At 67.6% G+C, this 55,851-nt stretch carries 54 protein-coding genes (1 of these 54 only partly in view); 15 read left to right on the forward strand and 39 right to left on the reverse strand.

The annotated features are described in order from the left end of the window. Positions 1-68 precede the first annotated feature (68 nt). The 14 genes from Q1X76_RS03790 to Q1X76_RS03860 form a co-directional block, all read right to left on the reverse strand. Positions 69-491 carry a hypothetical protein gene (locus tag Q1X76_RS03790; protein ID WP_300718197.1) on the reverse strand — a complete coding sequence of 141 codons (423 nt, stop codon included), beginning with the start codon at positions 489-491 and terminating at the stop codon, positions 69-71. A 514-nt stretch (positions 492-1,005) separates the two neighbouring features. Further along, on the reverse strand, positions 1,006-1,992 hold the full coding sequence (locus Q1X76_RS03795) for a major capsid protein (protein ID WP_300718198.1): 987 nt from the start codon (positions 1,990-1,992) through the stop codon (positions 1,006-1,008). Positions 1,993-2,400: 408 nt separating this feature from the next. Next, entirely contained in the window at positions 2,401-2,925 is a 525-nt protein-coding gene (locus Q1X76_RS03800) for a hypothetical protein (RefSeq protein ID WP_300718199.1), read from the reverse strand. Then, positions 2,912-3,238, reverse strand: coding sequence for a hypothetical protein (locus Q1X76_RS03805; RefSeq protein WP_300718200.1), 327 nt, complete (start codon positions 3,236-3,238; stop codon positions 2,912-2,914). The genes Q1X76_RS03800 and Q1X76_RS03805 overlap by 14 nt, the downstream gene beginning before the upstream one ends. Continuing rightward, on the reverse strand, positions 3,235-3,654 hold the full coding sequence (locus Q1X76_RS03810) for a portal protein (protein WP_300718201.1): 420 nt from the start codon (positions 3,652-3,654) through the stop codon (positions 3,235-3,237). Before Q1X76_RS03810 ends, Q1X76_RS03805 begins: the two co-directional genes overlap by 4 nt. Before the next feature lie 419 nt (positions 3,655-4,073). Beyond that, positions 4,074-4,283 (reverse strand): hypothetical protein, encoded by a 210-nt coding sequence (locus tag Q1X76_RS03820; RefSeq protein ID WP_300718202.1) that lies wholly within the window; start codon positions 4,281-4,283, stop codon positions 4,074-4,076. A 20-nt stretch (positions 4,284-4,303) separates the two neighbouring features. Then, positions 4,304-4,927 (reverse strand): hypothetical protein, encoded by a 624-nt coding sequence (locus Q1X76_RS03825; protein WP_300718203.1) that lies wholly within the window; start codon positions 4,925-4,927, stop codon positions 4,304-4,306. Positions 4,928-5,250: 323 nt separating this feature from the next. Continuing rightward, positions 5,251-6,591, reverse strand: a complete 1,341-nt coding sequence (locus tag Q1X76_RS03830) for a terminase family protein (protein WP_300718204.1) — start codon at positions 6,589-6,591, stop codon at positions 5,251-5,253. Positions 6,592-6,596: 5 nt separating this feature from the next. Then, positions 6,597-6,869, reverse strand: a complete 273-nt coding sequence (locus Q1X76_RS03835; RefSeq protein ID WP_300718205.1) for a hypothetical protein — start codon at positions 6,867-6,869, stop codon at positions 6,597-6,599. Then, the gene (locus Q1X76_RS03840) at positions 6,869-7,291 is read right to left on the reverse strand and encodes a hypothetical protein (RefSeq protein ID WP_300718206.1); all 423 of its coding nucleotides are present in this window, start codon (positions 7,289-7,291) and stop codon (positions 6,869-6,871) included. The genes Q1X76_RS03835 and Q1X76_RS03840 overlap by 1 nt, the downstream gene beginning before the upstream one ends. Before the next feature lie 15 nt (positions 7,292-7,306). Beyond that, complete coding sequence (locus Q1X76_RS03845; protein ID WP_300718207.1) at positions 7,307-7,618, reverse strand: 3TM-type holin; 312 nt, start codon at positions 7,616-7,618, stop codon at positions 7,307-7,309. Then, positions 7,618-8,304, reverse strand: a complete 687-nt coding sequence (locus Q1X76_RS03850; RefSeq protein WP_300718208.1) for a glycosyl hydrolase 108 family protein — start codon at positions 8,302-8,304, stop codon at positions 7,618-7,620. Before Q1X76_RS03850 ends, Q1X76_RS03845 begins: the two co-directional genes overlap by 1 nt. Positions 8,305-8,823: 519 nt before the next feature. Continuing rightward, positions 8,824-9,330: a Mor transcription activator family protein gene (locus Q1X76_RS03855; protein WP_300718209.1), complete on the reverse strand. Its 507-nt coding sequence runs from the start codon at positions 9,328-9,330 to the stop codon at positions 8,824-8,826. Further along, complete coding sequence (locus Q1X76_RS03860) at positions 9,317-9,631, reverse strand: hypothetical protein (protein ID WP_300718210.1); 315 nt, start codon at positions 9,629-9,631, stop codon at positions 9,317-9,319. Before Q1X76_RS03860 ends, Q1X76_RS03855 begins: the two co-directional genes overlap by 14 nt. Positions 9,632-9,901: 270 nt before the next feature. Here Q1X76_RS03860 and Q1X76_RS03865 point away from each other — a divergent pair, with 270 nt between their 5' ends. The 10 genes from Q1X76_RS03865 to Q1X76_RS03910 all read left to right on the forward strand — a co-directional run bounded on the left by Q1X76_RS03865 (position 9,902) and on the right by Q1X76_RS03910 (position 23,905). After that, entirely contained in the window at positions 9,902-10,582 is a 681-nt protein-coding gene (locus tag Q1X76_RS03865) for a helix-turn-helix transcriptional regulator (protein WP_300718211.1), read from the forward strand. A gap of 313 nt (positions 10,583-10,895) precedes the next feature. Continuing rightward, entirely contained in the window at positions 10,896-11,285 is a 390-nt protein-coding gene (locus Q1X76_RS03870) for a NirD/YgiW/YdeI family stress tolerance protein (RefSeq protein ID WP_300718212.1), read from the forward strand. A gap of 35 nt (positions 11,286-11,320) precedes the next feature. Further along, positions 11,321-11,683 (forward strand): NirD/YgiW/YdeI family stress tolerance protein, encoded by a 363-nt coding sequence (locus Q1X76_RS03875; RefSeq protein WP_300718213.1) that lies wholly within the window; start codon positions 11,321-11,323, stop codon positions 11,681-11,683. A gap of 106 nt (positions 11,684-11,789) precedes the next feature. After that, the gene (locus Q1X76_RS03880) at positions 11,790-12,494 is read left to right on the forward strand and encodes a response regulator transcription factor (protein ID WP_300718214.1); all 705 of its coding nucleotides are present in this window, start codon (positions 11,790-11,792) and stop codon (positions 12,492-12,494) included. Further along, positions 12,491-13,798 carry a HAMP domain-containing sensor histidine kinase gene (locus Q1X76_RS03885; RefSeq protein WP_300718215.1) on the forward strand — a complete coding sequence of 436 codons (1,308 nt, stop codon included), beginning with the start codon at positions 12,491-12,493 and terminating at the stop codon, positions 13,796-13,798. The genes Q1X76_RS03880 and Q1X76_RS03885 overlap by 4 nt, the downstream gene beginning before the upstream one ends. Beyond that, positions 13,795-14,970 carry an MdtA/MuxA family multidrug efflux RND transporter periplasmic adaptor subunit gene (locus Q1X76_RS03890; protein WP_300718216.1) on the forward strand — a complete coding sequence of 392 codons (1,176 nt, stop codon included), beginning with the start codon at positions 13,795-13,797 and terminating at the stop codon, positions 14,968-14,970. The genes Q1X76_RS03885 and Q1X76_RS03890 overlap by 4 nt, the downstream gene beginning before the upstream one ends. Before the next feature lie 120 nt (positions 14,971-15,090). Continuing rightward, the gene (locus tag Q1X76_RS03895) at positions 15,091-18,186 is read left to right on the forward strand and encodes a multidrug efflux RND transporter permease subunit (protein ID WP_300718217.1); all 3,096 of its coding nucleotides are present in this window, start codon (positions 15,091-15,093) and stop codon (positions 18,184-18,186) included. Beyond that, positions 18,173-21,463, forward strand: coding sequence for an efflux RND transporter permease subunit (locus Q1X76_RS03900; RefSeq protein WP_300718218.1), 3,291 nt, complete (start codon positions 18,173-18,175; stop codon positions 21,461-21,463). The genes Q1X76_RS03895 and Q1X76_RS03900 overlap by 14 nt, the downstream gene beginning before the upstream one ends. Positions 21,464-21,872: 409 nt before the next feature. After that, positions 21,873-23,003 (forward strand): aminotransferase class I/II-fold pyridoxal phosphate-dependent enzyme, encoded by a 1,131-nt coding sequence (locus tag Q1X76_RS03905; RefSeq protein WP_300718219.1) that lies wholly within the window; start codon positions 21,873-21,875, stop codon positions 23,001-23,003. Between the two features lie 371 nt (positions 23,004-23,374). After that, entirely contained in the window at positions 23,375-23,905 is a 531-nt protein-coding gene (locus Q1X76_RS03910; RefSeq protein WP_300718220.1) for a hypothetical protein, read from the forward strand. Between the two features lie 291 nt (positions 23,906-24,196). Here the strand turns inward: Q1X76_RS03910 and Q1X76_RS03915 are convergent, their stop codons facing one another. The 5 genes from Q1X76_RS03915 to Q1X76_RS03935 all read right to left on the reverse strand — a co-directional run bounded on the left by Q1X76_RS03915 (position 24,197) and on the right by Q1X76_RS03935 (position 28,811). Then, positions 24,197-25,306, reverse strand: coding sequence for a Fic family protein (locus Q1X76_RS03915; protein WP_300718221.1), 1,110 nt, complete (start codon positions 25,304-25,306; stop codon positions 24,197-24,199). Between the two features lie 428 nt (positions 25,307-25,734). Further along, on the reverse strand, positions 25,735-26,031 hold the full coding sequence (locus Q1X76_RS03920) for an HMA2 domain-containing protein (RefSeq protein ID WP_300718222.1): 297 nt from the start codon (positions 26,029-26,031) through the stop codon (positions 25,735-25,737). Then, entirely contained in the window at positions 26,031-28,202 is a 2,172-nt protein-coding gene (locus Q1X76_RS03925) for a heavy metal translocating P-type ATPase (RefSeq protein WP_300718223.1), read from the reverse strand. Before Q1X76_RS03925 ends, Q1X76_RS03920 begins: the two co-directional genes overlap by 1 nt. A gap of 14 nt (positions 28,203-28,216) precedes the next feature. Then, positions 28,217-28,471: a DUF6110 family protein gene (locus Q1X76_RS03930; protein WP_300718224.1), complete on the reverse strand. Its 255-nt coding sequence runs from the start codon at positions 28,469-28,471 to the stop codon at positions 28,217-28,219. A 100-nt stretch (positions 28,472-28,571) separates the two neighbouring features. Continuing rightward, positions 28,572-28,811 carry a FeoA family protein gene (locus Q1X76_RS03935; protein ID WP_300718225.1) on the reverse strand — a complete coding sequence of 80 codons (240 nt, stop codon included), beginning with the start codon at positions 28,809-28,811 and terminating at the stop codon, positions 28,572-28,574. Between the two features lie 256 nt (positions 28,812-29,067). On the opposite strand from Q1X76_RS03935, the gene Q1X76_RS03940 reads away from it, so the two are divergent. Together Q1X76_RS03940 and Q1X76_RS03945 are read left to right on the forward strand one after the other, a co-directional pair. Continuing rightward, positions 29,068-29,289 carry a hypothetical protein gene (locus tag Q1X76_RS03940; protein ID WP_300718226.1) on the forward strand — a complete coding sequence of 74 codons (222 nt, stop codon included), beginning with the start codon at positions 29,068-29,070 and terminating at the stop codon, positions 29,287-29,289. A 9-nt stretch (positions 29,290-29,298) separates the two neighbouring features. Then, positions 29,299-29,586, forward strand: a complete 288-nt coding sequence (locus tag Q1X76_RS03945; protein ID WP_300718227.1) for a hypothetical protein — start codon at positions 29,299-29,301, stop codon at positions 29,584-29,586. A 322-nt stretch (positions 29,587-29,908) separates the two neighbouring features. Here Q1X76_RS03945 and acs read toward each other — a convergent pair whose 3' ends face one another. From acs to Q1X76_RS03965, 4 genes are all read right to left on the reverse strand, one after another. Next, positions 29,909-31,951, reverse strand: coding sequence for an acetate--CoA ligase (gene acs / locus Q1X76_RS03950; RefSeq protein ID WP_300718228.1), 2,043 nt, complete (start codon positions 31,949-31,951; stop codon positions 29,909-29,911). Between the two features lie 866 nt (positions 31,952-32,817). Next, positions 32,818-33,450, reverse strand: a complete 633-nt coding sequence (locus Q1X76_RS03955; protein ID WP_300718229.1) for a Maf family nucleotide pyrophosphatase — start codon at positions 33,448-33,450, stop codon at positions 32,818-32,820. After that, positions 33,447-34,031 (reverse strand): phosphodiesterase, encoded by a 585-nt coding sequence (yfcE, locus tag Q1X76_RS03960; RefSeq protein WP_300718230.1) that lies wholly within the window; start codon positions 34,029-34,031, stop codon positions 33,447-33,449. Before yfcE ends, Q1X76_RS03955 begins: the two co-directional genes overlap by 4 nt. Before the next feature lie 3 nt (positions 34,032-34,034). Beyond that, entirely contained in the window at positions 34,035-34,238 is a 204-nt protein-coding gene (locus Q1X76_RS03965) for a Trm112 family protein (RefSeq protein WP_300718231.1), read from the reverse strand. A 218-nt stretch (positions 34,239-34,456) separates the two neighbouring features. On the opposite strand from Q1X76_RS03965, the gene Q1X76_RS03970 reads away from it, so the two are divergent. Further along, positions 34,457-35,317, forward strand: coding sequence for a PHP domain-containing protein (locus Q1X76_RS03970; protein WP_300718232.1), 861 nt, complete (start codon positions 34,457-34,459; stop codon positions 35,315-35,317). Positions 35,318-35,543: 226 nt separating this feature from the next. Here the strand turns inward: Q1X76_RS03970 and secA are convergent, their stop codons facing one another. Together secA and Q1X76_RS03980 are read right to left on the reverse strand one after the other, a co-directional pair. After that, on the reverse strand, positions 35,544-38,138 hold the full coding sequence (secA, locus tag Q1X76_RS03975; RefSeq protein ID WP_300718233.1) for a preprotein translocase subunit SecA: 2,595 nt from the start codon (positions 38,136-38,138) through the stop codon (positions 35,544-35,546). A 693-nt stretch (positions 38,139-38,831) separates the two neighbouring features. Next, positions 38,832-39,200 carry a molybdenum cofactor biosynthesis protein MoaE gene (locus Q1X76_RS03980; protein WP_300718234.1) on the reverse strand — a complete coding sequence of 123 codons (369 nt, stop codon included), beginning with the start codon at positions 39,198-39,200 and terminating at the stop codon, positions 38,832-38,834. A gap of 251 nt (positions 39,201-39,451) precedes the next feature. On the opposite strand from Q1X76_RS03980, the gene Q1X76_RS03985 reads away from it, so the two are divergent. Then, entirely contained in the window at positions 39,452-39,796 is a 345-nt protein-coding gene (locus Q1X76_RS03985) for a DVU0772 family protein (protein WP_300718235.1), read from the forward strand. A gap of 600 nt (positions 39,797-40,396) precedes the next feature. Here the strand turns inward: Q1X76_RS03985 and ybgF are convergent. The 14 genes from ybgF to Q1X76_RS04055 all read right to left on the reverse strand — a co-directional run bounded on the left by ybgF (position 40,397) and on the right by Q1X76_RS04055 (position 55,344). After that, positions 40,397-41,371, reverse strand: coding sequence for a tol-pal system protein YbgF (ybgF, locus tag Q1X76_RS03990; RefSeq protein ID WP_300718236.1), 975 nt, complete (start codon positions 41,369-41,371; stop codon positions 40,397-40,399). Positions 41,372-41,390: 19 nt separating this feature from the next. Further along, positions 41,391-41,591, reverse strand: a complete 201-nt coding sequence (locus tag Q1X76_RS03995) for a PLDc N-terminal domain-containing protein (protein ID WP_300718237.1) — start codon at positions 41,589-41,591, stop codon at positions 41,391-41,393. Next, entirely contained in the window at positions 41,588-42,088 is a 501-nt protein-coding gene (lspA, locus tag Q1X76_RS04000; RefSeq protein ID WP_300718238.1) for a signal peptidase II, read from the reverse strand. The genes Q1X76_RS03995 and lspA overlap by 4 nt, the downstream gene beginning before the upstream one ends. Beyond that, positions 42,081-44,906 carry an isoleucine--tRNA ligase gene (gene ileS / locus Q1X76_RS04005; protein ID WP_300718239.1) on the reverse strand — a complete coding sequence of 942 codons (2,826 nt, stop codon included), beginning with the start codon at positions 44,904-44,906 and terminating at the stop codon, positions 42,081-42,083. The genes lspA and ileS overlap by 8 nt, the downstream gene beginning before the upstream one ends. A 999-nt stretch (positions 44,907-45,905) precedes the next feature. After that, positions 45,906-46,157 carry a HypC/HybG/HupF family hydrogenase formation chaperone gene (locus tag Q1X76_RS04010; protein ID WP_300718240.1) on the reverse strand — a complete coding sequence of 84 codons (252 nt, stop codon included), beginning with the start codon at positions 46,155-46,157 and terminating at the stop codon, positions 45,906-45,908. A gap of 15 nt (positions 46,158-46,172) precedes the next feature. Next, the gene (hysD, locus tag Q1X76_RS04015; RefSeq protein ID WP_300718241.1) at positions 46,173-46,670 is read right to left on the reverse strand and encodes a NiFeSe hydrogenase maturation protease; all 498 of its coding nucleotides are present in this window, start codon (positions 46,668-46,670) and stop codon (positions 46,173-46,175) included. A gap of 591 nt (positions 46,671-47,261) precedes the next feature. Then, the gene (locus Q1X76_RS04020) at positions 47,262-47,417 is read right to left on the reverse strand and encodes a hypothetical protein (RefSeq protein ID WP_300718242.1); all 156 of its coding nucleotides are present in this window, start codon (positions 47,415-47,417) and stop codon (positions 47,262-47,264) included. 15 nt (positions 47,418-47,432) lie between these two features. Beyond that, positions 47,433-48,647, reverse strand: a complete 1,215-nt coding sequence (gene hmcC / locus Q1X76_RS04025) for a sulfate respiration complex protein HmcC (RefSeq protein ID WP_300718243.1) — start codon at positions 48,645-48,647, stop codon at positions 47,433-47,435. Next, positions 48,648-49,769, reverse strand: coding sequence for a sulfate respiration complex iron-sulfur protein HmcB (hmcB, locus tag Q1X76_RS04030; RefSeq protein ID WP_300718244.1), 1,122 nt, complete (start codon positions 49,767-49,769; stop codon positions 48,648-48,650). It lies immediately after the preceding gene. Positions 49,770-49,784: 15 nt separating this feature from the next. Further along, complete coding sequence (locus Q1X76_RS04035) at positions 49,785-50,771, reverse strand: cytochrome c3 family protein (RefSeq protein WP_300718245.1); 987 nt, start codon at positions 50,769-50,771, stop codon at positions 49,785-49,787. A 762-nt stretch (positions 50,772-51,533) separates the two neighbouring features. Beyond that, complete coding sequence (gene miaA, locus Q1X76_RS04040; RefSeq protein WP_300718246.1) at positions 51,534-52,448, reverse strand: tRNA (adenosine(37)-N6)-dimethylallyltransferase MiaA; 915 nt, start codon at positions 52,446-52,448, stop codon at positions 51,534-51,536. Between the two features lies 1 nt (position 52,449). Beyond that, positions 52,450-53,004, reverse strand: a complete 555-nt coding sequence (gene coaD, locus Q1X76_RS04045) for a pantetheine-phosphate adenylyltransferase (protein ID WP_300718247.1) — start codon at positions 53,002-53,004, stop codon at positions 52,450-52,452. After that, positions 52,989-53,540 (reverse strand): 16S rRNA (guanine(966)-N(2))-methyltransferase RsmD, encoded by a 552-nt coding sequence (rsmD, locus tag Q1X76_RS04050; RefSeq protein ID WP_300718248.1) that lies wholly within the window; start codon positions 53,538-53,540, stop codon positions 52,989-52,991. Before rsmD ends, coaD begins: the two co-directional genes overlap by 16 nt. Positions 53,541-53,733: 193 nt before the next feature. Further along, complete coding sequence (locus Q1X76_RS04055) at positions 53,734-55,344, reverse strand: MBL fold metallo-hydrolase (RefSeq protein WP_300718249.1); 1,611 nt, start codon at positions 55,342-55,344, stop codon at positions 53,734-53,736. A 166-nt stretch (positions 55,345-55,510) separates the two neighbouring features. Between Q1X76_RS04055 and Q1X76_RS04060 the strand changes: the two genes are divergently transcribed. Beyond that, positions 55,511-55,851: part of a TIGR00730 family Rossman fold protein coding region (locus Q1X76_RS04060; RefSeq protein WP_300718250.1), annotated on the forward strand (this coding region is incomplete at its 3' end). Its footprint extends 244 nt past the window's final position; the window shows 341 of its 585 annotated nt.

Consider the following 55,851-nt stretch of genomic DNA (forward strand, 5'->3'; position numbering starts at 1 on the left):
CAGGCGGCACCGGAGCAAAGCAAAAGGGGCCCTTCCCCCCTCAAAACAAAAGGTCATGGGTCCCGGGTCTAGCGCACGCGCAACCCCTTTTCGTAAGGGAAGTCCTCCTCGCGCAGCAGGGCCGCGAAGATGTGCCCGTCATGGCTGCCGTCCCCGGCCGGGGACAGCTTGAGGCGCAACCAGTTCTTGCGCACGGCCTGGGGCAGGAAACGCCAGCCCAGGCGCGCGCCTTCGGCCAGCTCGGCTCCCGGGACGCTGATGGCGGCCCCGGGCACGTCCTGCCACTGGCCGTCGGCGCTGTCGGCCTGTTGCAGGGTCAGGGACAGCGAAGTGGTCTTTTCTGCCTCAAAGCCCCTGGTCACGGAGATGCGCAGGGGCATGGCCTCCATGCGGCCGGGCAGGCGCAGGGCGGTCAGGGGCACGGCCTTGCCGGTGCTTTCCGCGTTCAGGGGGCCTTCGAAAAGGATGCAGTGACTGTCGATGATGGCCATGATGGCTCCTTGTCGTGTTGGGGAAGTCCTGCGGCCGCGGACGGACGTCGGCCCGCAGGGGCCGTGCCTGCCGGCCGCAGGTCTTCCGGGCGTGGGTGGCGGAGCTGGAGGGATGGCCTCCAGTACCGGAGCAGGCGTACCGGGGCAGGGGGCTGGGGAGGTCAGGGGGAGGGAAAGCCATTTCGCGCGGGCAGAGGGCTTTCGTACGGGCCATGATGGCACGCACGGTGGTAGCCGGTCCTCCCCGCGGGCAGCGACCGGATGGCGGCCGCAAGGCCGTGCCCGTTGCGACGGAGGAAGCTACGGGCATCGACAGCAGAGCGCGACCGGATGGCGGCCGCAAGGCCGTGCCCGTTGCGACGGAGGAAGCTACGGGCATCGACAGCAGAGCGCGACCGGATGGCGGCCCGCCGGGGCCGTGCTGTCAGGCCGTCAGGCTTCGCGGGCATCTGCACAGTCAGGGCTGTTTTTTCCGGCAGGCAGGCCGTTGTCCCTCCCCTCGGGCGTCCACGGCCTAGACGGCGGCCTCATCCGAGGCGATGGCGTCGCACTGGCGCACGGGGCGGCCGTGCAGCACGGGCACGGCCTGGGCATCGAAGAACTCGCCGTAGCGCAGCTGCACCTGGCCGGCGTCGGAGTTCTGGAGCTCCAGGGCCGTGAGCACGTCGGCATTGGCGTACCAGACGGCTTTCTGGCGCAGATGCTGGGGCATGCGGTTCTTGGCTTCGATGGTCAGTTTCTGCAGGTCGATGAAACCTTCCTCGCCCTTGCGTTTGCCCAGGGCGGCCACAGGCACGTTGGCGATGCGCACCACGCCGCGCCAGTCGCGTACGGCCAGGCCGCAGCGCCAGTTGTATTTGTCGCCGGTGACCTGGTATTTGCGGCCGTTCTCGTCCTGGGCCATGTAGGTCTTGAGGTCCTCGTGGGACAGGCCGCCGCGGCTGCCCTTGGGATAGATGCCATGCACGGACTGCGCCCCCCAGGAGACCAGCCAGAGCGAGGTGCAGCCGCCGTCGCGGCCCCCGGCGTCCAAGACGTTCTCGGCGTCGCGGGCGGGGTAGCGCATGGCCAGGCCGTTGAATTCGTCCGGGTTCAGGTTGCTGTCGCCGTAGAAGAGGGTGCGGGCCACCTTCTGGCGCATGGCTTCGGCAAAGGCGATGCCCTCGCTCATGCGGAAGGAGCGGTCGCGGTCGCCGTACAGGCGGATCTCCTCCACATCCAGTTCCATGATGGCCTCAAGGATGCCGCAGCCCTCCTTGACCTGGCCCCACTGGGACTTGGCCGGCGGCGTGCCCTGATAGAGACGGCGCCAGTACACGGCGGGCAGGCCGGTGCGGATGCGCGTCAGATGGCCGTCGGACTGGTTGGCCTCCATCCAGGGCACGTCATCCATGATGTCGTTGGTCTTGTTCATCAGTTCGATGATCTGCCCGGCCTTGTCGCCGCGGTAGAACTGTTCCATTTCGGCCAGGGTGGCCACGAATCCGAGAGTGGCGGACATGGGGACTCCTTGCAAAAAGGTGGGGGGTGATGACAGGAGCGCGGGACGGCGGACGGCCGCGCGGGACATGCGGCGCTGCGGGGCAGGTCGGGCGTGCTGTCCCGCAGCGTCGGAGGGGCGGCAACAGGACGGCAGCCGGATGCCAGCCGGACGACGCCGGGACCGCCGCCGTTCTCGCGGAGGGGAGACCGGACGGGGAACGGGGCTGCGCGGCCGGGGATGATCCGTCCGGGGCGGCTGCGCAGGACGGCTTCGACCGGCCGTCATGCCCAGATGCCGTCCCTTGGTGCAGGCAGCGGAGCGCTGCCGCACGGAGAGGGCCGGCCGTGATCTTCCCGCCGGGTCATCCCGTACGCCGTGCCCGCGCCCGTTCCGGGGGCGGCCTGCCGGGGAAGGGTGGGGCAGAGCCTAGGGCCGCTGCGAGCTCCAGCCCGCGTACATGCGTTCTTCCAGGGGCGGCAGGCTGCCGCCGCCCTCGCTGCCGGGCAGGCTGTCTTCCAGCAGGCTGTCGGCCAGGCGGTTGAAGAAGCGCAGCACGGCCGGGTGGTTGCCGTAGCCGCTTTCTTCCAGCAGGCGGCCGATGCTCTTGTCCGTGTCGAAGCGGTCCAGGGCCAGCTGGGCCCGGGCCACGCTGGCGGCCAGATGTTCGCCGCCCAGTTCCGGGTCGCCGGCTGCCTCCTGCCGCCACTGTTCCACCTGCTGCTGCCAGCGGGCGCGGCGCTGGGCGTCGGTCCGGCGCAGATGGGCTTCCAGACGGGCCGCCTCGTCGTCGGGCGTGGCCTGCGATCCATCTCCGGGCGCGGGGCTTTCCTGCGGCGCGCCGTCCGCCGGGGGCCCGGCGGGCCCGCCGCTCTCCGCCAGCAGGCCGTAAAGGCCGCTTTCGGGCCGGGGCGCCATGCCGCCTTCATCCAGGAGCTGTTCAGTTTCGGGCATCGTCATCCTCCTTTCGGGTCAAAAACAGTCGCGGCAGGTGGGAGGGATCGGCCTCCTGCAGCAGACGCAGCACGGCCACGCCCACATGGCGGCGGCCTTCCTCCCAGTAGATCCTTCCGGCGTCGGCCGCTGGGCCGGGGCTGGCCGCGCTGAAACAGAGCCCGGCCTGCAAGAGCCAGCGCAGCAGGTCGCGCCCGTGGGCCGAGGCCATGAGCCCGTCCACGGCCCGGCACAGCCCGGCCCGCCAGCGCTCCCGAGCCGGGGCGGCAGGGGCCTGTCCTGCGTATTGGAACACATCGTCGTCATGGATCACGGTCGTCCTCCTTCCGGCGTCGTGCCGGGATCAGGCGCCGCCCCGGGCGGGACGGCCCTGCTGGCCAGATCGGCCAGTACCTGGAGCACGGAGCTCTTTTCCCCTTCCACGGTCAGGCTGCTGTCCGCCAGGGTGCGGCCCAGGTCGGCCGCCTTTTGCAGCAGTTCCAGCTGCTGTTCCGTCTGCCGCGCCTCGTTGCGTCCGGCACGCAGGCGGGCCCGTTCCTCGCGCGGGCGGGTCAGGCTCACGGGCAGGCCGAGGCTGTCGGCGTAATTGTCCAGCAGATTGTCCACATCCACGCTGTCCAGGGCCTCGGGCCAGGCCGAGGCCGCCTTGAGGGTCAGGGCCAGATACTGGTCCGTGGCGCTGATGCCCACCAGCTTCTGGGCCTGGGCCAGCAGGGAGACGAATTCCACCTTGAGGCGGCGCCCGCTCAGTTCCGGCGGCCAGGGTGCGCATGGCCAGGATGCCCGTGGCGTCCACCAGCGAGCGGTTGAGCAGGGGGCGGTCGTCCAGGCTGTCGTCGGCACGGAAGCGGGTGGGCAGGAAATGCCCTGCCAGGCTTTCCCAGGCCGCGTCCCAGGGCGAACGGCGTTCCAGCAGGGCCCGGTAACGGCGGGCCAGGGCCGGGACCTGCCGGGCCAGAGGGCTTGCGTCCGGGTCTCCGGGCCCCCTGCCCGGAGCGCCGTCTTCCCGCCTGCCCCGCAGCAGACGGGGGGCGGGATGCCCGCCCGCCGTTGCGTCCCCTGCCGCCGGCAGTGGAGAGGGGCGCCGGCTGTCCGGCAGGGGCCGGGAGCCGCGACACGAGGCCGGATGGGGGCTGATGCCGGACATCCTACTGCCCCAGCAGGGTCTTGCCGCGGACCTCCTGCGGGGCCAGCGGCGTGGTGTGGATGGATGCCCGGATGCCGGCGGCCCTGGCGGCCTTGTCCTTCTGGTCCTGGCGGGCGGCCGTGGCGGCCTCGCTGACGGGCTTGGGCGTGGCGGCCTTGGGCGCGGGCTGCACCTCCGGCACGCTGGGGCTGGATGATCCTCCGAATCCCATGATTTCCTCCTTGAGAACGGTTACATGAAGCGCTGCGCCGCCGGACGGGACTGCGCGGCGGGCCGGTCGCGTTGCCGGGCCAGGGCCAGGGAGCGCGGCGTACAGACCACCTGCACGCCGTCCACGAAGGCGGCGCGCCGCGCCAGCCAGCAGGCTCCGGGCAGGCGGCCCGTGACGGAAAAGCCGCAGGCTTCGGCCAGCCGCCAGGCATGGCGGTTGCTGACCGGGCACAGGCCCCAGAGCGCGCTGGTCTCCGTCTGCCGGAAGACCAGCCCGAAGGCGGCGCGGGCCAGGGGCACGGCCAGAGGAAAGGCCGGGCGGAAGACCGTGAAGTCGAATTCGCGCACCCGGCCCCGCCAGGGACTGAACAGGCCGCAGGCCAGGACCGCGCCGTCAGGGGCCGTGGCCTGCAGCAGCAGGCTGCCCGGGGCGCTGACCAGACGCAGCCAGTCCTCCTCCCGGGGCTCGGCCCAGGCGTACATGGCGCAGCCGGCGAGGCCTTCCCGCCGCATGCGCCCGAAAAGGGCCGCGCGGCGCGCGTCGTCTTCCACGGCCTCCAGACGGAAGGGCATCGCCGCGGCGGGCTCGTCCGGGCCGGTATGGCATGGGCTGATGCGGCAAGAGTCGGTAGGGCAAGGGGCCATGATGTCTTCCTCCTGTGTCGTTCGCGGATATCCGGCGGGCGGCCGCTGCCGTGGCTCCCGGCGTGGCCTCCGTACCGCCGGGAAGGCCGTGCGGGGCGTGGCGGACATGTTGCCCGGCGTCCTGCCGTGCGGGGCGGGCATCACGGCCGGACCCGCGGCTCGGTCCCGGTATCCGGGGCTGTCCGGCGGCCACGGGGCGGGGCGCGTGTCGTTGGCGGCGCTCGCGCCCCGTTCGCCCGGGTGGGCCGGGACGGGGACGGGATGGCCGGCATGATCCTGGTCCGGCCAGAGACGGTCACGGCCCGGGCACGGATGATCCCGGATCAGCGGCCCAGGCCCAGCACGTCGTAGCTGATGCGGGCCCTTGCGGGCGGCAGGGGCCCTTGCAGGGGGCGGAAGCCCGTGACCGCGTAGCGCAGGGCGTCGGCGGCATGGCTGGAAGCGTCGTGCAGCGGGCCCGGGGAGAACTGTTCCTGCCGGGGCCGCCATTGCCGCCGGTAGGCGCGCAGGGCCGCCAGCCCGGCGGCGCAGTGGCGGCTGTCGAACCAGAGCCGGGGCAGGGCCCGGCGCACGGCGTCGATGCCGTCGGCCAGAGGCAGGGATGGCGCGATGTCGAAGCGGATGCCCAGACGCGCGGCGCATTCCAGACGGCTCTGGCCCGTGCCCAGCTCGCGCACGCGGATGTCGTGCGGGGCCAGGTGGCGGCCGTAGCAGAAGCCCCGGCCCGCCGGGCCGTCGCCGTTGCCGGCGCCTTCCGGCCGGGCCTTGGCCGCCAGCACCGCCGCGTAATGGGCCAGGCCTTCGCCGCTGGCCTCGTAATAGTCCAGCATGCGCCAGGCCCCGGAAGGCTCCACCTGGAAGAACCAGACGGCCGTGGCATCGTCCATGCCCAGGTCCCAGGCCGTATGCACGGGCAGGTCCGGGCTCACGGGCAGGGGGCGGATGCGGCCCGCCAGATCGGCGGCGTCCAGCAGGGCGGCGTAATAGGCCCCGCGCACGGCGGCGGCGAAGGAGCATTCGAATTCCTGCCGGTATTCGGCTTCGCTCATGCTGCGCCGGGCGGCCTCCAGCTCCTCCTGCGGCAGATAGCCTGTTTGCGAGGCCGGGAAGCGAAAGCGGGTCCAGCCTCCGGCCGCGCCTTCGCTGCCTGCCTGCTGCCAGACATCATGGAGCAGGTTGTCGCAGCCCTTGGGCGTGCCGCAGAACAGGGCGCGCCCCTGCCTGTCGGCCAGGGCGGGCCGCAGGATCTGGCTCCAGACCTCGCGGGGCATGTCGGCGGGCTCGTCCAGCACCAGATCGTCCAGATACAGGCCGCGCAGGGCCTGGGCGTTGTCCGTGCCGTACAGGCGGATGCGCGCGCCGTTGGGCAGGTCGCAGCGCAGCTCGCCCTCGTGGAAGCGCGTGCCCGGGATCACGCCCGCGAAATGGCGCAGATAGTCCCAGGCCACGGCCTTGGCCTGGCCCAGATAGGGCGCGGCATAGGCGGCGCGCCAGTCCGGCCGCGAGCTGCGCAGGGCCGCGCGCAGCAGGTCGTTGACGGCGGCCACGGTCTTGCCGAAGCGGCGGTGGCAGAGCAGGACGCAGAAGCGGCCGCGCTGCTGGTGGAAGCGCCATTGCAGCGGGCGCGGCGCATAGGGGATGACGCAGGGCGTGGACGTTTCCATAGGGCTCAGGGGTTCGGGGTCTCGGGAGGGCCGCCCTCCGGGCCCTGTCCGGCCCAGATGACGACCAGGGGCGCTGGGGCGCGCGCCGCATCCACCTGCGCTGCGCCGTCCTGCTCCAGCGTGCGGGCAAGGGCGTGCAGTTCCTTGATCTCCTTGACGATATCGATGCTTTTTTCCGCGATGTCGGCCGTCTCCAGACGGGCGGTCAGGCGTTGCAGGCGTTGGTGCAGGGCTTTTTCCAGTGCCTTTTCCCGGCAGGGGGCGCGGCGTGCCGGCATCACTGCACCTCACGCGCGGAGGGGCAGCGGAGCAGGGCGGGCAGGGCGGCCCCGGGCAGGCGCTGCCAGCGGTCCTCCTGCCGCTCCAGATGCCGCTCCAGACGTTCCAGCAGGCGTTCCAGACAGCCGAAGCGTTCTTCCTGGGCCTGCAGCTGGCTGTGCAGCTGTGCTGTCGCTTCCCGCAGGGCGCGCACTTCCGCCGCCAGCGGGGCGAACTGTTCCCGCTCCCGCTCCAGGGACTGTTCCAGCAGGTCCAGACGGCGCAGCCACAGGGCCTCGCGCTGCTGGTCGCGCCGGCGACAGCGCAGATGCTCGGCATGGGGAACGAAGCTGCGGCGCAGGCTCCACAAAGCCCAGAGCAGCAGGCCATGGAGCAGGGCCAGCAGCAGGGGCAGGGCCGCGTTGAACAGATGGCTGGTCATGGCGATCTCCGTCGTTCAGAAGGGCAGGCCCAGCATGCCGGTGAGCAGGCCCAGGATCTGGTCCAGGGCCGGAGGCGGCAGCCGGTCCGTCAGCCCGGGCGCCAGCAGGGGCACGAGCAGCAGGCGCACGGGCACTTCCCAGCAGAAGAGCAGGGCCAGCACCCAGCCCAGGAAGGGACGCCAGAGGCGCAGACGGCTGGCCGGGGCCTGTTCCACCTCGCGCTCATTGAGGCGGATCTGGGCGGCCAGCAGTTCCCGGCGCTCGCGACGGCCGCCCGCAAGGCCGCCCAGCAGCCGGGTCCCCAGACGGCGCAGCAGGTCCCACATCACTGCGCCTCCCGTTCCAGATCGGCCAGATGCTGGCCCAGGGCCTTCACCCGGTTGCGCCAGCCCTGCAGGAAGACCTTCATGGCCGGGCGGCCGGCGGCCAGACGCCGGTAAAAGGCATCGCGCAGGCGCAGGCTGCTGCGGGCCGCGTACCACTCCAGATGCACGTCGGCCAGGGCCCGGGCCAGTTCGCGGGTCTCCGGTCCCATGATGCCGTCCTCGACGATGGGGGAATACTGGTCCAGCTGGCTCTCGCCCGTGGCGTTCAGGGCCTCCTGCAGCTGCTTCACGGCCCGGCCGGGGCCCATGTTGACCGCGCCGTCATACAGGGTCACGGCCAGCGGCAGGGGCAGGCGCCCGCAGCCCAGGGCGTCCCAGAAATGCCTGCGGAACAGGCGGGCCGCCTGCTCTCTGGTACAGGCGCGGATATCGTCGGCGTCGATGTCGCCGTCATTGTCCAGGTCCAGGCTGAAGTAATCACAGTCCGGGCCGGTGCGGCGGGGACAGGTATCGCACTGGCGGGCGTCGCGCAGGCATCGGGCCCGGGCCTGCCGGGCCAGGTCCGTGACCCAGCGCAGGGAGATGCCGTGATTGGTGATGCCGCCGGGATCGGCCTCGTGGTCTGAAAGGCCGCCTTCCCAGCGGGCCGTGAAAGCATGGGCCAGAGAAAAAGCCTGATCGTTCATGCGCCCTCCTGCGTCATGTTGCGGTGATGGCGGGGCAGTGCCGCGCCCGTGGGTCCACCATGCCGCAAAAGGCCGCCGGCGTAAGTTTGAAGGATTTCAGCAGGAGAAGGATGCGCGGCCGAAAAGGGGCGCGGCCTGCCGCACGATGCGGCGCGGGGGAGCGCGGGCAGGAGGCGGGGACGAGGCCGCGCGTCTCGCCCCCGCAGTGCCGGGAACGGGCGTGTGGGGAAGCGGCCGTGACGCGGGGCGGAAGACCCCGGAGGAGAGGGAACGGACGGGGCCGGCAGGTGTTTTTCGCTGCGGCCATCTGGAGGAACAGGGGGACACGCGGCAGGCGCGGGCAGGCCGGGAAAGAGGGAGGCGACCTGCCCGGCCTGCGGTGAAGGCGTCCTGCCGCTTGGCGGGCCCTTGTGGCAGGCGTAGCGGCCTGTGCGGGGCAAGTGCTTCTTCGGAACGGGGCAAGAAAAAACGGGAAAGGCGTGTGCCTTTCCCGTCCGGCCTGAAAGGGAGGGGAGCGGATCAGCCGCGGCAGGCCGTGTCGGCGGGGCCTCGGGCGGCGGTCTGCGGCAGCCGGCTGTCTTCCTTGAGCAGCTGCCAGATGCGCCGGTCCGTGAGGCCGTAACGGCGGGCCAGGAAGCGGACCTCGACATTGCTGGAGGTGCCCGTGGCCGTATGGCGGCTGAAGGCGTCCAGCAGTTCCCGCTGGCGGACCTGACGGGCGAGACGGGCGCAGCGGGGGATGTACAGACAGGTGCCGCCGTAGACGGCCAGCAGACGGCGCAGGCAGGGCTCCGGCAGCAGGCGGCGCAGTAAATGCCCCTCCGCCGGAAAGCGGCGGGGGATGCGCAGGGTCAGGCCGCCGCAGCGGCGCAGCAGACTGTGCAGGGCCGTGTCATCGTCCAGCGTTTGCCGCAGCAGCTGTACGCTCCCGGGCAGGAGGGGCAGCAGGCTTTCCCAGTCCGGGGGCGGGGCCGCGGCGGCCTCCCGGCGGGCGACAGGGTCAGGGGCGCCGCTACTGGACCACATGACGGGCCTCCGGCATGGCGGCGGGATGCAGGCGGCGGGGCATGGCAGCCGCCGGAAAGGGCACGGGCTCCGTGATATCGGGCGGGCCGTCGTCCGGGCCGGACGCGGCAGGCGCGGAGCGGGTTCCCGGTAGCGGGGGGAGGGGCCCTTCGCCGTGCGGCGGGCGGCCCTGCAGCTCCTCCAGCATGCGGGCGATGCGGCGCAGCTGGTCCGCGGCCCAGAGCAGGGAGCCTTCGGCGGGCTCCTCGTCGGCCGCGCGCGTCAGGGGGCGCGGGAAGATGTCCTGGGGGCGTGTGTTCATGTGATGACTCCCTTTCGTTTGAGGATGGCACGAGGTTCCGCAGCAGCCTGCGGAAAAGTTGCTGCCGGCCAAAACTTTTCCTGCCATCAGGGCAAGGCGGCCGGGGCCTGCCGTCGGCGTTGCCATTGCCGGCAGGCTGTTTTATGGTCGATACGGGCAACAGTCGCAGTATGTGCAAGTTTTCTTTTCAAATCAAAGGAAAAATTTATAATTTTTCTTGTAAGTTGCAGACAATAGAATGTTTTTATTAGATAAATTTTTGGAGAGCCTATGGAGAGCGAAAACAGCTTTTCCTTCATGTCCACCCAGGGTTTCGCCGAGCGCCTGCGGCGGCGGCGCACGGCCCTCGGCCTGCGCAAGCAGGATCTGGCCGCGCGGGTGGGGGTCAGCCTGACCACCATCCAGCAGTACGAGAACGGCCAGCTGCCCAAGGGGGAATTCGCGGTGCGCCTGGGCACGGCCCTGGCCTGCTCGCTGGACTGGCTGCTGGCCGGACAGGGGAGCGTGGAAGGGGCCCTGCGGGAGCCGCAGGCCGGTCTGGTCATGGTGCCCCTGGTGGAGGCGCGCCTTTCCGCCGGGACGGGCAGTTTCGAGACCAGCGCCGACGTGGTGCGCCACTACGCGTTCCGCGAGGACTTCCTGCGCCGCAAGGGCAGCCCCGCGCACATGGCCCTGCTGCGCGTCTCCGGCGACAGCATGGAGCCGCAGATCTGCCACAACGACGTGGTCCTGGTGGACCAGAGCCAGAGGGACCCGGTGCCCGGCCGCATCTATGCCGTGAGCGTGGAGGATCTGGTCTACCTCAAGGTGGTCAACGCCATGCCCGGGCGGCTGATCCTCAGCAGCTACAATCCGGCCTACGCGCCCATCGAGGCCTGCACCACCGACCAGCTGGCCGATCTGGTGCGCATCGTGGGCCGGGCGGTCTGGGTGGGCCGCGAGCTGGATTGAGCGGCCTGCGCTGCGGGCCGCAGACGCAGGGGACACAGACCGCGATGAAAGCGGCCGTGTGCGGGGAATAGCTGCGGCCGCAGACGCAGGGGATACAGGGCAAAAATAAAAATTATCCAGTAAAAACAAAATGATGGTATGGGATAGGGCGGATGCGGCCCCTGCTTTTCCCCCCAGCTGACACTTTGCTGACAGCCCCGGGCGCAGTGTGGAGCTGCGGACAGGTTCTGACCGCCCCGGGACGGCGCGGGAGCGCGCCGTCCCCCAACATCAACCGGCGTGGCCCCGGCCAGGCCGTCAAAGGAGATATCCCATGCGTCTGCTGCTTTCTTGTGTGCTGGTTCTGGCCCTCGCCTTCCCCGTCATGGCCGCCCAGGGCGGTTTCCAGGGCCCGGGGCAGGCTGCCGGCGGTTTCCAGGGCCCCACGTCCGGCGTCCAGGCCGATACGGTGGCCAAGGCCCTCAAAGCCTGGGACGACGCTCCCGTGATTCTGACGGGCCACATCGTGGAGCGCGTGGCCGGCAGCGATGACAAGTACAATTTCCGTGACGCCACGGGCACCATCATGGTAGAGATCGATTACGAAGTCTTTGCCGGCCGTACGGTGACGCCCGCCGACCGGGTGCGCCTTTCCGGCAAGCTGGACAAGGAGATCATGGATCCCACCAAGGTGGACGTGAAGGTCCTGGAAATCCTCAAGTAGCCTGACAGGCGGGCCGCCCCGCCGGCGGAGTTGTGATGCGCGTTTTTTCTCTGATGCTTCTGCTGGCTGCCGGGCTGATGCTGCTCCCGCCGGGGGCCGCCGCGGCGGGTTTCGTGGGGCCCGGCGTTTCGCCCACGGTGACGCGGGCGGCCGATGTGCTCAATGCCCGGGACGACGCCCCCTGTGTGCTGGAAGGCCACATCCTGGAAAAGATCCCCCGCAAGGACCGCTACCTCTTCGAGGACGAAAGCGGCCGGGTGGTGGTGGAGATAGAGCACGAGACCTTCGGCCACCTGACGGTCACGCCGCAGGACAAGGTGCGGCTGATGGGGCATGTGGACTGGAGCTCCAAGCATCCCAATGAGGTGGAAGTGGACGCTCTGGCCATCATCGAATGACGTTGGGGCCCGGCGCGGACCGGGCCGCAGGGGCAGGGCGTGCGCGCCTTGCCTTTTTTTCGCTTCCAGGGGCGCGCGGCGCCCCGTCTTTTTCGCGGAGGTGCGCATGGCGCCTGTCTCGATCCTGCTGGTGGAAGATAACGAGGACATCCTCGCCAACCTCTATGCCTATCTGGAGCCCTTGGGCTACGAACTGGATTGCGCGCGCAACGGTCGGGCCGGTCTGGAGATGGCCGCTTCCGGCCAGTTCGACCTGGTGGTGCTGGACATCATGCTCCCGGGCCTGGACGGCATCAGCCTTTGCCGCGCCCTGCGCGGGGAACACGGCGTGCAGGTGCCCGTCATCATGCTCACGGCGCGGGACACCGTGGCCGACCGCGTGCTGGGCCTGGATGCCGGGGCCGACGACTATCTGGTCAAGCCCTTCGCCCTGCGCGAGCTGGAGGCCCGCATCCGGGCCCTGCTGCGGCGCGGGCGCGCGCAGGAGTCGGGCCAGGGCGGCGAGCTGCGGGTGGACGACGTCTGCATCGACGTGGCCGGGCACCGGGTCACACGGCAGGGGCGCGAGGTGAAGGTGAGCCCCACGGGCTTCCGCATCCTTTGCGAGCTGGCCCGCCGCGCGCCGGCCCTGGTGCGCCGCGAGGAGCTGGAGCGCCGCCTCTGGGGCGACGACCTGCCCGGCGGCAGCGCCCTGCGCACCCATATCCACGAGCTGCGCCAGCATCTGGACAAGCCCTTCGGCAGTTCCGTCCTGCACACCATCTCCCATGTGGGCTACCGCCTCGGCCGTGAAGAGGAGCCGGGCGCGTGAGCGGCGGCTCGTCCATCCGGCGCCGCCTGCTGGCCTCCTTCATGTTGCTGGCCGCCGGTCTCGGCCTGACCATGGGCATGGTGGGCCTGCTGGCCCATGACCGTCTGGGCGCGCATCTGGTGGACTGGTACGCCCGGCCCATCATGAACGCCCTCATCGAGGCCGAGGAACGCTCGCGCCGGGCCGAGGACCGGGGGCGGCACAACAATCTGGTCTACGGGGCCGACCTGGCGGCGCTCATGGACCTGCAGTTCCGCGTGGGCAAGCAGATCCCCGCGGCGTGGCGCGGACTGGAGCCGGGGCTGCATTTTTTCGAGCGCATGGAAGATTTCGTGCTGCTGGAGCAGCACAAGGGCGTGCGCTACGCCCTGAGCGGCCATACGGGCCTGCTGGTGACCATCAAGGGCCAGCTGGCCCGGGTGCTGGGCCTGTGCGCGGTGCTGGGCCTGGGCGTGGCGGCCTTGCTGGCCTTCCTGCTCAGCCGGCGGCTCACGGGTCAGCTCACGGCCCTGACCCGCACCGTGTCGCGCTGCCCGGTGCCGCGGGCGGGCGGCGATTATCCCGGCCTGCCGCCGCTGCCGCAGGTGGAGCTCAGGGACGAGGTGGGCGTGCTGGCCCGCGCCATCGCCAGCCGCGAGGCGGCCCTGCGCCGCTTCGTGCAGCGCGAGAGTTTCTTCACCGGCGACGTGAGCCATGAACTGCGCACGCCCCTGACCGTCATGCAGGGCGGGCTGGAAGTGCTGGAGCTGCAGCTGGAAAGCCTGCCCGGCGCGGAGCGCTGCACGCCCACGGTGGAACGCCTGCAACGCACGGTGCGCGACATGGCCGCCACCGTGGGCGTGCTCCTGCTGCTGGCGCGCCGTCCCGAGAACATCGAGCCGGAGCCCGTGGACCTGGCCCTGCTGGTGCGCGAATGCGCCCAGGGGCAGGACTGCTTCGCCCTGGACCTGCCCGCGACGCAGGAGGTGCAGGCCCAGGCGGCCCTGGCCCGGATCGTGGTCAAGAATCTGCTGGACAATGCCCGCTTATATTCCGAAAATGGCCGCGTTGCCGTGCGCCTGGATGCCGACGCGCTCCAGGTGCGCAACGCGGGCCGCATCCCCGAGGATCTGGACATCTTCGCGCGCGGGGTGCGCGTCCGCGCCCGCGGGGACGCCACGCCGGGCGGCAGCGGTCTGGGCCTGTCGCTGGTGCGCCGGGCCTGCGAACAGCTGGGCTGGTCGGTGACGTACCGGCACAGCGGAGAGAACGAGACCCTGTTCGAGGTGCGCTTCGCCCCGGACGATCATGGAGAACAGCTGTGAAGATCACCATGAGCAAAGGCCGCCTGCTGGTCGTGCTGGCCCTGCTGCTGGGTTGTGCGCTGCTCTGGCGGGGCTTCTTCGCCACGCCGAAACAGCGCGGCATGCCCCAGGATACGCCGCCGGTACGGGTGGCCACGGCCCTGGAGCAGGACATGCCCCATTTCCTCAACGGCCTCGGCACCGTGGAACCCTCCAGCGACGTGCTGGTCACCAGCCGCGTGGACGGCCATCTGCAGCGGCTGCACTTCAGCGAAGGGCAGTTCGTGCACAAGGGCGACCTGCTGGCCGAGATCGACCCCCGGCCGTTCGAGGCGGCCCTGGGCGAGGCGCGGGGCGCGCTGGCCCGCGATACGGCCCAGCTGGAGAACGCCCGGCGCGACCTGGCCCGCTACGAGAGCCTGGTGGGCAACGGCCACATCTCCCGGCAGCAGTACGACAACCAAAAGGCCCTGGTGCGCCAGTACGAGGGCACGGTGCAGGCCGACAAGGCCGCCGTGGACTCCGCGGCCCTGCAGCTGCAGTACAGCCGCATCACGGCCCCGGCCGACGGCGTGCTGGGCCTGCGCAAGGTGGACGAGGGCAACATGGTGCGCGCCTCGGATACGGAAGGCCTGGTGCGCATCACCCTGCTGCGGCCGTCCTATGTGGTCTTCACCCTGCCGGAAAGCCGGGTGCCCCTGGTGGCGCAGCACTGGCGCACTGCCCGCAAGAGCGGCGGGCGGCTGCTGGTCCAGGCCTGGGACCGCGAGCAGCAGGCCATGCTGGCCCAGGGCTTTTTGCTGAGCATGGACAACCAGATCGACACCGCCACCGGCACGGTGAAGCTCAAGGCCGAATTCGCCAACGAGGACCACACCCTTTTCCCCAACCAGTTCGTCAATGCCCGGCTGCTGGTCACGGTGCTGCCCCATGCCGTCACGGTGCCCACGGCGGCGGTGCAGCTGGGCAGCAAAGGCTCCTACGTCTATGTGGTGGACAAGGATACCGTGCACCTGCGCGTGGTGACGCCCGGCGTGCGCACCGACAGCCTGACCGTCATCGACAAGGGCCTGGCCGCGGGCGAGGTCGTGGTGGTGGACGGTCTGGACCGCCTGCGCGACGGTCTGCGCGTGCGTGTGGCGGCCAGCATGGAGACGCCGCGCGTGACCGTGCCGGAGGACAGCGCCGGTTAGCCGGGGGCCGGAGAGCGTCCGGCCGTCCGTGCCGCCCGTGCCGTCGTCCGCTGGGCGCGGGCCGCCCGCCCCCGGAGGCAGGCTCCGCTCCCGCAGGAGAACGCTACAGACGAGCAGCCCATGAACATTTCCCGCATCTTCATCCTCCGTCCCATCGCCACGTCCCTGCTGATGGTGGCCCTGCTGCTTTCCGGGCTGCTGGCCTATCACTATCTGCCCATGGCGGCCCTGCCGCAGATCGATTATCCCACCATCCAGGTGCAGACCCTGTATCCGGGCGCTTCGTCCGAGGTCATGGCCGCGGTGGTCACCTCGCCGCTGGAACGCCAGCTGGGCACCATGTCCGGCCTGGTGCAGATGACCTCCCTGTCCTCGGCCGGGGCCTCGGTCATCACCCTGCAGTTCGACCTTTCCGTGCCTCTGGACGTGGCCGAGCAGGAGGTGCAGGCCGCCATCAACGCGGCGGACAACCTCCTGCCCTCGGAGCTGCCCAACCCGCCGGTCTACAACAAGGTCAACCCGGCGGACCCGGCCATCATGACCCTGGCGGTCTTCAGCGACGCCATGCCCCTGACCCGTCTGGAAGACCTGGTGGACACGCGCCTGGCGCAGAAGATCTCGCAGATCACCGGCGTGGGCCTGGTGACCCTTTCGGGCGGGCAGCGGCCCGCGGTGCGGGTGCAGGTCAATCCCTCGGCCCTGGCCTCGGCCGGGCTGACCATGGCCGACGTGCGTTCGGCCATCGCTTCGGCCAACGTCAACGACGCCAAGGGCAGCTTCGACGGGCCCCAGCGCACCAGCACCATCGACGCCAACGACCAGCTGGCCTCGGCCGAGGAGTACGCGCGCACCGTCATCGGCTACAAAAACGGCGCGCCCCTGCGCCTGGAAGACGTGGCCACGGTGGAGGAGGGCGCGGAGAACGCCCGTCTGGCCGCCTATGTGGCCGACGGCGGGCAGGGCTTCCGCCCGGCCATCGTGCTTTCCATCCAGCGCCAGCCCGGGGCCAACGTCATCACCGTGGCCGACAGCATCACCCGCCTGCTGCCGCAGCTGCAGCAGACCCTGCCCGGCCATGTGCAGGTGCAGGTGGTGACGGACCGCACCACCACCATCCGGGCCACGGTGCACGACGTGCAGCTGGAACTGCTGCTGGCCGTGGTCCTGGTCATCGCCGTCATCTGGATCTTCCTGCGCAACGTGCAGGCCACCATCATCCCGGCCCTGGCCGTGCCCCTGTCGCTGGTGGGCTCGCTGGGCGTCATGTATCTGGCCGGCTATTCGCTCAACAACCTGACCCTCATGGCCCTGGTCATCGCCTCCGGCTTCGTGGTGGACGATGCCATCGTGGTCATCGAGAACATCAGCCGCTACCTGGAGCACGGCTACAAGCCCCTGCAGGCCGCGCTCATCGGCGCGGGGCAGATCGGCTTCACCATCATCTCCCTGACCCTCTCCCTGGTGGCGGTGCTCATCCCGCTTTTGTTCATGGGCGACGTGGCCGGGCGTCTGTTCCGCGAGTTCGCCGTCACCCTGGCCGTGACCATCCTCATCTCGGCCGTCATCTCCCTGTCCCTGACGCCCATGCTCTGCGCGGTCATGCTGCGGCCGGAGCGCCGCGCGGAAGGGGGGGGCGGCTTTTTCGCGGCCCTGCTGCGCTGGTATGAAGGCAAGCTGGACTGGGTGCTGGCCCACCAGCGCCTGACCCTGGCCGTGGCCGTGGGCACCCTGCTGCTCAGCGTGGCCCTGTACGTCCTGGTGCCCAAGGGCTTCTTCCCCACCCAGGACACGGGCGTCATCCAGGGCATCGCGGAATTTCCGCAGGATACGTCCTTCGCGGCCATGGCCGGCCGCCAGCAGGAGCTCGCCGATCTGCTGCTGGCCGATCCCGCCGTGGAGCGGGTGGCCTTCTTCGTGGGCGTGGACGGCATCAACCCCAGCCTGGCCACCTCGCGCCTGACCGTCAACCTCAAGCCGCTGGAGGACCGCGACCGGCGCGCGCCCGCCATCGCCCGCCGCCTCATGGCGCGGGTGGAGCGGCAGCCGGGCATGAAGCTCTTTTTGCAGCCCGTGCAGGACCTGACCGTGGAGGACCGCGTCTCGCGCACCCAGTACCAGCTTTCGGTGGAGGCCCTGAGCGACGAACAGCTGGAAAGCTGGATCCCCCGAATGCTGGAGGCCCTGGAGCAGCGCCCGGAACTGAGCCATGTGACCAGCGACCTGCTGGGCCGGGGCCGCGTGCTCTGGCTGGACATCGACCGCGACGCGGCCAGCCGTCTGGGCGTGAGCATGGACGTCATCGACAACGCCCTCTACGATGCCCTGGGCCAGCGCCTGATCTCCACCATCTTCACCCAGACCAACCAGTACAAGGTGGTGCTGGAGAGCGCCCCGCAGTTCCGGCGCGGCCCGGACGACGTGGAAAAGATCTACGTCAAGGGCAGCGACGGCGCGCCCATCCCGCTCTCGGCCCTGGTGCGCATGCAGGAACGCTCCGCGCGCCCGGCCACCATGCGGCAGGGCCAGTTCCCGGTGGCCACCATCTCCTTCAACGTGGCCGAAGGTTCCTCCCTGGGCGCGGCCGTGAAGGCGGTGGAAGAGACCCTGGCGCGGCTGGAGCTGCCCTCGTCCCTGCGCTGCCAGTTCCAGGGCGCGGCCCATGCCTTCGCCTCGTCCACGGACAATCAGGTCTGGCTGCTCCTGGCCGCCGTGGTCACCATGTACATCGTGCTGGGCGTGCTCTACGAGAGCTACATCCATCCCGTGACCATCCTTTCCACCCTGCCGTCGGCGGGCATCGGCGCCGCGCTGGCCCTGATGCTCTGCGGCATGGAGCTGGGCGTGGTGGGCATCATCGGCATCATCCTGCTCATCGGCATCGTCAAGAAAAACGCCATCATGATGATCGACTTCGCCCTGGAGGCCGAGCGGCAGGAAGGCAAGGACCCGCAGGCCGCCATCCGGCAGGCCTGCCTGCTGCGCCTGCGGCCCATCCTCATGACCACCATGGCGGCCCTGCTGGGGGCCCTGCCCCTGATGATCGGCTGGGGCATGGGCGCGGAACTGCGCCGTCCCCTGGGCGTGACCATGGTGGGCGGGCTCATCGTCAGCCAGGTGCTGACCCTGTTCACCACGCCGGTGGTCTACATCTGGTTCGCGCGGCTGGCCGGGAAGCTGGGCCGCCGTCCCCGGGAGGCCGCTCATGAGCAGGCCTGAGGAGACGCCGCGGGCCGCCGCGCCCGGAAAGGAGGACAGCCACGCCCGTGAAGGGCAGGAACTGGCCCTGGCCGGGGAACGGCGCAAACGCTTCGGCCCGGAGTTCATCCCCCTCAACCTGTCCGCGCCCTTCATCCGCCGGCCCGTGGCCACCACCCTGCTGACCATCGCCGTGACCCTGGCGGGCATGGTGGCCTTCTTCCTGCTGCCCGTGGCGCCCCTGCCCGAAGTGGACTTCCCCGTGGTCAGGGTGCAGGCCAGCATGCCCGGGGCCAGCCCCGAGACCATGGCCTCCACCGTGGCCACGCCGCTGGAACGGGCCCTGGGCCGCATCGCCGGCGTGACGGAGATGACCTCCAGCAGCAGTCTGGGCTCCACGCGCGTCATCCTCCAGTTCGACCTGGACAGGGACATCAACGGCGCGGCCCGCGATGTGCAGGCGGCCATCAACGCGGCCCGTTCCACCCTGCCCACCATGCCGTCCAATCCCACCTACCGCAAGGTGAACCCCTCGGGCGCGCCCATCCTCATCCTCTCCGTCACCTCGGACGTCCTGAGCCGCACCCAGCTCTACGACGCGGCCTCCACGGTGCTGGCCCAGAAGATCAGCCAGATAGCCGGCGTGGGCGAAGTGACCGTGGGCGGCGGCGCGCTGCCCGCCGTGCGCGTGGACGTCTCGCCCGACGCCCTGCACCGCACGGGCCTGTCCATGGAGGACGTGCGCACGGCCCTCAACGGAGCCAATGCCTTTTTGCCCAAGGGACGGCTGGAGAACGAGAGCCTTTCGTGGATCGTGGCGGCCAGCGACCAGCTGCGCACCGCGGCCCAGTACCGCAAGGTCATCGTGGCCGAGCGCGACGGCGTGGCCATCCGTCTGGGGGACGTGGCCACAGTGACCGACTCCAGCCAGGACATCCGCCAGATGGCCCTTTCCAACGGCAAGCCGTCCATCCTGCTCATCGTGTTCCGTTCGCCCGGGGCCAACATCATCGAGACCGTGGACAGGGTGAAGGCCATGGTGCCGCAGCTGCGTTCCTGGCTGCCCGAGAGCGCGAACCTTTCGGTACGCATGGACCGCTCGCAGACCATCCGCGCCTCGCTGCACGAGGTGGAGAAGAGCCTGCTCCTGTCCATGGCTCTGGTGGTGCTGGTGGTCTTCCTCTTTTTGCGCAACGGCCGCGCCACCAGCATCCCGGCCGTGGCCGCGCCGGTCTCGCTCATCGGCACCTTCGGCGTCATGTACCTGTGCGGCTACACCCTGGACAACCTCTCGCTCATGGCCCTGACCGTGGCCACGGGCTTTGTGGTGGACGACGCCATCGTGGTGCTGGAGAATATCGTGCGCCGCCTGGAGATGGGCGAAAAACCTCTGCGGGCCGCCCTGCGCGGCGCGCGCGAGGTGGGCTTCACGGTCATTTCCATCTCCCTGTCCCTGGTGGCGGTCTTCATCCCCATCCTGTTCATGGGCGGCGTGGTGGGCCGCCTGTTCCGCGAGTTCTCCGTGGTGCTGGCCACGGCCGTGCTGGTCTCCATGCTGGTCTCCCTGACCACCACGCCCATGATGTGCGCCACCCTGCTGCGTCCCTTCGACGAGGAACTGGCGCGCCGCAGCGCCCGCCTGCGCGGCAAGGCCCCGGAAGAGCAGGGACTGCCCACCCGTCTGGGGCGTCTGTGGGGCCGCTTCCTGGCCGCCATGCAGGACGGCTACACCCGCAGCCTCTCTGTGGTGCTGGACCACTGGCGCCTGACCCTGCTGGTGCTGTTTTTGGTGGTGGCGGCCAATATCTGGATGTACATCGTGGTGCCCAAGGGCTTCTTCCCCCAGCAGGACACGGGCGTCATCATGGGCGGCATCCGGGCGGACCAGAGCGCCTCCTTCCAGGACATGGAGGTCAAGCTGGCCAAGCTGGTGCGCATCCTCAGCGCCGACCCGGCGGTGGACCAGGTCTCGGCGCACATCTCGGGCGGCCGCGGGGGCGGCGGGGTGTTCATCTCCCTCAAGCCGCTGGAGGAACGCGGCATCAGCGCCCAGCAGGTCATCGCCCGCCTGCGCGGCAAGATGTCCTCGGAGCCGGGCCTGCAGATCTTTTTGCAGGCCGCGCAGGACATCATGATGGGCGGCCGCAGCTCCCGCTCCCAGTACCAGTACACCCTGCAGGCCGACGACCTGGACAGTCTGCGCCGCTGGGGCCGCCGCCTGCAGCAGGAATTCACGGGCATCCCCATCCTCAAGGACGTGGACAGCGACATCGAGGAACGCGGCCTGCAGACCATGCTGACCGTCAACCGCGACGCCCTGGCCCGGCTGGGCCTGACCATGCGCGATGTGGACGCGGCCCTGAACAATGCCTTCGGCCAGCGCCAGGTCAGCACCATCTATGAGGAGAAGAACCAGTACCGCGTGGTGCTGGAATACGCCCTGCCCTGGCTGGAAGGCGAGGATTCGCTGGGCATGGTCTGGCTGCCGGGCCGCGACGGCGCCGTGCCCCTGCTGGGCGTGGCCGAGGTCTCGCCGGCTTTCGCGCCCCTGTCCGTGGCCCATCAGGGACAGTTCGCGGCCGTGACCCTGTCCTTCAACCTGGCGGACGGCGCGTCCCTGTCCCAGGCCCAGGCCGCCATCAACGAAGCGCGCGTGCGCATCGGCATGCCGTCCACCATCGTGGGCAGCTTCCAGGGCACGGCCAAGATGTACAGCGATACGGTCCGGGACCAGGCCCTGCTCATCCTGGCCGCGCTGGCCGCGCTCTACATCGTGCTGGGCGTGCTCTACGAAAGCCTCATCCACCCCCTGACCATCCTTTCCACCCTGCCGTCGGCGGGCATCGGGGCCCTGCTGGCCCTGCAGGCCTGCGGCATGGAATTCAGCGTCATCGCCCTCATCGGCGTGCTGCTGCTCTGCGGCATCGTCAAAAAGAACGCCATCATGATGATCGACTTTGCCATCGACGCCGCGCGCAGCCGCAACCTGCCCCCGCGCGAGGCCATCCACGAGGCCTGCCGCCTGCGCTTCCGGCCCATCATGATGACCACGGCCGCCGCCATCCTCGGGGCCGTGCCCCTGGCCCTGGGCCAGGGCGACGGCGCGGAGATCCGCCAGCCCCTGGGCATCACCATCGTGGGCGGCCTGCTGGTGAGCCAGCTGCTGACCCTGTACACCACGCCCGTGGTCTACCTCTGCCTGGACCGCGCCCGTCTGCGCTGGCGGCGGCGCTGGTGGCGGCTGCGCTACGGCGAGCGCAAGGCGGCCCTGCTGTCCGTGCTCTGCCGTCAAGGCTAGGGCGTGACACCGCGATGCGCGGGAAGGGGCACGTCGCGCCATCCCGGCGTGGCCCGGTGGGCGATGCACGGCTGAACGGGGGGAAGGGAGCCCCGTGGCCCGCGCACGGGGGACTCCTTCCCTCGTGCCCTCCATCCCCCCCAACGCGCTTTTACAAGGAGGATGGAAAAGGCCCGGGAAGGCCATGGTCCTGCCCGGGCGACCGTCACCCGGGGCGGAGCAGGGCGACGGCACTGTTCCGCCCGCCTCCGTCCCTCCGGCCCACCGCCCCCGGAAAACGCCGCTTGCCGGGGCATCAGGGAAGGCTCCGCGCAGGGACGAAGGAACGTGTTTTTCAGCATGTCATGCCACACTGCCGGGGAGCGTCCCGGGACGCGTCCTCCCCTTGGACACAGCCTGCGGAGGGAGTATGAGGATCAGGGATTTCGGACTGGAGATCTTTTTCGGACGCCATGAATTCAGCGCACCGTACCTGCTGGCGCAGTCGGACTGCGAATCCCTGAGCATCCGCCAGTTGCTGGATATGGAGCCGGGCGCGCGGGAGCCCTTTCTGGACACCTGGCTGGGCTACAGCGAGAACGACGGGGCCCCGGCCCTGCGGGAAGCGGTCGCCGCCCTGTACACGCACTGCGGCCCGGAAAACGTGCTCATGCATGCGGGCGCGCAGGAGGCCATCTTCGCCGCGCTCAACGTGCTGGTGGAGCCGGGCGCGCATGTGATCTGCCAGTTCCCCACCTATCAGTCGCTCTATGAAGTGGCCCGGGCCGCGGGCTGCGGGCTTTCCTTCTGGCCGCTGCATCAGGGACGGGAAGGCTGGTACTGCGACCTTGACGAGCTGGAAGGGCTCATCACGCCCGAAACGCGCCTGCTGGTGCTGAATACGCCCAACAACCCCACCGGCCATGCCCTGTCGGCCGGAGAGCGGCAGCGCGTCTGCGAGCTGGCCCGCCGTCACGGCCTGCGCATCCTGGCCGATGAAGTCTACCGGGGCCTGGAAGCGCCGGAGGCCGTGCCGCCCGCCTTCTGCGATATCTACGAGCGGGCCTTTTCCGTGGGCGTGCTCTCCAAGGCCTACGGCCTGCCGGGCCTGCGCCTGGGCTGGATCGTCTCGCAGGAGCGGGATGCCATCGGCGCCCTGAGCCGCTACAAGAACTATCTCAGCATCTGCTGCCCCACACCGTCCGAAGCCCTGGCCCTGCTGGCCCTGAAGCACGGCCCGGCCATCCTGGCCCGCAACCGGACCATCATCGCCCGCAACCTTCAGGTGGCGGCGGATTTCTTCGCCCGGCACGGGCACGTCTTCCGCGCCAATCCGCCCCAGGCAGGGCCCATCGCCTTCCACGCCCTGCAGCCGGATTTCGCGGCCCGCTTCGGCTCGGCCCTGGCCTTCTGCGAACATCTGGCCCGGTCCGCCGGGGTGCTGCTCCTGCCCGGCAACGTCTACGACATGCAGGCGCCCTATGTGCGCATGGGCTACGGCCGCGCCAGCTTCGCCACCAACCTGGCCGTGCTGGAAGCCTGGTTGCGCCGGAACGCCTAGGGTGTATTGAAATAAATTTCACAACTATTTCAAATAAATAAAAATGACTGTCAGGCATGCCTGTGAAGGCTGCTTGCCGCATGCTCCCGCGCCCATCTGAAAGAGCGCGCTGGGGAAAGGGGGGCTTTCCCTTCCCTCCGAAAACAAGTTGCGGACAGTGTCGACACGCCCTGGTTCCGCATGAGAGGGACTGCGCGCTGCGGGAAGGGATTCCATCCTTTCCCCAATGTGCTTTGGCAGGAGAGGGGCGCTTCGGGCAGATGCCTGTTCCGCCGGCAAAAAATGCCGCAGCATATGTCATGTGCTGCCATCGTCATGCGACGGTTCGAGCGGGGGAAAGAATGAGACTGATATGCTTTAATATAGGCTGGATGAAATATTATGACGGACAAGATGATATCATCTCGAATTTCAAATATGTAAAAGAGCATAAGACAGGCGAGGAGATATTCAATTTCACAAAAAGGGATGGTTATTGTTACGGAAATGTTCCCATTAGATATATCGACGGACGATCCGTCGCTCTCCACATCGAAAGGATAGGCGCAGACAAAGATGCCATGTCTGTTGATGAGGTGACAGTCGTCTTTTTTTCACGCCATCCCGTAAAGAAAAAAAGCTATGTCGTCGGCTGGTACCGGAACGCTGTTGTCTTCAGAAAAGAACAGCGGGAACAGTGGCAGGGGATGGAATTGAAATATTCGGCAAAAGCGCGCTATGAAGATTGTGTATGCGTGCGAGAAGATGAACGCTGTTTCGAGATACCTTCAGGGCGGGTACTGAAGGGTGGCTATGGGCAGGGGACCCAGTGGTATGCGGATGCGGACGAACCGGCCATCACGGCACTGCGGACCCGCCTCATGGCGTACATCGCCCGGTCTTCCTCTGCGACTCGTCCCTGATGAAACAAAGGACGCCGCGATGGCGTCCTTGGTGCCCTCCCGGAAGGGGGGAAGGTTCGGAAAGTCGTTCAAGGGGAAAGCGTCAGAAGGCGCGGCACGGCAACGGCCCTGTCCGTTCCGCCCCTGGACACGAGGCGGCGACGGGGACCTGTGCCCGTAGCCGGAAAAGTGTTTCGGCAGAGGGGCCGGGGAGGGGCCGCTGGGCCGTACAGGGCCCCTTCGAGGCTATCATTGCAGTCAGTTCTTGCCGCAAGCCCCGTCCCGGATCGTCCCCCCGGAACGCGGCCCTCATCAGGCAAGCAGCTCCATGAGCGCCGCGAATTTCCACACGGTGGGTGTCCTGCCCTTGCCTGGCGCTGCTTTTGTAATGACACCGGCTTGTTCCAGCTTGTTCAGGATGTGGGCCGTTCCCTGTCGCGTCAGGGAATTCCCGGAATGCCGTTGCAGATCGGGCTGGGTGAACAAGGGCTTGGCAAACATATAGTCCAGGATCTGCACGGCGGTGGCTGAGCCGGTTATGGCAGGAAAACTGTTCTTTGACTGTTCATAGAGGTCGTTCATGGCGGTGAGGAGGGATTTGTTGTGCCTGCTGCGGAGGACGACAGCGTCAAGGAAAAATTCTATCCATCCTTTCCAGTCCCCTTGGCTGGAGATGTTTCCAAGCGCTGTGTAGTATGCCGCGCGATGCTCCTGAAGATGGGCACTCATATAGAAGCAGGGCTTTGCCAGCATCTTTTTTGCCGCAAGCAGCAAGGTGATGAGCAGGCGCCCCATCCTGCCGTTGCCGTCACAGAACGGATGGATCATCTCGAACTGGGCATGCATGACGGCGGCCTGGATCAGAGGATCCATATCGTTGCGATGCAGGAAGGCTTCCCAGTTTTCCAGCAGGTCTGGCACATGGACCGGATCGGGAGGGATGTAGGTAGCCGTGTCGGGCGTCGAGCCGGGGCGGCCTATGTGGACCTGGACGGTGCGCCATTGGCCGGGCCTTTTTTTTTCTCCCCGGGCACCAGAAAGAAGAAGCGCATGCAGGGCCTTGATCAGGGACAGGTCCAGCGCCCGTCCGTCGGCTATGGCCTGGAGCCCGGCTTCTGTGGCTTCCTTGTAGTTGATGACTTCCCGTACGTCATCCTGCCGTTCACGGGGGACGACGACACCGGCGTTTTCGCCCAGGATCTCATCGAATGTCGTGACCGTGCCTTCGATGACGTTGGAACTCCGGGCTTCCTGCAGAAGCCAGGTGAGCCAGAAAAGATCAGCTTTGGCAGAGGCTTGCATCATGCCATTGAGCTCGGCAAGCGCCGAAACGGCCTGGAATTCCAGCATGCCGAAGCTCCCCCACGCGTCTTCGTCAGGCGTCAGGGGCAGGAAAGGGGGCAGATACGGCGTCAGGGACATATGCATTCCTTTGCCGGCAGAGGCGTTGTGTCCAATGGAAGTTCCTCAACGCAGGATATCCGCATTTGTGTCAAATAAAAAGTTGTTTGTTTGACACAAAAAAAGTCTGCCCAGGCCCGGGCGGAGGAAGGGCCCCGTGCCGTTCGCCGGGCTGCGCTGGGATGCGGATGTTTGTTGTCACAGATGTTTTTCAGAAACAGCAAAGGACGCCGCGATGGCGTCCTTGGTCGTGCTCTCCCGGAAGGGGGGAAGGTTCGGAAAGTCGTTCAAGGGGAAAGCGTCAGAAGGCACGGCAATGGCCCTGTCCGTTCCGCCCCTGGAGGCGCGGCGGCGACGGGGACCTGTGTCCATAGCCGGAAAAGTGTTTCGGCAGAGGGGCCGGGGGAGGGGCCGCTGGTCAGCACAAGGTCCCTCCCCCGGATATCCCGTCATTTCTGCAGCCGCGGCATTTCTCCTGCCCGGCCGCGCGCGGCATCATCCAGCCAGCGGGCCCAGCGGCAGCCGATCTCGATGAGCCTGTCCTGCGGCAGCCGGGCACTGTCGTAGAGGATGAGGGCCGAACCGCTCAGGAGGTTGAGCTCGATGTCCCGCACGCCGTCCACGCCCAGCAGGGCCGTACGGGCCGCGGCGGCGATGGCCCCGTCGCGCAGGGCGGGATGCCGGACGCGCACGCGGCCGTCCATGAAGCTGCGGACATATTTCACGAAGCGCAGGCTGTCGAGCATCAGGCGGCCTCCAGTTGGCGGGCGTGCCGGCCGGGCAGCTGCGGCCGCATGGCGTTGAGGGTCACGCCCAGGGTGGTCAGGTTGTGCAGCAGGGCCGAGAGGCCGGGCGTCAGGATCATGAACAGGCCCCCGGCCAGGAACAGGCTGTTGAGCAGCATGGTGGCGGCGAAGTTGACGTGGATGCGCCGCAGGGTGGCCCTGCCCAGCAGCCGGGCCGTGATGAGCCCGTTGAGGTCCGGCCGGGTGAGCAGCACGTTGGCCACTTCCCGGGCCAGGTCGGCGCCGTCGCACATGGCCACGCCCACATGGGAGGCGGACAGGGCGGGGGCGTCGTTGATGCCGTCGCCCACCATGAGCACCTTGCAGCCCTGGGCGGAGAGCTCGGCGATGACCTGGGCCTTGTCGGCGGGCAGGACCTGCGAGCGGTATTCCCTGAGCCCCAGCTTGCCGGCCACGGCGCGGGCGGTGCGTTCGTCGTCGCCGGTGAGCATGAGGATGCGGCGGAAGCCCAGTTCCTCCAGCTGCCTGAGCACCTGCGGGCATTCGGGCCGCAGGGGGTCCTCGATGGCCAGGAAGCCGGCCAGCCGGCCGTCGATGGCCAGATAGAGCAGGGAGCGCCCCAGCTGCGCCTGGGCGTCGATCTCCGCCGCGAGAGGGGAGAGGTCGATGCCCTCGTCGTATTCGATGTAGTGGCGGCTGCCCACACGCACGGACTTGCCGTGGAGGGTGGAGGCGATGCCGTGGGCCACCACATATTCCACCTGGGCATGTTCTTCCTCATGCTGCAGGCCTTCTTCCTGGGCGCAGCGGACCACGGCCCGGGCCACGGGATGGGGGAAGTGCTCCTCAAGGCAGGCCGAGAGGCGCAGGACCTCGTCCCGCTCGTGGCCCGCGGCGGGGACGACCTCCACCACCCGGGGGCTGGCATTGGTGAGGGTGCCGGTCTTGTCGAAGACCACGGTATCGGCTTCGGAAAGGGCTTCGAGGAAGCGCCCGCCCTTGATGACCACACCGTGGCGCGCACCTTCGCGCATGGCGGCCAGCACGGCCAGGGGCGTGGCAAGGCGCAGAGCGCAGGAATAGTCCACCAGCAGCACGGATGCCGCCCGCAGGGGATTGCGGGTGACGAGCCAGACCAGGCCCGCCAGGGCGAAGGTGAAGGGCACGGCCATGTCGGCCATGCGTTCGAACTTGCCCTGGATGCCGGCCTTGAGGGCCTCGGATTCTTCGATGAAGCGCACCACCTGCTTGAGGCGGGTGCCGTCGCCCACATGGGTGGCGCGGATGACGAGGTGTCCCTGCTCCACCACCGTGCCCGAATAGACGGCCGCACCCCTGCTGCGGGGCACGCCCAGGGGCTCGCCGGTCATGCTGGCCTGGTTGACCACGGCCTCGCCGTCCTCGACGATGCCGTCCACGGGGATGGAGCCGCCGTCGCGCACCACCACCAGATCGCCTTCGCGCACGTCGGAGAGCGGCACGCTGGTCTCCACGCCGTCGGCCAGGACCCAGACGCTGTCCACATTGAGGGCCAGGCTTTCGGTCAGGCTGTCCATGGAGCGGCGACGGGTCCAGTATTCCAGGGCCTCGCCCAGTCCCAGCAGCAGGGTCAGCACGGTGACGGTACGGAAGTCGCGCCGCAGCAGCGAGACGCCGATGGCCGCGGCATCCAATACGTCAACGTTCAGTCTGCCCCTGAGGAGCGAGGCGAGGCCCTTCCGCAAAAAGGGCAGGGCCCCCATGACGCTGCTGGCCACGCGCAGCTTGAAGGGCAGGAAGGGGCGCACGAAAAGGAAACGCAGCAGCGGGCCGAAGCCGTGGGCTGCCGCGTCCTCACCGTCAGGCATTGCCGTGTCCTTGCCGGGACCGCGCCGGGCGAGGCTGTTTTCCAGTTCCTGGGTCAGCGTGGCAAGGACGCCGCCGTCGTTGAGGGCCGGGGCGTCCTGCGCGGCCAGGGAACGGAGCACTTCCTGCCGGGCCTGCGCATGACGGTAGAGCACGAGCACGCTGGGCACGCGCGGATTGACCCGCACGCCTTCCACGCCCTCGACGGCATCCAGGGTATCGGCCAGGATCTCGGCCTGGGCCTGCGTCATGGGGCGGCAGGCACGCGCACGCAGCCGTCCGGCCCCGTTGGAGCAGGTCAGTTCATGAACCAGAAAGAAGCGCATGCGCGTGCCCCCTGTCAGGCCTGGGGCTCCGCCATCTCGGCCTTGCGCTTGTCGGCGGCCTGGCGGGCCTCGGCCGCCAGATCTTCCATATCTTCCTTGACGGCTTCCACCTTGCTCATGATGGCGTCCTTCATGTCCATGCCGCGGCTCACCAGATCGGTGGCCAGGGGCTTGAGATCGAGCTTGCCGCGCGTGACGGCCACGGTGCCCACGACGCCCAGTGCCAGACCGCCCAGGAAAAAGAGACCGTATTTCAAACCGTTGTTCATGCTTGTGCCTCCGTTTGCACAGGTAAAAGGATACAGAGGACCATCCGGGCCATATACCGGCATGGCCCGGACAGCGGAAAAAAGCATGGGGAGAAGGGGACTAGTTGGAGACGTCGACAGTGATGTGATCGGCTTCGCTGTTGCGCAGGGTGACGGTGACGCCGGAAAGGCGCAGCGCAACGGGGTCCTTGAGGGGGGCGCGGCCCACGATGGAGACCGTGGTCCCGGGGATCAGGCCCATGTCCCGGATACGGCGGCCCATTTCTCCCAGGGCTTCCACCGTGGCGATCTTGCCGCTCTGGCCGATCTGCATCTGACGAAGGCTGATGATGTCGCTCATGATCTTCTCCTTGTGCTGGTACGGAGCCCGGAGCAGGAACCGGCATACCTGCGCAGTGCGATCCGGCCGGGACGATCCCGACCGGGCTTGGGGGGCGGCTGATCCGGCATGTCGAGCCACTACTCCGGGCTTGCAAAGAAGCATGGCGTAAACTAGGATGGGTGTCAAGAAAAAAGAAAACCATTTTCGTTTTCTTCGTGTCCAGGGACAGAAATTTTTTCTGTTTTCTTTTGAACCGCTTACCCCAGGAGTTGTCATGGAAACACTCTGCACCGCCACTGGCCCGTCACGTCCCGCCGTACGCACCGCCCCCGGGAAAACGGGGAGCCGCAAGCTGGCCATGCGCGTCATGCTGGGCGCGCTGGCCGCGTCCGTGGCGCTGGGCTTCGCCGGCAACAAAACGGCCCATGTGCTGACCGGGGCCGTGTTCGGCGTGCTGCTGGCCGACCACGTCTGGAAACGCCGCAAGGCGCTCTAAGGGGACGGCATGGAACGTGCGTCCGTAGAGGAGAACGCCCGGGCGGCCGCCCGGGACAGCGGTTGGCAGCCGCGGCTGGCCCGCGCCCTGCGCTGCCTGGCCCTGTGGAGCACGGGCCTGCTGGCCGCCCTGACGGCCGTGCTGGCGCTGGCGCAGATTGTCTGCCTGGCGCTCTGCCTGCTGGCCTTGACAGCGCTGGCGCTCTGCTTCCTGATGGCCTCCTGTCCCCAAGAATGCCGCCAGTTCTGGCGCATGCTGCGGGAGGAGCGGGCGGAGGGACGCGGCCGGGACGCCTGATGCGGCCAGACGGCTGACGTGCCAGACGACTGGTGCGGCGGACGACCGATGTCCGGGGCGGCGGCTGTGAACTGGGGGGCGCGCCGTCCCGGCAGTCCCCTCTCCCGTGCGTTGGTCCCCGTACGGACGGATCTGGCCCGTGCGCAGCAGCACGAGCGCCCGGGACGGGGCTGCCCGCTCCCGCGCGGAGGGAACTTCCCGTACTGGAGAACGTGGAAGGACGCAGACGCGCTGTCCGCTCCCGAGCGGAGAGGCCAGACGTGCAAAAAAAGACCACCCGCCGTGGCGGGTGGTCTTGCTGTTTCAGGTACGGGACAGGGGACTATTCCTTGGGCTGGTCCTCTTCGGGCAGGCTGGCGGTCTCATGCTGGCCCTGCAGCAGGTTGCGGTGGCCGGTGATGATGGGATCCAGCACGTCGGGCTTGGCCAGGGCCGTGGTATCGCCCAGGTCGTCATAGACGTTGCCCGCGATCTTGCGCAGCATGCGGCGGATGACCTTGCCCGAGCAGGTCTTGGGCATGGCTTCCACGAACTGGATGTATTCGGGCGAAGCCAGGGCGCCGATATCGCGGCGCACGGTGTCGCGCAGCTTCTTGCGCACGTCGTCGCTCCAGGGCACTTCGTCGCGCGTGACCACATAGGCGTAGATGCCTTCGCCCTTGAGGGCGTGGGGCATGGGCACCACGGCCGCTTCCGCCACTTCGGGGCAGGAGGCCAGCACGGCCTCGATCTCGGCCGTGGAGAGGCGGTGGCCGGAAACGTTGATGGAATCGTCCACGCGGCCCAGGATCCAGAAGTAGCCGTCCTCGTCCACTTCCGCACCGTCGCCGGATTCGTAGCAGCCGAAGCGCGAGAAATAGGACTGGTACTTTTCCTCGTCGTTGTACACGCCCTGCATCATGCCGGGCCAGGGCTTGCGGATGACCAGGTGGCCGCTGCGGGCGGAGCCGTCGCTGTCTTCCTCGTCGCGGGTGGCGCTGCCGCCCATGACCGCGGCGTCGATGCCGGGCAGGGGCCGGGAGGCGGAGCCGGGCTTGAGCTTGGTGGCGTAGGGCAGGGGGCTGATCATGGCGCCGCCGGTCTCGGTCTGCCACCAGGTGTCCACGATGGGCAGGTCGCCGGCGCCGATGTACTTGTGGTACCAGTGCCAGGCTTCGGGGTTGATGGGTTCGCCCACGGACCCCAGGATGCGCAGGGTGCGCAGGTCATAGCGTTCGGCCCAGGCTTCGCCCAGGCGCATGAGGGAACGGATGACCGTGGGCGCGGTGTAGAGGATGTTGACGCGGAATTTTTCCACGATGCGCCAGTAGCGGTCGGGCTTGGGCCAGGTGGGCACGCCCTCGAACATCACCGCCGTGGCGCCCAGGGCCAGGGGGCCGTACACGCCGTAGGTATGGCCGGTGATCCAGCCCATGTCGGCCGTACACCAGTACACGTCGTCGTCGCGCATGTCGAAGACCCATTGCGTGGTATGCGCCGCGTAGGTCAGGTAGCCGCCCGTGGAATGCATGATGCCCGTGGGCTTGCCGGTGCTGCCGCTGGTGTGCAGCAGGAAGAGGGTGTCGTTGGAATCCATGGGCTCGCAGGGGAAGTCCACGTCCAGGGTGAAGTCCTCGATGAGGTCATGCCACCAGATGTCGCGGTTGGCGGTCATCTTCACGTCGTAGAGGTCGGCGTGGTTGACCACCACCACATGGGCCACGGAGGGGCACTTTTCCAGGATGGGGTCCAGATTGGCCTTGAGGGGCTTGATCTTGCCGGCGCGGATGGCGGCGTCGGCGGTGATGACCACCTTGGCCTTGGAGCCCTGGATACGGCTGCGCACGCCGCCTTCGGCATAGCCGGAGAAGATGGCCGTATGGATGGCCCCGATGCGGGCGCAGGCCAGCATGGCGATGACCAGCTCGGGGATCATGGGCATGTAGAGGGCCACGCGGTCGCCCTTGTTGATGTGCAGGGAGCTCAGGGCGTGGGCCACGCGGCAGACCTCGGTATAGAGCATCTGGTAGGTGAAGCAGCGCACGTCCATTTCCTTTTCGCCCTGCCAGATGAGGGCGGCCTTGTTGCGGCGGCCGGAAATGAGGTGGCGGTCGATGCAGTTGAACGCGGCGTTGAGCTTGGCGCCGGTGAACCATCTGTACTTGTGGCGTGCCTCGTCGGCTTCCAGTACCTTGTCCCAGCGTTTGAACCAGTGGATCAGCTGCGATGCGCGTGCACCCCAGAAGTCACTGGGATCTTCCAGAGCTCGCCGGCAGATGGCGTCTGCTTCGTCCTGGCCGCAGATCCACGCGGACGACTTGCCGTGCTCGGGGGGGAGGTAGCTACGCTTCTCGGTTAAGAGAGTGGTAATCCGTTCCTGGGACATGATGGCAACTCCGTAAGCTTAAAACTGTAAACAGAAGTGGAAAATCATCCATGGTACGGGGGTAAAGGGATTTTTTACGGCCGTCAAGGGCTCGGAAACTGTTTGTGCTACCAGTCATTGCGGGGAAAAAAAGGACAAGGAGGGGAGTGGAAGGCGGCAAAGCCGCAGCAGACGGCAATGTGCATGGCTCGCGTGATAGTGAAACAAAGCACAAGCTGCGTCAAATTTTTATGAAATTTTTTTTGAGATTTTTGCATGCCCCGGCCAAAAGGGGCCCATGCGCCGCACAGGGCGCGAAACAGGCCGCACGCCGGCGCGGGCGCCCGCGGTCCTGCGCCGGAGCTGGGCATGTGCTGGCCGCCGGAGCGCGGATGCGGCGGGAGGCGCCTGACAGGACAAATGCTTTTGCGCGGTCAAACCTGCGGTGCCGCCGGAGCGCGCGGCGACAGGGCTCCCGGGCGGGACACAGGCCGGCCGCCCATATAGGCCGGGGCGGAGGCCGCTATGTGCGTATGGGGCAGCCGAGCCGGACCACAGACGGGCCCCTTTTTCCCAGCCCGCAGCGGGCCGGAGCGCGCCTTCCCGGGAGCGGTCGCGCCGGAGGCAAGGAGACGGACGATGAGCGGCGGACGTTCGTCCGCTGTGGAGGGGGGACAGCGCGGACACTGCATCGCGCCGCCGGGCGGGGCAGGCCGCTTTCCCGGGCTGCAGGCAGGCGGATGCTGACCGCCGCCCCGGTGTCGCCCCGCTGCTGCCGGTACGCCTTCCAGAGCCGGCCCACGGCGGGAAGGAAAAGGGCGGCCCCGGCGGGAAGGAAAAAGGCGGCCCCGGCGGGAGCCGCCCGAAAAACAAAACAGGTCAGGAGATCAGCGCACGGGGCGCATCCAGCCCCCCGAGAGCAGCAGGTCCGCCAGGCGGCTCACGGGCAGGCCCACCACCGTGGACCAGGAGCCGTGCACGCCGGCCACCAGGAAGGCCCCCTGGCCCTGGATGGCATAGGCGCCGGCCTTGTCGGCGGGCTCGCCGCTGCGCACATAGGCTGCCAGCACGTCGTCGGGCCAGGCGTGGAAGCGCACGGCGCTGGTATCGGCGAAGCCGGAGGCCGTGCCGTCGGGAAAGAGGCAGCAGACGCCGGTGATGACCTGATGTTCCCGCCCGGAAAGGCGGCGCAGCATGCGCAGGGCGTCGGCCGGGTCGGCGGGCTTGCCCAGGATGTCATGCCCCAGGGCCACCACGGTATCGGCGGCCAGGATCAGGCCGGCGCTGTCCGCGTCGGGACGGCCGGCCACGGCGCGGGCCTTGGCCGCGGCCGCGCGCAGGGCGTAGTCCGCGGGCGGTTCGCCGTTTTTGGGGCGCGGCTCCACGCCCGCGGGACGCACGACGGTATAGGGCAGGCCCCATTCGTCCATGAACTGGCGCCGCCGCGGCGAGGCCGAGGCCAGCACCAGCCGGATGCCGGGCCGCAGGACGAACAGGGGCGTGAGCGGGGCCTCGTTCATCGGTCCGCCTGATGGTGCGGCCAGTTCTGGCGGGGCCAGTGGCGCAGCAGTTCCCTGCCTTCCATGTCGTAGACGTGGAAGCAGCCGTCTTCATACAGGCCGTAGCTGCGGGGGGAACCGCCCTTGGGCAGGCTGAGGGAGCCGGGGTTCCAGAAGTGCAGGCCGTCCAGGCTTTCGCCGCGCGGGATGTGGGTATGGCCGCGCAGGATGACCGTGCCCGGGGCAAAGCCCGGCAGGGGCGGGTTTTCCGGCAGACGGTGGCCGTGGCTGGCATAGATGTGCAGGGCGTCGGCCTGGATCCAGGCGTTTTCCGAAACGGCGAAGGGCATGAGCATGACGTCCACTTCGGCGTCACAGTTGCCGCGCACGGCCGTGACCGGGCAGGGGAGATGGTTCAGGCGGTCCAGGCCGTCCAGGACGGAGCGGGTGTCGTAGCCGCCGGGCAGGGGGTTGCGGGGACCGTGGTAGACCAGGTCGCCCAGCAGCACCAGCATGTCGGGTTCGAGCCTGTCGGCGGTGTCGCAGAGGAAGCGCAGGCTGTCCAGCGAGCCGTGCAGATCGGAGGCGATGAGCAGACGCATGGATTAGCCCTTGTGTTCCTCATCCCAGCGGGCGCGCTCCACGGCGGCGTCCGTCAGCATGATGGGGATATCGTCACGCACGGGGTAGACCACGTTGCAGGCCGGGCAGGCCAGGCCCTCGGGCCGTTTGGCATCCGGCAGGGGCTCAAGGGTGCCCATGCAGCGGGGGCAGGCCAGAATCTCTAGCAATTCCTGGGTATTCATCATGGTGTGTCCTTGTCTTGGGGGAGGGGGCTCCTCTGTGATGGAGGGCGACAGCATAGCTTTTTGCCGTTCGCTCTTCAAGAAAAAGCTCCCGCGGGGCCTGCGCGAAAGCGTGACCTGCGCGGACCGCCTTCCCTGGACCGGGCCGGGCGCGGCTTGCTTTTTTTCCATAAAGTCGTAGTTTACTTGAAAAGAAAAAGATAACTGTCAGGGAAGAAAGCATGCAATTCATTGATTTACATACGCATTCACAGGCTTCCGACGGTACGGACAGCCCCGCCCAGCTGGTGCGCAACGCGCACGAGAAAGGTCTGGCGGCTGTGGCCATGACCGACCATGACACGGTCTCCGGCCTGGACGAAGGCGAAGCCACGGCCAGGGAGCTGGGGCTGGAGTTCGTCCGTGGATGCGAGCTGTCCACCAGCACGGAGCTGGGCGAGATGCATGTGCTCGGCCTGTGGCTGCCCCGGCAGCTGGACCCCCTGCTGGAAAAGCTGGTCTATCTGCGCGGCAAGCGCAGTGAGCGCAATGTGCGCATCGTGGAAAAACTGCAGGGCCTGGGCGTGGAGATCACCCTGGACGAGGTCCTGCGTCTGGCCCGCGGCGAAAGCGTGGGCCGTCCGCACATCGCCGCCGTGCTGGTGCGCAAGGGCTATGTGCACGATGTCAGCGAGGCCTTCCGGGAATACCTGGGCTATTACGGCCGCGCCTACCTGCCCAAGGAAGTGCTGCGGCCCGAAGAGGCCGTGAGCGTCCTGTCCTCGCTGGGGGCCACGGTCTGCCTGGCCCATCCCCTGCTGCAGAAGCTGCCCGAGGGCTGGCTGGAAGCCTTCATCGAGCGCCTGCTGCCCTGCGGGCTGACGGCCATCGAAGCCTACCACAGCGAGCATACCCAGGCGGACTCCCGGCGCTGTCTGGAGCTGGCCCGCCATTACGGCCTGACCATCAGCGGCGGTTCGGACTATCACGGCACCAACAAGCCGCGCATCCGTCTGGGCACGGGCTACGGCTCCCTGCGCGTGCCCTACAGCGTGCTGGAAGGCCTGCGCGAGATGCGCGCCCGGCGCGGCCTGCCCTGTTAGGACCTGTTCCCCCCCGCCCCTTCCCAGGGGCGTTTTTTTTTTGCAGCATGCGGCGCGGCGGCGAGAGAGCGGGCCCCGGCGTCACAGGCGCGGCCTTTTGCCCGTCAGCCGTCCGCTGTCCCCCAGGCGCGCCGGCCACGGCCGCCCGCGCAGGCAGCGTTGCCGCAAAAAAAGCGGGACCCTCGCACGAGGGTCCCGCTTTTGGCGTTCAGGCAGGGGGCAGGGCCTAGACTTTGCCCATGCCACAGCACTTCTTGTACTTCTTGCCGCTGCCGCAGGGACAGGGATCGTTGCGGCCCACGCGCGGCTTGGCCCGGGCGGGCTGTCTGGCGGCTTCCCCGCTCTGGCCGCCGGAGTAGGCCAGGTCGTCGCTTTCCTTGTGGCGCAGGGTCAGGGTGGGCTTGGCGGCAGGCTTCTGCTGCGGGGCGGCCTCGTCGCCCGCGGCTTCCCCGGCCGTCGCGGCCTCCGTTTCGGCCACCGGCTCGGCGGGCTGCACATGCACGCGGGTCAGGGCGCGGAACACGCCCTCGCGGATCTGGAAGAGCATGGCCTGGAACATCTCGAAGCCTTCGCGCTTGTATTCCAGCTTGGGGTCCTTCTGGCCGTAGCCGCGCAGGCCGATGCCGTCGCGCAGGGCGTCCATGTTGCGCAGGTGTTCCTTCCAGGTACGGTCCAGTTCTTCCAGCAGGAAGTAGCGCAGGATGTCGGGGTACAGGGGCCCGGCTTCTTCGCGCAGCTGCGCGAAGATCTGGTGGATGCATTCCTCGCAGCCGGCGCGGTCCGGCACCGGGGCGTCGGGGGCCAGCACGCGGCCCAGGTTGAAGACGTCGGCCAGGCGGGCCTGCAGGGCCTTGCGCATCTCGGCGGCGGTCTCGGTATCGGCCTGTTCCAGCGGCGTGTAGGCGTCGTCCAGGATGTCGTTGCGGAACTCGCTCAGCACCGGTTCCAGATCTTCTTCCACCATCAGGTCGCGGCGCAGGGCATAGATGACCTCGCGCTGCTGGTTCATGACGTTGTCGTAATCCAGCAGGGTCTTGCGGATCTCGAAGTGATGCGTTTCCACGCGCTTCTGGGCGCTCTCCACGGCGCGGGTGACCATGCTGTTCTCGATGGCCTCACCGTCCTTGAGGCCCAGCTTCTCCATGAGGCCGCTGATGCGCTCGGAACCGAACAGGCGCATGAGATCGTCTTCCAGCGAAAGGTAGAAACGGGAGGACCCGGGGTCGCCCTGACGGCCGGAACGGCCGCGCAGCTGGTTGTCGATGCGGCGGCTCTCGTGGCGTTCGGTGCCCAGGATGTGCAGGCCGCCCAGCTCCAGCACGCCCTCGCCCAGCACGATGTCCGTACCGCGGCCGGCCATGTTGGTGGCGATGGTCACATGGCCTTTCTGGCCGGCCTGGGCCACGATCTCGGCTTCGCGGGCATGCTGTTTGGCGTTGAGCACGCTGTGCGGGATGTTGAGCTTTTTCAGGCGCTGGGAGAGCATCTCCGAGGTCTCGATGGAGATGGTGCCCACCAGCACGGGCTGGCCTTTCTGGTACAGCTCGCGGATGGCCTCGATGATGGCATCGTACTTTTCCTTGCGGGTACGGTAGATGAGGTCGGGGTAGTCCTTGCGCTGCATGGGCTTGTTGGGCGGGATGGAGACCACTTCCAGATTGTAGATCTGGTGGAATTCCACGGCTTCGGTATCGGCCGTGCCGGTCATGCCCGCCAGCTTGTCGTACATGCGGAAATAGTTCTGGAAGGTGATGGAGGCCAACGTCTGGTTCTCGGCGGCGATGGTGACGTTTTCCTTGGCTTCCAGGGCCTGGTGCAGACCGTCGGAATAGCGGCGGCCGTCCATGAGGCGGCCGGTGAACTCGTCCACGATGACCACCTTGTCGTTCTGCACGATGTAGTCCACATCACGCTTGAAGACGTGATGGGCCTTGAGGGCCTGCAGGATGCAGTGCTGCTGGGTGATGTTGGCCGGATCGAAAAGGTTGTCCACATGCAGCAGGGCCTCGCAGTGGGCGACACCTTCCTCGGAGAGCATGGCGGTGCGGGCCTTCTCGTCCACGGTGTAGTCGTCGGGGCCCAGCTGGCGCACGATCTGGTCCATGGCGCGGTACATGCCCACGCTTTCGTCCGAAGCACCGGAGATGATGAGCGGGGTACGGGCCTCGTCGATGAGGATGGAGTCCACTTCGTCCACGATGGCGAAATTGTGGCCGCGCTGCACCAGCTGGGTGGCGTAGAACTTCATGTTGTCGCGCAGGTAGTCGAAGCCGAACTCGTTGTTGGTGCCGTAGGTGATGTCCGCGCCGTAGGCTTCCTTGCGGGCCTGGTCGTCCAGGCCGTTGATGATGACGCCCACGGACAGGCCCAGGAAGTTGTAGAGCTTGCCCATCCACTGGGCGTCGCGGGTGGCCAGGTAGTCGTTGACGGTCACCACATGCACGCCCTTGCCGGACAGGGCGTTGAGGGCCACGGGCAGGGTGGCCACCAGGGTCTTGCCTTCACCGGTCTTCATCTCGGCGATCTTGCCGCGGTGCAGCACGATGCCGCCCACCAGCTGCACGTCATAGTGGCGCATGCCCATGACGCGGCGCGAGGCCTCGCGCACCAGGGCGAAGACTTCGGGCAGGAGGTCGTCCAGCGTGCGTTCCCCGGCCTGTACCTGACGGCGGTATTCCGCCATGCGCGGGGCGAAATCCTCGTCGGCCAGTTCCTGCATCTGGGGTTCAAGGGCGTTGATGCGCGCCACGATGGGGCGCAGACGGCGCAGGTAACGGTCGTTCTTGCTGCCGAAAATCTTTTTGAAAATGAAACCGAACATGCGTTCTCCTCGTTTGGGCGATGGGTCCGCCGCAGGGCGGGCGCGGCCGCGTGCAGGGGAAAAGCCGGAAAGGCCATGCGGGAAAAGGCCCGGGGCCGGGCCGCCGGGCGTCGTCAACGGTCGCGCATGCCGTAGAAGTAAGGTCAAAACGCGGCGTTGGCAATGCGCCGGGGCGGAAAAATACGCCCGCCGGTCCCGGGCGCAGGGGGAAACGCGGGCCGGAGGGGCAGCGGGGACGCAGCCGGAAAGGGGGCCGCCGGGGGGCTGTACGGGGGGCGGACGGCCTGCGGGCGATGCAGGGCAGGATCCCGCGCAGGCCGCTGCCGGCTTTCCCGCACAGGTGCGGGCGGCGTTGACATCAGGAAGGCAGGCAGGGGATGCCGTGGGCTCCCCGCACGGCTGCGGTGGCTGCCACGAAGCTGCGGAAGCGACACGAGCGCGGCGGACCGTCCGACAGGGGAGCGGGCGCGGGACGTGTCCGTCACGTCATGAGGTGTCGCGGGCAGCAGCAGGGCGCGACCGGATGGCGGCCCGCCGGGCCGTGCCCGTTGCGACGGAGGAAGCTACGGGCATCGACAGCAACGCGCGACCGGATGGCGGCCGCAGGCCGTACCTGTTGGGCCGCAGGCCTTGCAGGCATCGGCAGCAGCGCAAGGGGCTGCCTCCCCCTCACCACAAAACGTCGTCCTGAGACTAGGCCACGGGACCGTGTTCCTGCTTGATGACGGCTTCGGACTTGATGCGGTCCAGCAGCTCGGCGAAGGTGGCCTTGACGTTTTCGCGGATGTCCCCGGCCACCACCAGCAGGAGCAGATCGTCGCCGGGCTGCAGTTCGCCTTCGCTGGCCTGGGCCACGATGGCGAAGATGCCGGGGCGCTGTTCCATCTCGCGGCAGATGGCCGCCATTTTTTCCGTATCATGGCTGACGGTGACGGAGCTGACCGGGGCGTGGTCCTTGCGCGACCAGCCGCGCACCACGCCATTGTGCACCAGCATCATGCCCACGTTGTCGCTGAAGCCCGGGCGGGCCTTGAGTTCCTGCAAAACCTTGTTGACGTCCATGCTGACTCCTTTGTCTGCGCCGCCGGATGCGCCCGGCGCGTTCGCCACTATACACGGGCCGGGCATGCGGATAAAGGCCATGTGCGGCATCGACGGCCGTGCAGGCCCGGAAACGGGGCCTGCTCCCCGGGATTTTCTTTTATAACCTATGAAAATAACAGGGAAATAAAAAAATATTACTTATTTTCAAACTAGGTATTGATTTTTCAAATGAGAATCATTACTATCCAGAAAACGACATGGAGGAGTATATGAACCACCTGCAAGATTATGCTCTGTACGATATATCCTGGAACCTGAGCCCTGAACACGCCGTGACCATGTACCTGGAATGGGGCAACAACGACTGGCACTCCGAATACCCGCCCGTGCGCTCCAAGGAAGACGTCTCCCACTACTTCGTGGTGGACAGCTGGGGCAAGGAGCCCGTCATCCGCCTGGTACGCCGCAATTCCGAAAGCGCCGAGGATCTGTTCAGCATGCCGCTGCCCCATCACCTGCTGCCCGAGTACGAGTCTGTGCACGGCAAGTGGCGCGGCATCAGCGAACCCACCCCCGCCATCAAGAGCTGGCTGCGCCACGAGCTGGGCCAGTAAGCAGATATTTCCGGCCTGCGGATCCTCCTTCTTCATTCCCTCCTCACACCCATAAACCTCCACACCAAACGCACCAGACAGGGGCCCCGGCAACGGGGCCCCGCGTCGTTTCGCGTTCCGCCGCCATGTCACTGGTATGGCGGCGCTGTCCCGGCGCAGGCCCGGCCCGGCTCGCCGGCCAGGGGCATCCGGGCAGGCGTCCTCCCTGTCGCCGTTGCGGCGCGGGGTTCGCCCCTTTCTCGTCATCGAAACGATCCGCCGTCCTCACGGCCGCGGGTACGGCTGCCCCGTCCGGGAGCATGCCCGGCCCCGGGATGACGTGATGCTGCCCTGCGCCTGCTGCCCTGCGCCATCTGCCCGGCACGCGGGGCGGCGCGTCCTCCGCGCCGGTGTCCTGCATCGTGCCGTTCCCGCTCCCTCCGCCGGCTCTTTCCCGGTCGCTGCCCGTCTCCTTTCCCGTCGTGTGTCCGTCTTTTTCGCGGCTCTTGTCCGCCCCGGGCTTTTTGCCGTACCGCCTCCGCCGGGCATGCCGGGCCCCGGGACAAAAAAAGCCGGTGCCTCCCGGGCACCGGCTCTCGTCGTATCCGTCAGGCGCGCGCCTTACTTGTTGGTCTTGAGGAAGTTCTTGGCGCGGGCGGCTTCGGGCGAATTGGGGTACTTCTTGATGAGCTCGTTCATGCGCGCTCTGGCGGCGGCCTTCTGGTTCATCTTGCTGAAGCAGATGCCCTGCTTCAGGTACGCGCCCGGAGCGCGGGAGCTCTTGGCAAACTTGGTGATGACCGTGTCATAGGCCAGGGCGGCGTCCGGGAACTGGTTGCGCTGGAAGTAGCATTCGGCCAGATAGTACTGGGCGTCGGGGGCCATGCTGTGCGTGGGATAGTTCTTCATGAAGTCGGCGAAGGAGCGCTGGGCCTCGTCATATTTGCGGGCCGTGAAGGCATTGAGGCCGGCGTCATAGAGCGCCAGCGAAAGGTCCTTCTGCACGGCGGGCTTGGCTTCGGGCTTGGGGCTGGGCTGGCCCCAGGTGCTGCCGGCATCCGCGGCGGGAGCGGCGGGGGCAGCGTAGGTCCCGTCGGCAGCGGCGTTGGCGGCCATGGCACCGGCCACAGCGCCCGCACCGGCGGCAGCGGCGGGCGCGGCGTAGGGATTGCCCTGCGGCTGGAACAGGGGCGCATTGGCCTGGGGCGCGGCAGCGGGGGCCACGGCAGGGGCGCTGCCGGCGGCGGGCATGGGATCGCCCAGGTTGAGGTTGAGGGCCATGCTGGTCTCCACCTGGCGCAGGGCGGCGTCATGGGCGCGCACGCGGTCGGCCAGGGCGGCCGCGCCGCCCACGTTCTTGAGGTCGTCCACCAGGCCCTTGAGGGTGTTCAGTTCCTGACGCATGGCCTGCACCTGGTTCCAGACTTCGGCCTGGGCGGGCTGCATCTGGCGCAGCATGGTGTCGTGCTCCTGCACGCGCTGTTCGAGGTACATGCTGTCATTGGCGGCGCTGCCGCCGCTCTGACCCACGCAAGCGCCCAGCATGGCGGTGGCGCAGATCAGCCCGCACAGAGGAAGGAGACGTTTGCCGTTCATAGAGTCGTGTTCTCCCGTGTTAGATTTTTTCACCGGCATGTCTGCGGCCGACGAAAATGTAGATCAATCCCCCCAGCACCGGCAGGAAAACTGCCACGAGCAGCCAGGTGACCTTTTGCTGGAAGGAGGAAAAGCGATGGTTCCAGATATGCCAGATGCTCCAGAAGTTGGGCAGGATGGGGATCAGGGCCACCAGGACGTGCCACCAGGCAAAGGTCATGCGTTTTTCTCCTTGCTCTTTTTGGGCGTTTCCGGGGTGCGCCAGATGACGATGCAGGCCAGGAAGGCGCCGATGCAGATGGCCATGTCCGCCACGTTGAAGGCGGGCCAGTGCCACTGGCCCACATAGACATCCACGAAGTCGATGACCGCGCGGAAGCGGATGCGGTCCACCAGGTTGCCCACTGCGCCCCCCAGCACCAGCCCCAGCCCGGCACTGAGCCAGGCATTGAAGCGGGAGCTGCGCAGCAGGGCCACGATGGCCACGGCGGCCACCACGGTCGCGCCCAGGAACAGCCAGAACTGCCACTGGATGTCGGACCGGTTCAAAAAGCCGAAGGCCGCGCCCCGGTTGTGGACCAGCACCAGATCCAGCAGGCCGGGGATGACCGTCACGGGCTGCAGGGGATCGATGGCGGCCACGGCCCAGAACTTGGTCAGCTGGTCCAGGACCAGCGCCAGCAGGCCGCAGCCGCCCAGGATACCGTATCTACGCATCGGCCCCGGACAGTTCCGCCATGACCTTGGCACAGCGGGGGCAGAGGGTGGGATGCGCGGGATCGCTGCCCAGTCCGGTGCTGTAGATCCAGCAGCGTTCGCACTTTTCGCCGGCGGCCTTGGCCACGCCCACGGCCAGGCCGGCCACTTCGCTGTCCTGCACGGCGTCGGCGGGCGCGTCGGCCAGCGGAGCCAGCTGCAGCTGCGAGACGATGAAGAAGGAGCGCAGGTCGGTGTGCAGGCCTTCCAGACGTTCGCGCAGCTCGTCGGCCACATAGAGGGTCACGCTGGTATCCAGCGAATGGCCCACCACGCTGTCGCGGCGCAGGGGCTCGATGGCGCGGGTCACGGCGCCGCGCACGGCCAGGAGCACGTTCCAGTCGTCGCGCACGCCGTCTTCCAGCAGATAGGGCGCGCCGTCCACGGGCGGCAGGGCGAAGACCGTGGGCACGTCGTCGCGCAGGTCATTGGGCAGGTGCTGGAAGATCTCCTCGGCGGTGAAGGACAGCACCGGGGCCATGTCGCGCACCAGCAGGCAGAGCAGGTGGTAGAGGGCGGTCTGGGCCGAGCGGCGTTCCCTGCTGGCCGGGGCCGAGGAATACAGGCGGTCCTTGAGGATGTCCAGATACACGGCCGAAAGGTCGGTGACGCAGTAATTGTGCAGGGTGTGGTAGACCTTGTGGAAATCATAGGTCATGTAGGCATCCTGCACGCGTTCGTGCACCTGGGCGGCGGCGTGCAGCGCGTAGCGGTCCAGGGACAGCAGCTGGTCCAGGGGCAGCAGGTCGGCGCGGGTCAGGTCGTTGATGGTGCCCAGGATGAAGCGGCAGGTATTGCGGATGCGGCGGTAGGCATCCACAAGACGGCCCAGGATCTGGTCCGAGATGCGGATGTCTTCGCGGTATTCCACCGAGGAGACCCAGAGGCGCACGATCTCGGCACCGTATTTGTCGATGAGTTCCTGGGGCGCGATGACGTTGCCGATGGACTTGGACATCTTGCGGCCGTCGCCGTCCACCACATAGCCGTGGGTCAGCACGGCCTTGTAGGGCGGCTCGTTACGGGTGCCTTCGGCCACCAGCAGGGAGCTGTGGAACCAGCCGCGGTGCTGGTCCGAGCCTTCCAGATAGAGGTCGGCAGGCGCGGAGAGCTCGGGGCGGGTCTCCAGCACGGCGGCGAAGCTGGTGCCGGAGTCGAACCACACGTCCAGGATGTCGTCTTCCTTTTCCCAGTGCCGGCCGCCGCAGTGCGGGCAGGTGAGGCCTTCGGGCACGATCTCTTCCAGCGGGGCCTCGTACCAGTAGTCGCAGCCCGTGGGATGCTTGGCGAAGCGGTCGGCCATCTCGTGCATCCATGTGGCGTCGTTCCAGGCCTCGCCGCAGTCCTTGCAGAGCAGGGCCATGATGGGCACGCCCCACTGGCGCTGGCGCGAGATGCACCAGTCGGGACGGGATTCGATCATGTTGTAGATGCGGTCACGGCCCCAGGCCGGGATCCACTGCACCCTGGTGTCGATGGCGTTGAGGGCCTTCTTGCGCAGGTCGTTCTTCTCCATGCTGATGAACCACTGGGTGGTGGCACGGAAGATGACCGGCTGCTTGCAGCGCCAGCAGTGCGGGTAGGAGTGGCTGATCCTGGCGGTCTTGAGCAGGGCCCCCACTTCGGTCAGCTTTTCGATGACCTTGGGATTGGCTTCAAAGACGTTGAGACCGGCGAAAAATTCCACGGAGGGCAAAAAGCGGCCCGCGTCGTCCAGGGGCGAATAGACGTCCAGCTTGTAGGCCAGGCCCACTTCGTAGTCCTCGCGGCCGTGGCCGGGCGCGGTGTGGACGCAGCCCGTACCGGCGTCCAGGGTCACATGGCGGCCCAGGATCAGGGGGGACTGGCGCTCATAGAAGGGGTGACGGGCGATGAGGCCTTCCAGGTCCTGCCCGGCGGCGCGGCCCACCACGGTCACATCTTCCCAGCCGAAATTCTTGGCGCAGCCTTCCAGCAGCTCCTCGGCCAGCAGGTACTGGCAGCCGCCGGTCTCCACCAGCACATAGGTGAATTCGGGATGCAGGCAGACGGCCATGTTGTCCGGCAGGGTCCAGGGCGTGGTGGTCCAGATGACCACATAGGCGCGGGAGGGGTCCGCACCGGGGATGCGCCGGGCCAGATCAGCGTCGTTGAGGGCGAAGCGCACGAAGATGGAGGGCGAGGTATGGTCGCCGTATTCCACTTCGGCCTCGGCCAGGGCCGTATGGCAGGAGCAGCACCAGTAGATGGGCTTCTTGGCGCGCACCACGCCGCCCTTGTCCACGAACTTGGCCAGCTCGTGGGCCGTGGCGGCCTCATAGGCCGGGTTCATGCTCTTGTAGGGATCGTCCCAGTTGCCCAGCACGCCCAGACGCTTGAATTCCTTGCGCTGGATGTCGATCCACTTGCCGGCGTAGTCGCGGCACATCTTGCGCACCACATGGGCGGGCAGGGTCTTTTTCTTTTCCTTCAGCTCCTGCTCCACCTTGTGCTCGATGGGCAGGCCGTGGCAGTCCCAGCCGGGCACATAGTGGGCGCGGTAGCCCTGCATGTTGCGCGACTTGACCACGATGTCCTTCAGGATCTTGTTCAGGGCCGTGCCCATGTGGATATGCCCGTTGGCGTAGGGCGGACCGTCGTGCAGGACGAAGGCGCCCTTGTCGGTGCAGTTCCCGATCATGGCGTCACAGGCGTCGATTTCCTCCCAGTGCTTGAGCTGCTGGGGCTCGCGCTGGGCAAGATTGGCCTTCATGGGGAAGGCGGTCTTGGGCAAATTCAGGGTTTTTTTGTAGTCGCTCATGCTGGCTCCTCAGGCAATGTAAAAAGCGCTTAAGTTTCGGCAAATACGTGCGCAAAGTCAAGGAAAGGCCCGCAGGAAAGGCCGTGCGGACGCGCTTTTCCGCCACGATGCGCCCGCACGCCCGCAGGAAGGCCCCGGGACAGGACAAAAAGCCCCCTGCGACGGCCGCCGCTAGGGACGGGAACAGGCGGCCCGGCACATGACAGGACACACGGGAGGGGCGGAGGCCCGGACGCAGGGAAGGCAAGGTGGCCCGGATGCACGGGCGGGGAGCCGGCGGATGGGGAGCGGCCGGGGCAGACGGCGAGACGGGCGTGCCGGTCGGGCGCGCGGCCGGGCGAAATGACGGGCGGCGTCGGGGCGCGGTGACAAGCCGGGAGCCAGGCCCGGCGGCAGCAGGCGGCTACTGCCGCCGGTGCCCTTGGGGTGGGCAGCGGATGGCTGCAGCGGCAGGGCACCGGCTGGAGGCCACGGAGCGGCGGCGGATGAGCGCATCGGACGGCGCGGCCGGGGGGAGATGCCGGACAGCCGGGTGGGCGGAGGCTGCGGCTGAAAGCAGCGGGCGGACCGGTTCGTCGGGCAGCCTGTTTCGGCAGGGCCCTGGCCGCTCGTCTGTGCCGGGGCGCGTGCGTCAGGGCCGGGCGGACCGGGCGTCGGGGCGCTGGCGATAAGGCGGCACACCACAGCCCGGCGGCAGGCTGCTGCCGGGGGATGAAGCTCCTGCGTGGAGGCCGCGGCCGGCTTGCCGGGCAGAGGCGTGACTGGGCGCAGGCCCGGATGCCGGAGGCCGGACGTCAGGCGTATCCGGCCGGCGGCATGGCCTGACGAGCGTTGTCCGCTCCGGTCCCAATGGCGGGACTGCGAGGCGGCTTCGCTGCGGGCCCCTGTTGCTTGCTTCCGGCGGCACGGCGGCGGCGTGGCCCGTTCCGGTGGGTCTGCCGTGCGCGTACGCAGTGCGCAAAAAAGGGCTCCCCCGAAGGAAAGCCCTGTCGGTGCGGTTCAGAAGCGGGCCTTTTCCCCTTCGATGGCTTCGGCCACCTCGCGCAGGGCCGCCAGGCTCTCCTGGGCCTGTTCCGGGGTCAGGCTGTGCAGGGCGAAGCCCGCATGGACGATGACATAATCACCGATCTTGGGCGGATCGGGCAGCAGGAGCATGGACGCGGTGAGATAGGTCTGGCTTTCGCCCACACGCACGCGGGCCATGCCGTGTTCCTGAAGTTCGACCACCTGGGCCGGGATGGCAAGACACATGACAGTTCCTTTCTGTTAGCAGGTAGCGCCGGGATCTTTCCGGGCGTATTGGCGGGACAGGCGCATGATCTCCCTGCGGGCTTCATCCAGATAGGCGGGGAAGCGTTCCTGCACGGCGGGGGAAAGTTCCATGCTCCAGGACGTGTAGTCCGCGGGCTCCATGCCCAGGACGGTCAGGTTGGGCCGGGAACCGTGGAGCATCTCGGCCATGCGCAGGGAATCCAGCAGGTCGATGTCGTGGATGGACAGGCGCTGCTTGTCGTTGTCCACCAGCTGGCTTTCCGTCAGCCGGTAGACCGTGCCGGGCCCGGCGTGACCGTGGACGATGTCCAGGATGAGCACATGGGCATAGCCCTTGAACAGATAGAAGACATCCTGGGTGAAGGTGCCCGCTTCCATGATGCTGACGTTTTCGGGCCAGCTCTCCCGGGCCAGGGTCTGGGCGGCATGGACACCGACGCCGTCGTCGGTGAGGAGCAGGTTGCCGATACCCATGACAAGCACTTTGTCCATACGATCCTCGATACTGATTGGGCCCGTTGCGGGCGGGATGCATGTCCGCTGCCGCTTGTCGGGACGGATGGCGCGCTCCGCCGCGGAGCCTGCGGACATCTGCCAGCATAGCAGCCCGGAAGGCCGCCCGCAAGGGGCCGGAGCATGCACGGGGGACCCGGACGCGGAAGGCGGACAGGCGCACAGGCCGCTCGATGATATGCGCCCCGGCATCCGGCTTCGGTGCAAGGGCGGACAGGCGCACGCGCAGTTCCCGCATGGCTTTTGACGGCTCAGGGAAGACGCACGGACAGTCCGCCTTGCCTGCGGCAAGGCCGGACACCGCCCCCGAACGGCTCCTGCATCCTTTCAAGCCGGCCGCGGGACAGGGCAGCGTCAGCTTCCGGGCAGTCCCGGGGGAACGGCAGCCCCTGCGGCTGGACGACGCATGTCGCCCGCGCTCTCCGCGCCGCCCGCCGCTCTGTTCAGGCCGCGAAAAGGGCCGGGGACGCAAAAAGGGCGGGAGGACGAAGAGGATGGAGGACGAAAAGGGCCGGGGACGCAAAAAGGGCGGGGTCGCCCCCGCCCTTTGTTGTGCGTTGTCCGTACGGCCTAATGCTCGTCGTCATCACCGAAGAGCCAGGGGCCCTTCCTGGGGAACAGGATGGTGTTCCAGTAGAGGACATAGACGGGCAGGGTCACGAACATCATGATGTAGGCCCAGTTCTTGGTATAGAGGAAATAGTCGTAAAAGGTATGGAATTCCATGGTGTTCCTCCTGTCCTAGTGGGCGTCCTTGAAGTCGGGATGTTCGTACAGCACCGGCATGTGATAGACGATGAAGCGGTACACGGTCACGATCAGGGTCACCACGAAGATGGAGATGCAGATCTCCCAGATGCTGGGGAAGTAACGCTCGTCAGCAGGCAGGGCGTAGTTGAAGGCGATCATGGACACGTTGAAGCGGTTCAGCACGATGCCCAGCACGGCATTGGCCGAGGCGAAGCGGCAGAGCTTGATGTTGCGTTCGCGGGAGCCCTTGGCATAGAGCAGGGCGGGCATCAGCACGAAGAACAGCATTTCCACCAGCCACCACACGCCGTAGCCGCTGCAGAGGTAGGGCAGGTTGGCCTGGACCAGCATGTCGATGAGCTTCAGCATGAAGTAGCCGAAGAGGATGAAGGCACCGGCCTTGGAGAAGCTGAAGACCACTTCGTCAGCTTCGCGCAGGTGGGTCTCGTCCATGTAGTGGTGCACGCCCTTGTGGGCCCACATGCCTTCAAAGATGACCATGGAGCAGCCGGCCACCATGGAGCTGACGAAGAAGAACATGGGCATGAAGGGGGAGTACCACAGCGGATGCAGCTTGCCGGGGGCGATCAGGTAGAGGGCGCCCAGCGAGGACTGGTGCAGGGTGGACAGGCAGACGCCGAAGATGGTCAGCAGGATGGTGCAGCGCACCACGACCTTGCGCCACTTCTTGAGGAAGGGGAACTTGCAGGACAGCCATTCCATGGGCGCCACCGAGAATTCGATGAACAGCACGGTCAGGTAGGTGGCCACGCACAAGCCCACTTCGAACAGGACCGAGGTGGTGCCGGGGAAGAAGAACATGTAGGGCAGGCGCAGCGGATGACCAAGGTCATACAGCAGGGCCACGACCACGAAGGCATAGCCCAGGAAGGCGGTGGTCACGGCGGGGCGCACGGCCGAATGGAAGTGCTTCATGCCCATGACGTAGCAGGCCACGGTGGTGAAGTAGCCACCGGCGGCCAGGCACACGCCGCAGAGCAGGTCGAAGCCGATCCACATGCCCCAGGGCTGGGTGTCGGACAGGTTGGTGATGGAGCCGATGCCCTGGGTGAAGCGGATGAAGGTCAGCACGAAGCCCACGACCAGGATGACCGCGGTGATCATGTTGCCGGGGCGACGCAGGGAAAACTCACCAAGGTTGAACAGTTTGTCCTTGGTGGGGATCACGATTTGGTGCTGGGACATTTACTTATCCTCCCCGTGCTTGCAGCCGCAGCAGCTGTCGCAGCCGGATTGAGCTTCGCGGGCCTTGAGGGCCTGGATCATAGCCTTGCGGGCTTCGTCGGCGGCCACGGGTCCCTGGGTCTGCTCGATGCTGCGCACAGCGACGTCCACGGCGGCCGTCACATCTTCCTTGGCGGTCTGGACGGTCTTTTCCTGGGCGGCCTTGCTCATGGCCTCACGGCGCTTGGTCATGCCGTAGGCGCCGCCGAAGAGGATGGGCCAGAAGGCGATGATCATGGGCACGGCACCCAGGGCGCCGTAGGTCAGTTCGCCCATGGGACGGTTGCCCAGATGGGTATCCAGGCCCAGTTCCTTGAAGGTATGGCCGGCGTCGGCCGTACCGGCGGCCTTGACGGCCGACGGGGTGGGCGCGGGGGCCAGGACCATCCAGGCGGTGCCGCCGGCATCCCATTCGCCGTAGATGTAATCCACATACTTGCCGGGGTTCTCGGCGATGCGCTTGCGGGCGATCTTGATGAGGTCGGAGCGGCGGCCGAAGGTCAGGGCGTCCATGGGACAGGCTTCCACACAGCCGGGCAGTTTGCCTTCCTTCAGGCGGGGCTCGCAGAAGGTGCACTTCTGGACCAGCGGATCCCAGGCCTCTTCATACTGGAAGCCGGGCACATAGAAGGGACAGGCGATCATGCAGTAACGGCAGCCCACGCACTGGGTACCGTCGTAGGTCACGCTGCCGTCGGGCTGCTTCTGGAAGCATTTGGCGAAGCAGGCGGAGGCACAGGCCGGGTCGTTGCAGTGGAAGCACTGCAGCTTGCGGAACACGGGCTTGCCGCCCACGTCGTACTTGTTGACCACCGTCCAGGCATCGGCCGAGGTGCGGCGGGTCTTGTTGCAGACGGAAAGGTCGGTGAAGGGTTTTTCGGGCTTGGGCAGGTGGTTGACCTTGTTGCAAGCCTCTTCGCAGCTGCGGCAGCCGATGCAGCGGGTGGTATCGTGCAGGACGCCGTAGCTGTCTTCATAGTAAGGGAACATATGGGTGCCGCCGGCCTTGGCCACTTGTGCCGTGCCCAATGCGGAAGCGACGCCAGCGCTGCCCAGGATGGTCAGAAATTTTCTACGATCCATAATCGTACTCTCCAGCTAGTTGGCGTTCTCGGTCGCACGCGGCTTGTGGCAGGACGCGCAGGACGTGTCGAGGGGACGGGCGACGTCCATGCCGTCATGGCAACCCATGCACTGCAGATGATACGCGGCCTTCAGCGTGGGGCGACCGGGCACGCGCGGATCGATCTTGGCGGAGTGGCAGCTGCCGCACTTGGGCGGCGTGGCCGACAGGGGGCTGCGATGGTGGCAGGTGGCGCACAGGATCTCGGGCTGGCTGTGGAAAGCCTTGGCCAGATTGTCGCCTTCGATGCGCTTCATGAGCGAAGAGACGTGACGGCGATGGTTGAAGAGGTTGGGCTCGAACTTGTCGGACAGGCCGCCGATGACCACCTTGTAGGGGCAGGCTTCGGGAGCCATGTAATCCACGGGCTTGCGTTCTTCGATGGTGGCTTCGGCCAGGGCCACGCGATCCTCGGCGGGAAGCTTGCCGGCAACGCCCAGCTGGTACTGCTCGGGGGTCATCTTGCTGCTGACCACATGGCACACGCCGCACCACTGGTCGTCACGGCTGGGGGTGACGATCTGGTGGCAGCCGGCGCATTCGCGGCGTTCCTTGTACTGCTGTTCGTGGCAGCTCACGCAGCTCTGGGGCGTGACGCCTTCCTTGCGCGGGGCGACCTTGGCGACGTGCATGGCACGCTCAAGGGTGATGAATTTGCCCTCGGCTTTGCCTTCCACGGTATGACAGGTGGTACAGGCCACCATGTCGCCCGTGTGATGGCAGGCCGTGCAGTCATCGATCTTGTCGACGTGGGCCTGATGGTTGAATGTCACCGGCGTCATGCTGGCGCCCTTGGGATTGGGCTTTTCGCTGACCGGAAAGAGAACCGTGGCATTAGGCATTTCCGCGTCGGACTCTTCCAGGCCCACCGCCACAGCGCGGTTGGCTTCGGGAAGCATCAGACAGGCCACGCCGGCCAAGGCAATCACCGCCGCCAAAAGCAGTGCTTTACCGTTCCTCATGTGCTCGTCCTTTTGAAACAGACTTTTCCCCATTGTCCCGCGGCGCAGGGTCGCGGGCGTCCTCCGGCTCTCATGAGCCAAACACACCAATAATGTGTGGCAAGTTACCGCAGGCACAAGGTCACGTCAAGGGGGGCCGGCACGCTGCAAAGCCTGCTCGCAGGCTGGTATGAGGGCCTTCGGGGCCCGCGTGAAAGCGTGGGAAAACGGCCGGATGGAAGGGGTTTTCGCCTTCGCGCACGAGGGCCGGACAGGGGCCTTCCCGCAGTCCCGCGCGGTGCCGATGCCGGAAAATCCCATGACGGATTTCATGACATGCCACACGGGCGGCCGCCGGCGACAGGGAGCGGGCGGGGCGCCGGACAGACGAAAGGAGCGGGCCGTCCGGCGGGCCTTGGCGCGGCCCTATGCAGACGTGGGCAGTGATGGCCAAGGCCGCCAAGTCACGGCAGGGAGCGGAAGGAGCCGGGAGCGCTTCCGGGGTGGGCGCACCGGGCCTGTGCGTGGGTCTGGACGCCCACCCGCCCCGTGCGCCGGCCGGGACGACGACGGCGCGCGCCAGGGCACGGGCGGGATGCGTGCCTGCCGGATGCCGGCAGTGCGTGCCAGGGCGGGCGCGGCTCCGGGAGCTGGTCGGGAAGCGGTGCATGCGCGCGCCAGGGCAGAGCGCCATCCCTGGGGGCCGGTCCCGCCCGTCAGACCGGACGAACGGCGCCGGGGCAGCCCTTCGCACACCGGGGAGAGCGGGGAGGGAGCGGGGCCTCAGGCGCGCTGCCGGACGGCCCTGAGCAGGCCGTCCAGATCCTGCGGCGCGAAAAAGCGCGCCCCGGGGCGGGCCCGGAACCAGGTGCGCTGGCGCTTGGCATAGGCGCGGGTATTGTGCAGCCAGAGGCGGCGGCAGTCCTCCAGGGAGAGCTCGCCGCGCAGATGGGCCAGCACTTCGGCGCAGCCGATGCCGGACCAGCCGGGGGCCGCGGCATCATCGCAGCGCAGGCTGGCGGCGCGGGCCTCGTCCAGCGCCCCCTGTTCCAGCATCAGGTCGATGCGCCGGACCAGGCGGGGCGTCAGGGCGTCCAGCTCCATGTCCAGCACCAGCAAAGGACCGGCGCAGGGCGGTTCGGGCATGGCGTGCTCGTGCCACCAGCTGAAGGTGTGGCCGGTGGCGGCCAGCACTTCCAGGGCGCGCACGATGCGCTGGCGGTCGTTGGGGTGGATGCGGGCCGCGTAGGCGGGATCGGACAGGGCCAGCTCGGCGTGCAGGGCGGCGGGGCCTTCCTGCTCCAGCCGGGCCGTGAGGGCGGCGCTGATGGCGGGATCGACGGCCGGGATCCCGGCGATGCCGTGCAGCAGGCCTTGGAAATAAAGGCCCGTACCGCCCACCAGCAGGGGCACGCGGCCCCGCGCCAGCACGGCCCGCGCTTCGGCCACGGCCAGGTCGGCCCAGCGGCCGGCGCTGATCTTCTGCTGCGTGGGGAGGAAGCCGTACAGGTGGTGCGGGCAGCAGGCCCGCTCCTCGGCCGAGGGCTGGGCCGTGATGAGGGGGAAGTCGCTGTAGACCTGGCGGGAGTCGGCGTTGATGACCTCGCCGTCCAGGGCTTCGGCCAGGGCCAGGGCCGCGGCGGTCTTGCCGCAGCCCGTGGGGCCGGCCAGACAGATGACGGGCAGGGGCGCGGCCATCTCAGTTCTTGACGCGGAAGCCGCCGTAGGGGGCGGAGAGGCAGGGTGTGCCCTGGCGCACTTCGCCGCGCTGGTACTTCTCCATCAGGCGGCGGCGCACGTTCTCGGGCACCAGGCCCACGATGTCCGCGCCGTGGCTGGCCGCGGCCTTGACGATGGTGGAGCTGATGAACAGCCACTGGTAGTCGGTCATCAGGAAGACGGTCTGGATGTTGCGCTGCAGGCGGCGGTTCATGAGGGCCAGCTGGAACTCGTATTCGAAGTCCGAGACGGCGCGCAGGCCGCGCAGGATGGCGCAGGCCCCGCGCTGGGCCGCGTATTCCACGGTCAGGCCGGTGAAGGGCTCCACCAGGATGCGCTCGTCGTCGCCCACGGCCTCGCGGGCCATGGCCACGCGCTCTTCCTGGGTGAACAGGGGAAACTTGGGCGTATTGTCGGCCACGGCCACCACGATCTGGTCGAAGACGGCCAGCCCGCGGCGGATGAGGGCCAGGTGCCCGTTGGTCAGGGGATCGAAGGTGCCGGGATAGAGTGCCAGTTTCATGCGAGTGTCCATATGAGTATGCGGGTTTGACCAAAATGGCGTTCCACCAGCAGTTCCAGACTGTCGGGAGCGGCCACGGCGGCGTCCTTTTCGATCTCGGCGCAGACCAGGGCGCCGGGCGCCAGCCAGTCGCGCCTGCACAGCGCCTGCAGGGTGGCGTTGAGCAGGTTCTTGCGGTAGGGCGGGTCCAGGAAGACCAGGTCGAAGCAGCCCAGGGGCGCGTTGTTGAGGGTCTTGCGCACGTCGTCGCGGATCAGGCGCACGCAGTCCTCCACGCCCAGCTGGCTGATGTTGTCGGCCAGGCAGCGGGCGGCCGCGGCGGAGTTCTCCACCAGCACGGCCAGGGCCGCGCCCCGGCTCACGGCCTCGAAGGCCAGGCTGCCGCTGCCCGCGAACAGGTCCAGCACGCGCGCGCCGTCCCAGACCACGCCCCGCGAGGTGAGCATGGAGAACAGGGACTCGCGCGTTTTGCCCATGGCCGGGCGGTAGCCTTCGCCTTCCACGGTCCTGATGCGTCTGCCGCCCAGTCTGCCGGAGATGATGCGCATGGTTTTTCCTGTAAGTTCAGCGCCGCAGGTCTGCGGCGGTTGATGGTCAACAAGGGCTTCGGACCGCGCGGGGCGGGGCAACAGCATAGCCGTGCGGCGGTCCTTCCGTCAATGGGCGGCCGTCGTCCGTGGCCAGGGACGCAAAAAAGGGCGCGGCCCGCAGGCCGCGCCCCCGGAAGCCGTGCGCCCGGGCCTACATGCGCGAGAGCAGGCGGGTCAGGGCGTAATCCATCATGGCCAGGGCGTCCCGCAGTTCGGTCTGCTGTACCCAGGGGCTCTGCTCGATGTCGGCCAGCTTGCCCTTGAACATGCCCCACTTGCGTTCCACCTCGCCGGTGAGGAAGTCCCAGTTGACGCGAGGATGGGCCAGGGCCTCGTGCTGCACGGTCTGGGCCACCTGATGGCCTTCCAGGATCATTTCTTCCATGTAGCCGGGCACCATGGGCGTCAGGCCGAATTTTTCCCTGATCAGGCCGGAAAGCACGTTCTGGGCCTTTTCTTCGCCGTGGACCAGCACCACGTTGGCCTTGTCGTGGACCAGGGGCGCGAGCCAGTCCAGCAGCTGGTCCTGGCCGGCATGGGCGGAGAAGCCGTTGATGGTGTAGATGCGGGCCGCGATCTCCATGTCTTCGCCGAACAGGGTGATCTTGCTGGCTTTTTCCACGATCTTGCGGCCGGGGGTGCCCACGGCCTGATAGCCCACGAAAACGATGCTGGCCCCGGGCCGCCAGATATTGTGCTTGAGGTGATGGCGCACGCGGCCCGCGTTGCACATGCCGCTGGCCGAGATGATGATGGCCGGGCCCTTGTAGTCGTTGATGCTCTGGGACTCCGCCACGTCCAGGGTGTAGCGCAGGTTGGGCAGCTCGAAGGGATCGTCGCCCTGGTGCAGCATCTTCTGCGCGTCCTCGTCGAAGAGTTCGCGGTTGCGGCGGAAGACCTCGGTGGCGCGGATGGCCAGGGGACTGTCCACGAAGACGGGCATGTCCTCGGGCAGCTTGCCCTTGCTCTGCAGGATGTGCAGGCAGTAGAGGATCTCCTGCGTGCGCTCCACGGCGAAGGCGGGGATGATGACCTTTTCGCCCTTGGCGTAGCTGTAGGCGATGGCCTCGGCCAGTTCCTCGTCGCTGATCTCCTCGTTCTTGTGGTTGCGGTCGCCGTAGGTGGATTCCATGAAGATGTAATCCGCCTTGGGCGGGCTTTCGGGATCGCGCACGATGAGGGCCTGGGGGCGGCCGATGTCGCCCGAGAAGATGATGCTGGTGGTCTTGCCGTCTTCGGTGACTTCCAGGCGCAGGGAGCCGGAACCGAGGATGTGGCCCGCGTCGTAATAGGTGACCTTGATGCCCGGGGCGGGCTCGAAATCCTCATGGTAGGCCACGGGATGCAGGAGCTCGGCGGTCTTGAGGGCGTCCTCGGTGGTGTACAGGGCCGCGGGCGGGTTCTTGAGGCCGCGGCGGCTGTACTTCTTGGCTTCCCACTGGGCTTCCATCTCCTGGATGTGGGCGCTGTCCTGCAGCATGATGTCCAGCAGTTCGCTGGTGGCCTTGGTGCAGTAGATGGGCTTGTTGAAGCCCTCGCGCACCATGAGGGGCAGCAGGCCCGAGTGGTCGATATGGGCGTGGGTCACGAGGATGAAGTCGATATTTTCAGGGGCGTAGGGCCGGGGATTGCGGTTGCGCTCCTCGATGGCCTTGTTGCCCTGATGCATACCGCAGTCGATACAAAAACGCCTGCCGCAGGCTTCGATCATATAACAGGAACCGGTGACGGTCTGTGCGGCGCCGAGAAACTGGACTTTCATGGGATGCTCCGGGATGACATTCAGCTTGCCGGATGCAAGCGGGGGATTCTTCACTATGCGCTTCCTCAGCCGGAAGCGCAAGCCCCGGGAATCCTTTGACGGCAGGAGCCCGTCCGTTTTAGGATAACGGCCCATACCCTGCGATCCCCGCAGCAAGGAGGCTTTCATGGAGATCCGGCAGAACGTCATCGACGACCTCAACGCCATGACCACCGAATCCTGGCGCACCATCCGCATCATGGCCGAAATGGTCCAGGCCCTGGACACGCTCAACCATCTGGACAGCGACTGCGTCTCCATCTTCGGTTCCGCGCGTTCCACGCCCGATACGCCCGAATACAGGGATGCCGAGCGGCTGGCCCGCATGCTGGTGGAAAAGGGCTTCGGCGTCATCACCGGCGGCGGGCCCGGCGTCATGGAGGCGGCCAACAAGGGTGCGGCCGAGGCGGGCGGCGTGTCCGTGGGCCTGCACATCGAGCTGCCCCACGAGCAGGGCTGCAACCAGTA

This window comes from uncultured Desulfovibrio sp. (assembly GCF_949282365.1).
Classification (GTDB): Bacteria; Desulfobacterota; Desulfovibrionia; order Desulfovibrionales; family Desulfovibrionaceae; genus Desulfovibrio.

Coding starts and splice junctions, on each gene's coding strand:
- Q1X76_RS03870 (WP_300718212.1), top strand. CDS start 10,896: ATGCGTCTGCTGCTTTCTTGTGTGCTGGTTCTGGCCCTCGCCTTCCCC.
- Q1X76_RS03920 (WP_300718222.1), bottom strand. CDS start 26,031: ATGCTCGACAGCCTGCGCTTCGTGAAATATGTCCGCAGCTTCATGGAC.
- Q1X76_RS04055 (WP_300718249.1), bottom strand. CDS start 55,344: ATGAAAGTCCAGTTTCTCGGCGCCGCACAGACCGTCACCGGTTCCTGT.
- ybgF (WP_300718236.1), bottom strand. CDS start 41,371: ATGAACGGCAAACGTCTCCTTCCTCTGTGCGGGCTGATCTGCGCCACC.
- acs (WP_300718228.1), bottom strand. CDS start 31,951: ATGTCCCAGGAACGGATTACCACTCTCTTAACCGAGAAGCGTAGCTAC.
- Q1X76_RS03825 (WP_300718203.1), bottom strand. CDS start 4,927: ATGGCCCCTTGCCCTACCGACTCTTGCCGCATCAGCCCATGCCATACC.
- Q1X76_RS03895 (WP_300718217.1), top strand. CDS start 15,091: ATGAACATTTCCCGCATCTTCATCCTCCGTCCCATCGCCACGTCCCTG.
- Q1X76_RS03925 (WP_300718223.1), bottom strand. CDS start 28,202: ATGCGCTTCTTTCTGGTTCATGAACTGACCTGCTCCAACGGGGCCGGA.
- Q1X76_RS03935 (WP_300718225.1), bottom strand. CDS start 28,811: ATGAGCGACATCATCAGCCTTCGTCAGATGCAGATCGGCCAGAGCGGC.
- hysD (WP_300718241.1), bottom strand. CDS start 46,670: ATGGACAAAGTGCTTGTCATGGGTATCGGCAACCTGCTCCTCACCGAC.
- secA (WP_300718233.1), bottom strand. CDS start 38,138: ATGTTCGGTTTCATTTTCAAAAAGATTTTCGGCAGCAAGAACGACCGT.
- Q1X76_RS03875 (WP_300718213.1), top strand. CDS start 11,321: ATGCGCGTTTTTTCTCTGATGCTTCTGCTGGCTGCCGGGCTGATGCTG.
- Q1X76_RS03830 (WP_300718204.1), bottom strand. CDS start 6,591: ATGGAAACGTCCACGCCCTGCGTCATCCCCTATGCGCCGCGCCCGCTG.
- lspA (WP_300718238.1), bottom strand. CDS start 42,088: ATGCGTAGATACGGTATCCTGGGCGGCTGCGGCCTGCTGGCGCTGGTC.
- Q1X76_RS03995 (WP_300718237.1), bottom strand. CDS start 41,591: ATGACCTTTGCCTGGTGGCACGTCCTGGTGGCCCTGATCCCCATCCTG.
- Q1X76_RS03905 (WP_300718219.1), top strand. CDS start 21,873: ATGAGGATCAGGGATTTCGGACTGGAGATCTTTTTCGGACGCCATGAA.
- coaD (WP_300718247.1), bottom strand. CDS start 53,004: ATGGACACTCGCATGAAACTGGCACTCTATCCCGGCACCTTCGATCCC.
- Q1X76_RS03985 (WP_300718235.1), top strand. CDS start 39,452: ATGAACCACCTGCAAGATTATGCTCTGTACGATATATCCTGGAACCTG.
- Q1X76_RS03845 (WP_300718207.1), bottom strand. CDS start 7,618: ATGTGGGACCTGCTGCGCCGTCTGGGGACCCGGCTGCTGGGCGGCCTT.
- Q1X76_RS03790 (WP_300718197.1), bottom strand. CDS start 491: ATGGCCATCATCGACAGTCACTGCATCCTTTTCGAAGGCCCCCTGAAC.
- Q1X76_RS03880 (WP_300718214.1), top strand. CDS start 11,790: ATGGCGCCTGTCTCGATCCTGCTGGTGGAAGATAACGAGGACATCCTC.
- yfcE (WP_300718230.1), bottom strand. CDS start 34,031: ATGCGTCTGCTCATCGCCTCCGATCTGCACGGCTCGCTGGACAGCCTG.
- hmcC (WP_300718243.1), bottom strand. CDS start 48,647: ATGTCCCAGCACCAAATCGTGATCCCCACCAAGGACAAACTGTTCAAC.
- Q1X76_RS03980 (WP_300718234.1), bottom strand. CDS start 39,200: ATGGACGTCAACAAGGTTTTGCAGGAACTCAAGGCCCGCCCGGGCTTC.
- Q1X76_RS03930 (WP_300718224.1), bottom strand. CDS start 28,471: ATGAACAACGGTTTGAAATACGGTCTCTTTTTCCTGGGCGGTCTGGCA.
- Q1X76_RS03900 (WP_300718218.1), top strand. CDS start 18,173: ATGAGCAGGCCTGAGGAGACGCCGCGGGCCGCCGCGCCCGGAAAGGAG.
- ileS (WP_300718239.1), bottom strand. CDS start 44,906: ATGAGCGACTACAAAAAAACCCTGAATTTGCCCAAGACCGCCTTCCCC.
- Q1X76_RS03945 (WP_300718227.1), top strand. CDS start 29,299: ATGGAACGTGCGTCCGTAGAGGAGAACGCCCGGGCGGCCGCCCGGGAC.
- Q1X76_RS03970 (WP_300718232.1), top strand. CDS start 34,457: ATGCAATTCATTGATTTACATACGCATTCACAGGCTTCCGACGGTACG.
- Q1X76_RS03835 (WP_300718205.1), bottom strand. CDS start 6,869: ATGCCGGCACGCCGCGCCCCCTGCCGGGAAAAGGCACTGGAAAAAGCC.
- Q1X76_RS04010 (WP_300718240.1), bottom strand. CDS start 46,157: ATGTGTCTTGCCATCCCGGCCCAGGTGGTCGAACTTCAGGAACACGGC.
- Q1X76_RS03955 (WP_300718229.1), bottom strand. CDS start 33,450: ATGAACGAGGCCCCGCTCACGCCCCTGTTCGTCCTGCGGCCCGGCATC.
- rsmD (WP_300718248.1), bottom strand. CDS start 53,540: ATGCGCATCATCTCCGGCAGACTGGGCGGCAGACGCATCAGGACCGTG.
- hmcB (WP_300718244.1), bottom strand. CDS start 49,769: ATGGATCGTAGAAAATTTCTGACCATCCTGGGCAGCGCTGGCGTCGCT.
- Q1X76_RS03910 (WP_300718220.1), top strand. CDS start 23,375: ATGAAATATTATGACGGACAAGATGATATCATCTCGAATTTCAAATAT.
- Q1X76_RS03860 (WP_300718210.1), bottom strand. CDS start 9,631: ATGAACACACGCCCCCAGGACATCTTCCCGCGCCCCCTGACGCGCGCG.
- Q1X76_RS03850 (WP_300718208.1), bottom strand. CDS start 8,304: ATGAACGATCAGGCTTTTTCTCTGGCCCATGCTTTCACGGCCCGCTGG.
- Q1X76_RS04035 (WP_300718245.1), bottom strand. CDS start 50,771: ATGAGGAACGGTAAAGCACTGCTTTTGGCGGCGGTGATTGCCTTGGCC.
- Q1X76_RS03800 (WP_300718199.1), bottom strand. CDS start 2,925: ATGCCCGAAACTGAACAGCTCCTGGATGAAGGCGGCATGGCGCCCCGG.
- Q1X76_RS03855 (WP_300718209.1), bottom strand. CDS start 9,330: ATGTGGTCCAGTAGCGGCGCCCCTGACCCTGTCGCCCGCCGGGAGGCC.
- Q1X76_RS03840 (WP_300718206.1), bottom strand. CDS start 7,291: ATGACCAGCCATCTGTTCAACGCGGCCCTGCCCCTGCTGCTGGCCCTG.
- Q1X76_RS03795 (WP_300718198.1), bottom strand. CDS start 1,992: ATGTCCGCCACTCTCGGATTCGTGGCCACCCTGGCCGAAATGGAACAG.
- Q1X76_RS03915 (WP_300718221.1), bottom strand. CDS start 25,306: ATGTCCCTGACGCCGTATCTGCCCCCTTTCCTGCCCCTGACGCCTGAC.
- miaA (WP_300718246.1), bottom strand. CDS start 52,448: ATGGCCGCGCCCCTGCCCGTCATCTGTCTGGCCGGCCCCACGGGCTGC.
- Q1X76_RS04020 (WP_300718242.1), bottom strand. CDS start 47,417: ATGGAATTCCATACCTTTTACGACTATTTCCTCTATACCAAGAACTGG.
- Q1X76_RS03965 (WP_300718231.1), bottom strand. CDS start 34,238: ATGATGAATACCCAGGAATTGCTAGAGATTCTGGCCTGCCCCCGCTGC.
- Q1X76_RS03865 (WP_300718211.1), top strand. CDS start 9,902: ATGGAGAGCGAAAACAGCTTTTCCTTCATGTCCACCCAGGGTTTCGCC.
- Q1X76_RS03820 (WP_300718202.1), bottom strand. CDS start 4,283: ATGGGATTCGGAGGATCATCCAGCCCCAGCGTGCCGGAGGTGCAGCCC.
- Q1X76_RS03940 (WP_300718226.1), top strand. CDS start 29,068: ATGGAAACACTCTGCACCGCCACTGGCCCGTCACGTCCCGCCGTACGC.